Source organism: Microbispora corallina (assembly GCF_016863035.1).
Lineage (GTDB): Bacteria > Actinomycetota > Actinomycetes > Streptosporangiales > Streptosporangiaceae > Microbispora > Microbispora corallina.
Genome location: NZ_BOOC01000038.1, coordinates 1 through 57,671, shown reverse-complemented (window position 1 = coordinate 57,671; position 57,671 = coordinate 1). Strand labels below are relative to the sequence as shown.

The window sequence follows — 57,671 nt, the reverse complement described above, 5'->3', positions numbered from 1 at the left end:
CGGGCTGGCACACTGGCTGAGTGAGCTCTGACCAGCAAAGAAATGATCTGGCGGGGTTCCTGCGCGCCCGCCGCACCCAGCTCACCCCCGAGCGGGTCGGCCTCCCCGCAGGCCCGGGGCTTCGCCGTACCCCCGGGCTGCGCCGCGAGGAGCTCGCCACTCTCGCGGGGGTCAGCATCGACTACTACACCCGGCTGGAACGCGGTAAGGAGACCCATCCCAGCCCCGCCGTCGTCGACTCCCTGGCCCGCGCGCTCCGCCTGGAGGGCGACGAACACGAGCATCTGCGCCGGCTGGCCGCCCGGGCCGCGAGGAACGCCTCCGAGCCGCCCACCGCGCCCAGCCGCGCGGTGCGGCCCGGGGTCGCGCTTCTGCTGGAGAACCTGCGGCCGAGCCCCGCCTACGTCCTGAGCCGGACCCTCGACGTCCTCGCCGCCAACTCCGGCGGCCTGCACCTCTACGCGGGCATGGAGGGCTGGCCGGTGAAGCAGCGCAACCTCGCCCGCTACTACTTCCTCCACCCCGCCGCCCGCGGCCTGTTCCCCGACTGGGACACCCGGATCCGCAGCTGCGTCGCACGCCTGCGCGCCCTGGCCGGCACCGACCCCGACGCCCCCGACCTCGCCCAGCTCGTCGGGGAGCTGCTGTTGAAGAGCGCCGACTTCGCCAAGCTGTGGGAGCGCTACGACGTCCGCGCCCATCGCCCTGGCACGAAGCACTTCGTCCACCCGGAGGTCGGCGACCTCACGCTCGGCTACCAGTCCATGCAGCTCGACGGCACACCCGGCCATCGCCTGGTGGTCTACTACGCCGACGTCGCGAGCCCCGACCACGACGCCATGGTCCTGCTCGACATGCTCGGCGGCCGGCACGACCCCGAACCCGCCGACCGGGGCACCGGCACGGACGCGCGCGACCCGGCGCGCTGACTTCAGGTGGCCGCCGTACTCACCGAGGGGGTCGCGGCCGGAGTGGCGGGGCCGCCGGGGTGCGCCGGCTCGGCAGTGGCGAGCATGAACACGGTCGCGCCGACGGCGACGACCACGCCGGCCAGCAGCGTGTGCGCGCGGGCGCGGCGGAGCTTCGCGTGGATCTGCCAGACGTGGATGAAGTCGAGCAGACGGCGCTGGTAGGCGTCGGTGATCGCGATGTTGGCGCGGGTCCGCTCCAGGGCGCTCTCCCAGGCGCGGCGCCGTGCGGGATCGCCCTCCTCGGCGAGCTTGGCCCGCAGGCCGGCCGCGATCTGCCGGTGCCGCGTGAGGCCGGCCACGTCGCGGGCCACCGAGCCGTAGAAGGCCTCGGGCGAGCGGGCGATGAGTTCGCGAAGCGGCCGGAGCTCGGGCTCGTCCAAGGTGGCGAGTGTCGTGATGGGCGGGATCAGCACGTCGCTGGTGCGCCAGATCGCCCAGCCGACCCCGCAGAGCGCGACGAGCAGGCCGAGGCCCGCCAGGGCCGCGTGGCCGGCATCGGGCACCTTGCCGATGGCGACGAGCGGGCCGCCGCCGAGGAGCGCGGCCCCGACCGCGCCCGCGGAGGCGAGGATCCATTTGGCGGCCGCGCGCAGGTCGGGGATCGAGTCCAGTGGGGACGGCAGCGTCTGCTCGACGTCCGGCCGCGACGGGGGAGAGGTCACCGGTCGTCGTGCCCCTCGTCCTTGACCACGGGGCCCGGGCCGGGACCGTCGTCCGACAGCTCCAGGTAGGGCTGCCAGGCGCTGCCGTCGTAGAACTCCACTTCCCCGGTCTCGCTGATCCGCAGGGCGTTGACGGCGGGCGTCTGCTCGGGCGGGTTCCCCATTGGCCAGAGTATTCCAGGCTCGCGAGGGGTGTGCGAGAGTCCGTTCGGGGAGGGTCGGGGAGGGGAGGCAGCCGGTGGAGACGCTGCGGTTGGAGGTCCGCGACTTCCTGCGCACCGACTCGGGGATGGAGTGGCACTGGACGCTGCGCGACGCGGACGGGCGGGCGCTGGGGGAGCGGCGCGCGGCGCTGCCGGGCGACGACTGGCGCTACGACGCCTTCACCGATCTCCACGGCTACCTGCGCCGCTACGCGGGACCGTACGACGACCGGCAGGCCGGTGCCGAGGAGATCATCGCGCAGGTCGCCGCGTGGGTCGACGAGCACGCGTACGGCCCGCTGACCGGCGCTCTCGCGCGCCTGGCCCCCTGCGAGGTCGACATCCGGCTTCCCGGACAGGCGCACGCGCTCGCCTTCCTCCCTCTGGAGCTGCCGCTGCGCGCCCTCGGCGTGACCGTCTGCATGGACCTCGGCTTCCCGGCCGTCCGCATCGGCGGCGGGCGAGGGGCGCGGATCCTCGCGCTGTTCAGCCTGCCCGACGTGACGGCCGCGATGAACCTGCGCCGCGAGCGCCGCCGCATCGCCGGCCTGGTGGAGCGGCTCAGGGCCGGCGGGCGGGACGTGGAGCTGCGCGTGCTGCAGTACGGCGTCACCCGGCGGCGCCTGGCGGAGGCGATCTCCGAGGGCGGGTGGGACGTGCTGCACCTGTCGGGGCACGGGAGCGGCGGCCTCATCACCCTGGAGGCGGAGGACGGCGGGCGGGACCCCGTCTCTGGTGACGACCTGGCCGAGCTGCTCGCGCCGCTGAGCGGGGTGACGCGCCTGGTGTTCGCGTCCGCGTGCGAGTCGGCCACGCACGAGGCCCGGGCGGAGCTCCTCCGGCTCACCGATCCCGGGGGGCAGGGCTACCTGCAGGTCTACCGGCGCTCTCCCGGGGTCGCGCCCGCACTCGCGGAGCGGCTCGGCTGCCCGGTCATCGGCATGCGGTTCCCGGTGGCCGAGCCGTTCGCCGCCGGGCTCGCCGAAGACCTGTTCGCCGCGCTCCTCGACGAGGGGCTCTCCCTGGCCGAGGCCCTGTCCCCCGTCAGAGCCGGTCCGGATCCCCGGCACGCGCCGTCGGCCGCCGGTGTCACCGTGTTCGGGCGGGACGCCGCGGCCGTCCGCCTGACCGCGCCGGCCGGGGACGCCCGGCCGCCGCTCACCGCCGGCATCCCGGGCCCGCCGGAGCGCTTCGTGGGCAGGGTCGGCATGATGTCCCGCGCCAGCCGGGCCCTCGCCCCCGGCAGCGGGCTCCCGGCTGTGCTCTTCCACGGGATGGCCGGAGCCGGCAAGTCGTCGTGCGCGCAGGAGCTCGCCCACCTGCACGCGGGCGGATTCGACCAGGTCGTGTGGTTCGGCGTCCCGGACGAGCCCGCCGATCCGCTCATCACGCTGGCCGACCTGGTGATCGCGATGGAACAGGCCGTGGACGGCCTGCGCTTCGTCGAGCTCCTCGGCGACGCGGCGAGCCTCGCCGTCGAGCAGCGGGGGCTCGCGGCCAGGTTCGGCGAGAAGCGGCTGCTGCTCGTCGTCGACGGCTGCGAGCCGCTGCTCGACGCCGGCGGGGAGTGGCGTGACGAGCGCTGGCGGCTGCTCGTCGACATGCTCACCGGGCACACGGGACCGGCCAGAACCGTCCTCACGTCCCGTCATCGGCCGGCGGCGGTCGACCCGGACCGCGTCCTCGTCGAGACCGTGGACACGCTCCCGGAGGCGGAGGCCGCCCTCCTGGCGGCCGAGCTGCCCAACCTGGGCATGCTGGCTGCGGGCAGATCGCCGCTGCTCACGCCCGAGTACGCCGCCGGCCTGGCCCGCAGAGTCGTGGCGGCGGCGCACGGGCATCCGACGCTGCTGGAGCTCGCCGACGCGCAGGCGGCCACGCCCGAGGTCCTGCTTCCGCTGCTCGGCATGGCGGAGAGCGTGTGGGCGGGGCAGGCGGGCGACTATCTGAGTGTCCTGCGCTCGTGGACGCTGGAGGTGGTCGGCCGGCTCGCCGCCCCGCAGCGCCTCATGGCGCTCTTCCTCGCCTGTCTCGAACCCGCCGACCGTACCTCCGACACCGTCGCCCGGACGTGGAGCGGTGTCTGGCAGGCGTACGGCGAGGGCGAAACGCCCAGGGCCGTGGAGGCCGCGGGTCCCCTGGTCGGGCACGGGCTGGTCTCCATCGAGGGGGAGGACGCGGAACCGGGCCTCAGGTTGGGCGTTCACCCGGCCGTCGCCGCCGCGATCCGCGACCACGCCGACCCCGCCGTACGGGAGAGCATGGACCGGTCGCTGGCGCACGACCACGACGTCATGGCCCGCCAGGCGATCCGCCGGGCGGAGGAGGGCGGCAGCACGGCGGAGGCCGTCGCGGCCGCCAGGACGGCCCTGCCCTACCTGCTTCGGAGCGGAATGTGGGAGGAGGCCGCGTACCTCCTGGAGCCGCTGCTGCTGACGGACTACTCCCCGGAGACGCTCCGCTGGGCGCTGACGCCGCTCCGCCGGTGCGCCGGGGCTCTGGAGGGGACCGAGCTTGAGATTCCCGTCAGGGCGAACCTGGCCCGGGCGTTGCAGGCGGTCGACTCCCGCGCGGCCGGGGACCTCCTGTCGTCCCTCTACACGGCCGCCCTGGAGAAGGGGGACGACGCGGCGACCGTGGCGGCCTCCGGCGACCTGATCGACATGTGGCTGGTGAGCGGGCGGGTGGCCGAGGCCCTGGCCCTGGCCGACCGGACGGTCGCGCACACCGACCGGCGTGACCTGTGGATGCGGATCGCCGTCCGGGCGCAACGCCAGCGCATCCTCCTCGCGCTGGGCAGGGCGGAGGAGGTCCTGCCCGAGGTGTACCGGTTGATGGAGGAGGCGGGCGGCCCCCCGGAGGCCGGTGGACACGAGAGGGGCGGCCAGGTCAGGCCCTGGGCGGCGTGGGAGATGCTGCTGAGGTCCGGCCAGGTCGCGGCCGGCAACCTCGGCAGAGGCGAGGAGTCGCTGGAGCTGGGCGGCCGGATCGTACGGTCCCAGCTGCGACGGGGCGCGAGCGAGCTCGACCTCGCGCGGACGCGTTTCGAGAACTCCGCCGTGCTGATCGGCATGGGACGGCACGACGAGGCGCTGCAGGAGCTCCATCACTGCCGGCAGGTGTTCGAGAAGGCGCGGGACAAGGAGTATCTCGGGAAGACGCTCGGCGCGCTCGCCGCCGTCCGGATGGCCCTCGGTCACGAGGAGCCCGCGCTGTCCATCGGCGCCGACGCCCTGCGCTACTCCTACCTGGCGGGCAACGCCCACGACATCGCCATCGCGCACAACAATCTCGGGGTGTTCCGGTTCCTCCAGGGCCGGCCCGGGTCGCTCACGCACCTGCTCGCCTCGGCGCTCCTCGCGGCCCTGGCCGGCCGGACGGGCGTGGACACCACCCTGCGTGTGGCGGCCGCCCGGATGAGCGGCGCCGTCCCCGACCGGGTCGCCGCCTCCCCGGCGGAGCTGTGCGCCGCGGCGGGCGGCCCGCTCGCCGCGGCGCTCGACCGGATCGGGTCCCCGCGGGAGCAGGAGGAGGCTTTCGACGTCGTCGTCCACCGGCTGCTGCCCGCCGCCGTCGCGCAGCTCGCCCCCTACCTGGTCATGTGGGACACCGTCCTGGAGGGCATGCACGCGGCGGCCGGCGGCGACCACGAGGCCGAGACCATGGTCCGGGTGACGTTCGCCGACAACGAGGACTACCAGGACCTCATCACCGCGCTGCGGGCGATCGCGGCGGGACAGCGGCACAGCGGCGTGCTGTCCGGGCTGGGCGTCACCGAGCTCGCCGTCGCCCGCCGGGCGATGGACGTATTCGACGGACGCGTCCGGCTGCCCGCCCAGCTGTGGCGGTCGATGCCCGTCGCCACCCTGCTGTTCCGGGCGGTGGCGGCGGCGCTCGGGGACGCCGACGCGGCCCAGGCCGTGGCGGACGAGCTGCTCCTCCGGGAGAGCGACCACCTGCTGGCAGGCGTCGTCGACACCCTGCCGAAGGTGCTCGCGGGGGAGCGGGGGCCGCGGTTGCTCGACGGGCTGACCCCGGCCCACGCCGCCGCGGTCGCCGCGGTCCTCGACCGGATCGAGGCGGCCGAGCGCCCGGTCTGAACGACGCCGCGGCGCCCGCACGCCCGGTCTGAACGACGCCGCAGCGCCCGCGCGCGCCCTATGCCGTACGCGGACGCGGAGACGACGATCCGGCCGCGTCCACCGGCGACGTCATCCGTCGTCCTGCGCCAGCACGCGCTGGGCGACGGCGAACGCGGCGTTGGCGGCGGGCACCCCGCAGTAGATCGCGGTCTGCAGCAGCACCTCCTTGATCTCGCCGGTCGTGAGCCCGTTGCGCCGGGCGGCGCGCACGTGCATGGCGAGCTCCTCCATATGCCCGCACGCCACCAGGGCGGTGAGCGTGACGCAACTGCGGGTCTTGCGGTCGAGACCGGGCCGGGTCCAGATCTCGCCCCAGGCGTACCGGGTGATGAGGTCCTGGAAGTCGGCGGTGAACTCGGTGGTCGCGGCCTGGGCGCGGTCGACGTGCGCGTCGCCCAGCACCTCCCGGCGCACCCGCATGCCGTCCTCGTGACTCACGCCGTCCTCCAGGTCGCGCGCAGGTGCCGGACGATCGCCGCGGTCACGACGTCCGGGCGTTCCACACCGGCCAGGTGGGCGGCCCCCGGCACCACCACCAGCTCCGCGGCCGGGATGCCGACGGCCAGGACCTCCGCGTCCGGGAGCGGGGTCGCCCGGTCCTCGGCCCCGGCGATCACCAGCGTCGGGGCGCGGACCTGTCCGAGCCTGCCGCGCGCGTCGAACGCCGCCAGGGCGTCGCAGCACGCGGCGTAGCTCTCCGGATCGACACCGCGCAGCGTGTCGAGGTGGCGCTCGGCCTCGGAAAAGGCAGCCGTGAACCACCGCGACCTCAGCGCCGTCGCCAACGGCGCCGTGCCCTCCCTGCGGACCAGCGCGGCGCGCTCGCGCCAGCTCTCCGGGGTGCCGAACCGGGCGGAGGCGCAGCACAGGACGAGGCTGCCGGCCCGGCCGGGTGCGAGCAGCGCCAGCGCGGTCCCGACCGCCCCGCCCAGCGACACCCCCGCGTACGCGACCGCGTCCAGCCCGTGCCGGTCCAGCAGCGTCAGCACGCCGGCGGCGAGATCGTCCACGGTGAAGCCCGACGCCGCCGGCGACCCCCCGTGGCCGGGCAGGTCGTAGCGGAGGACGCGCCAGGTACGCGTGAGCACCTCCGCCTGCGGGTCCCACAGCCCCAGCGTCGTGCCGAGCGAGGGCCCGAGGACGACCACCGGGGCGTCCGGCGGCCCGTCGAGGCGGTGGTGCAGGATCATGAGCCGTCCCTCCGGTGCCGGTGCAGCGCCCGGTCGACCAGGGCGGGCGCCGAGCCGACGCCGAGGTCCTCGTCGTGCTCGGCCAGCAGCGCGCACAGCTCGTCGAGGTTGCGCCGCATGCGCTCGGGGAACACCTCGAGCCCCTCGGCCAGTTCGGCGGCCGTCTCGGCCGCGCCGCCCGCCAGGCGCAGGCACTCGCGCAGCGGCTGCCACTCGGCGTGCCAGCTCCCCGCAGCCCGCTCGTGCTCGGCGACCCGCGAGGCCAGCAGGATCTGCGCCTGGGCGGGCACCTGCAGCGCGGCTGCCCGGATCATCGTGGCGAGCACCGGGTTGCGCTTGTGCGCCATCGCCGACGACCCGCCCCGGCCCGGCACGGAGGGCTCGGCCACCTCGCCCACCTCGCTCTGCGCGAGCAGGATCACGTCGACGGCGAGCTTGCCGAGCGCCCCCGCGACGGCGGCGAGCGCGGCGGCCAGGTCGGTCACCGGCGTGCGCAGCGTGTGCCAGGGCAGCACCGGCTCCGCCAGCCCGGTCTCCGCCGCGAACAACGGCAGCAGGCCGAGCGCGCCGTCCCCGTATCCGGCCATCGTGCCGGCCGCTCCACCGAGCTGCACCGGCGGACGCAGCGCCGCCAGGCGGTCGCGCGCGTCGGCGCAGCCGGCCAGCCACCCGGCCGCCTTCAGCCCGAACGTGGTCGGGACGGCCTGCTGCCCGAGCGTACGGCCCGCCATCGGCGTGGAGCGGTGGTCGGCGGCCAGCCGGGCCAGCGCGGCGAGCACCCGGTCGAGGTCGGCCAGGATCAACCGCCGGGTCCGTACGGCCACCAGCATGGCGGCCGTGTCGAGGATGTCCTGGCTCGTCGCCCCGTGATGCAGAAAGGTGCCCGCCTCGCCCGCGGCGGCCCGCAGGTCCGCGACCAGCGGCACGACGGGATTGCCCGCGTCCCTGGCGCGGCGGGCCAGGCCTGCGACGTCGAAGCGTTCCGGGGCGGCCGCCGCCGCTATGGCCGCGGCGGCCCGCTCCGGGATCACGCCGAGGCGGGCCTGCGCCCGCGCGAGGCCGACCTCGGCGTCCAGCATGGCACGCAGCCAGGCGGGGTCGGCCGTGGCCGCCTCCGCCCGCGTGCCCGCCCGGACCGGGGACAGGAGCCCTTCGTCAGAACTCAAGGAAGACCGTCTCCTCCTCGCCCTGCAGCCGTACGTCGAACCGGTAGACGTCCTGCCCCTCGCGGCGCGCGAGCAACGTCGCCCGGCGGGCGGGGTCCAGCGCGTCGAGCGGGGGGCCGGGGACGCCGGCGAGGTAGACGCGGGTCCGCACCGGCTTCAGCAGGCCCCGCGCGAAGACCAGCAGCGCCAGGTACGCACGGGCCGGGGGCGCCGTGCGGAACCGGTAGGAGCCGTCGGGCGCGGTGCCGCACCGGCCGAAGCCCGACACACCCGCTCCGGCGCGGCCGAGCGCGCCCCGGTCGCCGGGGTCGCCCGTCCACAGTTCGAGGAGGGCGTCGGGCACCGGCTCCCCGGCGCCGTCCAGCACCCGGCCGGTGATCGTGACGGCCCCCGGATGCCCCTCGGGCACGAGTTCCCAGTCGCCCGGGTACGGCAGGGCGAACCCGAAGAACGGGCCGACGGTCTGCGAAGGGGTGGTCACGCCTCCTCCATCGGGGTGTGGCCGAGCACGACGTCCCACCGGTACCCGAGGGCCCACTCGGGCTCGGTCACCGCCAGGTCGAGGGCGGAGACCAGCCGCGCGCGGGCGGCGCCGGGGACCGACTTAAGGATCGGGTCGAAGGAGAACAGCGGATCGCCGGGGAAGTACATCTGCGTCACCAGGCGCTGGGTGAACGCGGTGCCGAACACCGAGAAGTGGATGTGCGCCGGCCGCCAGGCGTTGTGGTGGTTGCGCCAGGGATAGGCCCCCGGCTTGACCGTGACGAACCGGTAGCGGCCCTCGTCGTCGGTCAGGCACCGGCCGGCGCCGGTGAAGTTGAGGTCGAGCGGCGCGGGATGCCGGTCGCGCTCGTGGGCGTAGCGGCCGGCGGCGTTGGCCTGCCAGATCTCCACCAGCGTACCCGGCACCGGCCGGCCGGACGCGTCGAGGATCCGCCCGGTGACGACGATCCGCTCGCCGATCGGCTCGCCCGCGCCGCCCGACGTCAGGTCGGCGTCGAGCGGGTCCACCTCGCTGCGGCCGAAGACGGGACCGGTCAGCTCGGCCGCCTCCGGGTCCTTGTCCATCGCGAGCGGCGGATGGGACGGCGCCCGCAGGACCGTGCTCGCGTAGTCCGGATGCAGATAGGGCGGGTGCGTCACGAGGTCTCCTCTCGGTAGGGCAGGCCGACGTAGTTCTCCGCCAGGGTGGTCCCGCCCGCCTCCGACGACGTCACGTAGTCGAGGTGGGAGGTCTGCAGCCGCCGGGCGTAGGCGTCGTCGGAGTCGAACGTGTGCAGCAGCGTGGTCATCCACCACGAGAAGTGCTGCGCCCGCCAGACCCGCGGCAGGCACGCCTCCGAGTAGCCGTCCAGCGCTCCGGTCGAGCCGTCGGCGAAGAAGGGGACCAGCGCCTCGGTCAGCACCCGCACGTCGGCCACGGCCAGGTTGAGCCCCTTCGCGCCGGTGGGCGGCACGATGTGCGCCGCGTCCCCGGCCAGGAACAGCCTGCCGTACTGCATGGGCTCGGCCACGTAGCCGCGCATCGGCGTGATGCCCTTCTCGACGATGTCGCCGGTCGTGAGGGCGAAGCCGGGAACGGTCTCCAGCCGCGACCGCAACTCGGCCCAGATCCGCTCGTCGGGCCACGCGGAGAGCTGTTCGTCCGGGGCGACCTGGAGGTAGAAGCGGCTGATCTCCGGCGAGCGCATGCTGTGCAGGGCGAAGCCGCGCTCGGTCCGCGCGTAGATCAGCTCTTCCGACGACGGCCGCACTTTCGCGAGGATGCCGAGCCAGGCGAACGGGTAGTCGCGGTGGTACTCGGTCAGCACCCCCTCGGGGATCGAGGGCCGGGAGACGCCGTGGAAGCCGTCGCACCCCGCGACCACGTCGCAGCCGAGCCGCCGGGCCGTCCCACCGGCGTCGGTGAAGGTCAGGTACGGCCGGTCGCCGGCCAGGTCGTGCACCGCCACGTCGTCCACCTCGAAGCGGACGTCGCCTCCGGCCGCCAGCCGGGCGGCGATCAGATCCTTGACGACCTCCTGCTGCCCGTACACGGTGATGGCCCGGCCCGGCACCAGCCGCTCGAAGGCGATGCGGTGGCCCGCGCCGCCGTACCGCAGCTCGATCCCGCGGTGGACGAGCCCCTCCCGCTTGAGCCGCTCGCCCACGCCGGCGTCGGCGAGGGTGTCCACCGTGCCCTGTTCGAGCACTCCCGCGCGCACCCGCCGCTCGACGTACTCCCGGCTGCGGCGTTCGAGCACGACGGACTCGATGCCCCGCAGATGGAGCAGATGGGAGAGCAGCAGGCCGGCCGGTCCGGCTCCGATGATCCCGACCTGTGTTCGCATGCCCACGAGCATCGGGAGCGGGGCACGGCGAGCGTAGGCTTGGCTTCCAGCCAGTGGAAGACAGCGGATTGTTTCCTGAGCGAGGGGCACCATGCCGGGTGGCGCGCGCGAGACGGGACGTACGGTGACCTCCCGGGCCCTGGCCATTCTCGGCGCGTTCGACGCCGGCCACCCGCGGCTCACGCTCACGGAGATCGCCGAGCGGACCGGCATGGCGCTGAGCACCGTCCACCGGCTGGCCGGGGAGCTGGAGGAGTGGCGCGCCCTGCGCCGCGGCGCGGACGGGCGCTTCCAGATCGGCCGCCGAGTCTGGGAGCTCGGGCAGCTCGCGCCCGACCCGCTGCAGGAGGTGGCGCATCCCTGGCTGCAGGAGCTGCTCGGCGGCACCGGCGAGAACGTCCACCTGGCGGTGCGCGACGGGGTCGAGGTGCTCTACGTGGACAAGGTGTACGGCAAGCGCGCCGTGCCCATCGTGTCGCGCACCGGCGGCCGTCTGCCCATGCACCCGACCGGCGTCGGCAAGGCGCTGCTCGCCTTCGAGCCGGGCTGGTTCGTCCGCTCCTACCTGTCCCGGCCGCTGGAGCGGCCGACCCCGCGCACGATCACCGAGCCCGGCCGGCTGGCCCGCGAGCTGGCTCAGGTGCGCGCACAGGGGTACGCCACCACGCACGAGGAGATGACGCTCGGGTCGTGCTCGGCGGCCGCGCCGGTGCTGGCCGGGGACCGGGCCGTCGCGGCCGTGGGGATCGTGGTCTCCTCGTGGCGGGTGCGCGAACTGCCCCGCCTGATCGATCCGCTGCTGACCGTCGCGGCAGGCATCGCCGTCGACTACCAGGCCGCCGTGACCGGTCACCGCCGGTCGTCGCACTGAGATCGCCGCCGGGGGACCGTCCTGCCCGGGCGGCCGGGCCGGCTGTACCCGCGCGCGGCCACCACCCACAGGTCGGCCGCCGGGCCGCGGTGCCGGCCGCCGGGCGGTCGCGCGATGGTCTCGGTCCGCTCGTGCACATCCCGCTGCTCCTTCGCAGGAGCGTTGCTGCCTTCCTGCTCAACGAGGAGAGAGCGACGGGGTGAGCGCGGCGATGGCATCGAGGATGCGATCGAGTCCGTGCCGGAAGCGTTCCTCGGGGGCGAGGTGGGCGGTGCGGGAGTCGAGAACCGATCGGTTGAACAGGGGGAAGGCGCCGGATTCGACGACCTGGCGGACGTACGGTCCCATGTAGTCCCGCTTCCAGCGCTCGGGGTCCAGGCCGGTGCGGCGGGCCTCCTCCAGCCACCCGATCTCGCGGCGGATCGCGCTGTGCACGTAGTCATTCAGCATGCCGACGAAGCCGGTTACGTCGTCGATGTGGAGTTCGGTCCCCTTGAAGGCGCCGAGTGCGAACTCGTGCACGCGCAGCAGGTTGGGGCCTAGCGTGGGCCGACTGGTGAGCAGCGCGATCAGCCAGGGATGGCGTAGGCCGGCGGCGCGGACCTGCCGGGCCAGCAGCGTCAGGTCGCCGCGCCAGTCACCGGACGGGCCGTCGGGGAGCTCGATCCCGCTCATCGCCAGGTCGATCATGAGGTCGAACAGGTCGTCGCGCCGAGGTATGTAGCGGTAGAGCGACATGGCGCCGGTGCCCAGCTCGCTCGCGATGCGCCGCATGGTCGCGGCCTCCACTCCTTCGGCGTCGGCTATCCGGACGGCCGTTCTGGTGATCTGCCGGCGGCTGAAGCCGGGGCGCCGTCCCGGGCCGGAGCGCTCGTGCCCTTCCGGCTGCATCCAGATGCTGGTCGCTCCCTCGCCGGCCATGCACATCCCTTCCCTTCCATTTGCGTACATGGTACCTGAATGGTTATGGTCCATTTCACGTACGAAGTACGCGAAATGGAGGACGGGTGGATCGATCTCTTCGTGTGCGCGTGATCGGCGTGATGCTGGGCATGATCACAGCCCCGTTGGACGGCATGATGCTGGGGCCCGCATTGCCGGCGATAGTGAAAGATCTCGGCGGGCTGGAGTACTTCTCCTGGATGGCGACGGCGTATCTGATCTGCATGGCCGCCTCGACGCCGATCTGGGGGAAACTCGGCGACCTGCACGGCCGCAAGCCGGTCTACATGGCCGCGATCGTGGTCTTCCTGCTGGGCTCCGGGCTGTCGGGAGCCGCGCAGGACATGATCTGGCTCGTCGGCTTCCGGATGGTGCAGGGACTGGGCGCGGGCGGGCTGATGACCGGGGCTCTGGCGCTGATCGGCGAGCTGGTGCCACCCCGGCACAGCGGCAAGCTCATGGGGGTGTTCGGGGTCATGATGCCGATCGCCTTCATCGCCGGGCCGTTGCTCGGCGGCCTGTTCACCGAGCGACTGGGCTGGCGGTGGGCGTTCTACGTCAACCTCCCCATCGGCGCGACCGCCTTGCTGCTCATCGGCGCCGTACGGTTGGAGCGGCGCCGGATCAGGGCGCGGATCGACTACCTCGGGGCGCTGCTGCTGACGGCGGCGCTGGGGGCGCTCGGTCTGGTCGCCAGTTGGGGCGGCACCCGGTACACCTGGGGATCGACTCCGATCCTCGCCTTGATTCTGATCGGGCTGGCGGCGCTGGCCACCCTGCTGCTCGTGGAACGGCGCGCGGCCGAGCCGATCGTCCCGCTGCGCCTGTTCGCCGACCGCAACTTCACCCTCGCCCAGGTCATCCGCTTCCTCGGCGGCGTCGGCATGGTGGTGGCGGCCACCTTCCTGCCCCAGTACATGCAACTGGTCCACGGCACTTCGCCGATCGCCAGCGGCCTGCTGATCCTGCCCGCGATGCTGGGCATGGTCGCCGTGCTGATCGGCACCGGCCGGCTCATCAGCCGCAACGGCCGCTACCGGATCTACCCGATCCTCGGCGGCGCCACCGTGGCGGCCGGCATGCTCGCGCTGCTCCTGCTGCGGCCTGGCATCAACATTGCGCTCGCCTCCGGTCTCACCCTGATTGGCGGACTTGGGGTTGGCCTGCTGATGCAGTCCACCACGATCATCACCCTCAACAGCGCGGAGCCGCGCGACATTGGGGCGGCCAGCGGCTCGGTGACTCTCTGGCACACCATGGGCGCCTCACTGGGCGTGGCCGCCCTAGGCGCCCTGTACGCCGCCCGGCTGCAGGACACCCTCATCGACCGCCTGGGCGCGGAGACCGCCACCCGGATCTCCTTGACGCCCGAGGCGCTCATGCGGCTCACGCCCGCCGCGCGGGAGGCGGTTCGCCTCGCCGTCTCCGACGGCATCCACGCCATGGCCCTCGGCGCCACCGCACTGGGCGCCCTCGCCTTCGTGCTGGCCTGGTTCATCCGCGAGGTCCCCTTGCGTGACGGCGCCCCGTCGGCCGAGCCCGCCCCCGGCACCCCGGCCGACCTGCCCCCGCTCACCGGATCCAGACCGAGACCACATTGCTGGCGGCCCCGCGACAGGCCGCCATCACGAAGGGAGAACACCGTGACCACTGACCCGCTTAGGCTGGCCGTCATTGTGGGCAGCGTCCGCGACGGCCGCTTCGGCCCGACTGTGGCCAGCTGGTTCGCCGGTCAGGCCGCAGCCCGCCCGGACCTCGACGTCGACGTGATCGACCTGGCCGACGTGCCGATCGGCGGGGCGGCCCCGTCGATGTCCGCACCTACGCCGGTGCTGGATGCTCTGGGGGGGCTGACCCCGCGGCTCGCGGCCGCCGACGCGTTCGTGGTGGTGACCCCCGAGTACAACCACAGCTACCCGGCCGGGCTGAAGAACGTCATCGACTGGCACAACCAGCAGTTCCACGCCAAGCCAGTGGCGTTCGTCTCCTACGGCGGCATCTCCGGAGGCCTGCGCGCGGTGGAGCACCTGCGAGCCGTCTTCGCCGAGCTGCACGCCGTCACCACCCGCGACACCGTCAGCTTCCACGGCGCCTGGGAGTGCTTCGACGGCAACGGACAGCCGAAGGACCCGGTCGGCCCGGCCACGGCCGCCAAGACACTGCTGGACCAAGTGAGCTGGTGGGCGCGCATCCTGCGCGACGCCAAGACCGTCACCCCCTACACCGCATGAAGCAGAAAGGCGTGATCATGACGGCATTGACCGGCAAGACGGCGCTGGTGACCGGCGCGAGCCGGGGCATCGGCCGCGCGATCGCCACCAGGCTGGCCCGCGAAGGCGCCCGGGTCGCCGTGCACTACGGCGGCAACCATGCCGCCGCCAAGGACACCGTCGCCACCATCGAAGCGTCCGGCGGGCGGGCCTTCGCCGTCCAGGCCGAGCTCGGCGCCCCCGGTGACGCCGAAGCCCTGTGGACCGCCTTCGACGCGCACGCCGACGGGCTGGAGGTCCTGGTCAACAACGCGGGCATCCTCGGCGGCCAGAGCGAGATCGACGGCGTCACCCGGGAGGGCCTTGAGCGCCTGTTCGCGGTCAACACCACCGCACCGTTCTTCATCACCCAGCAAGCCCTGCCACGACTGCGCGACGGCGGGCGGATCATCACCGTGGGCACCATGCTGACCCGCGGAGCGGCCATGCCCAGGGCGATCGACTACGCAATGTCCAAGGCCGCACTCGACGTCATGACCGTCGCCCTGGCCAAGCAGCTCGGGCCGCGCGGCATCACGGTCAACCTCGTGGCCCCCGGCGTCATCGACACCGACATGCACAACGGACGCCTGGTCGGCGAGGCCCTGGCCTGGCTGTCGTCACAGACGCCCCTCGGCCGGCTGGGCACGCCGCAGGACGTGGCCGACACCGTCGCCTTCCTGGCCTCCGACGACAGCCGCTACGTCACCGGGCACCGGCTCGACGTCTCAGGCGGGACGACCATGTAGACCCACACCACCACAACACCGTGAGCATGAACCGGCGGGCGGCGGCCCGGGGCATTGACCCGACTATGGTCGCTTCATACGTTTTTCCACGGGAACGCACGTGGGATCCGCACGCCGAGACGGCGGCGGGGACCTGCCGCGACAGGGGGTGTCATGGGGTCGGCCTTCGTCTACGCGGCTGCGCGGACGCCGTTCGGGAGGTTCAACGGGGCGCTCGCGGGCGTGCGCCCGGACGACCTGGCCGCCGTGGCGTTGCGGGGAGTCGTGGCCAAGGTGTCGGCGCTGGATCCGGCGGAGATCGGCGACGTGGTGTGGGGGAACGCCAACGGGGCGGGGGAGGACAACCGCAACGTGGGCCGGATGGCGGTGTTGCTGGCCGGGCTGCCGGTGACGGTGCCGGCGACGACCGTGAACCGGCTGTGCGGCTCGGGCCTGGACGCGGCGATGATCGGGTCGCGGACGATCGAGAGCGGCGACGCCGACGTGGTCGTGATCGGGGGCGTGGAGTCGATGACGCGCGCTCCGTGGGTGCTGCCCAAGCCGTCGCGGGCCTTCCCCGCGGGGGACGTGACCGCGGTGTCCACGACCCTGGGCTGGCGGCTGGTGAACCCGGCCATGCCCGCGGAGTGGACGGTATCCCTGGGCGAGGCCAACGAGCAGCTGGCGGAGCGGTTCTCCATCTCCCGTGAGCGGCAGGACGCCTTCGCCGCGCGGTCGCACGTGCTGGCGGACGCGGCGTGGAACGCCGGGTTCTACGACGACCTGGTCGTGCAGGTGGAGGGCGTCGACCTGGCGCGGGACGAGGGGATCCGGCCCGGGACGACGCCGGACGTGCTGGCCGGGCTGAAGCCGGCCTTCCGTCCCGATGGCACCATCACGGCGGGCAACGCCTCCCCGTTGAACGACGGCGCATCGGCGGTCGTGCTCGGTTCGGAGGCCGCGGCGGGCCGGCTCGGCGTCGATCCCCTCGCCCGCGTCGCGGGCCGGGCGGCCTCGGCGCTGGAGCCGCAGCTGTTCGGGTACGCGCCGGTCGAGGCGGCCGACCGGGCGCTGCGCCGGGCCGGCGTCGGCTGGGACGAGGTCGGCGCCGTGGAGCTGAACGAGGCGTTCGCGGTCCAGTCGCTGGTGTGCCTGGACGCCTGGAAGGCCGACCCGGAGATCGTTAACACCCGGGGCGGCGCCATCGCGATCGGTCACCCGCTGGGCGCGTCCGGCGGGCGCATCCTCGGCACGCTCGCCCACGTGCTGCGCGAACGGCGCGAGCGGTGGGGGGTCGCCGCCATCTGCATCGGGGTCGGCCAGGGCCTGGCCGTCGTCCTCGAGAACGTGAGCGCGCGGTGACCGCCGTCGTCGTGAGCGACCCCGACGAGGCCGTGGCCGGGGTCGAGGACGGCTCCACCGTGCTGGTGGGCGGGTTCGGGATGGCGGGGATGCCGGTGCGGCTGATCGAGGCGCTGATCCGGCAGGGCGCGACCGATCTGACCGTGGTCAGCAACAACGCCGGCAACGGGGACACCGGTCTGGCGGCGCTGCTGGCGGCCGGGCGGGTGCGCCGGGTGGTCTGCTCGTTCCCCCGGCAGAGCGACTCGTGGGTGTTCGACGGGTTGTACCGAGCGGGGAAGATCGAGCTGGAGGTCGTCCCGCAGGGCACCCTGGCCGAGCGGATGCGCGCGGCCGGCGCGGGGATCGGCGCGTTCTACTGCCCCACGGGCGTCGGCACGCCCCTGGCCGAGGGCAAGGAGAGGCGGACCATCGACGGCCGCGACTACGTGCTGGAGTACCCGATAAAGGGGGACGTCGCGCTGGTCGCCGCCCACATCGCCGACCGGATGGGCAACCTCGTCTACCGCAAGACCGCCCGCAACTTCGGGCCGGTCATGGCGGCCGCCGCCAAGCTCACGATCGCGCAGGTGAGCCACGTCGTCGACACCGGAACGCTGGACCCCGAGACGGTCGTCACCCCCTGCATCTACGTCGACCGGATCCTGGACCTGTCCGTGACGGAGGCCGCCCCGTGACCGACCACACCACCACCACCGGCGGCGTCGCGGGCCGGGTCCGTACGGTTGAGCATCTCGACCGGGGGCCGCTCGGGCGCGACGAACTCGCCGCCGCCGTCGCCCGCGACATCCCGCGCGGCTCCTTCGTGAACCTTGGCATCGGCCAGCCCACGACGGTCGCCGACCACCTTCCCGCGGACGCCGGGGTCGTCCTGCACACGGAGAACGGCATGCTCGGCATGGGACCCGCCGCCCGGGGCGACGACGTCGACCCCGACCTGATCAACGCCGGTAAGGTCCCGGTCACCGAGCTGCCCGGCGCGTCGTACTTCCACCACGCCGACTCCTTCGCGATGATGCGCGGCGGCCACCTCGACGTGTGCGTGCTCGGCGCCTTCCAGGTCTCCGAGCGCGGCGACCTGGCGAACTGGCACACCGGCGCTCCCGGCGCCATCCCCGCCGTCGGCGGCGCCATGGACCTGGCCGGCGGCGCCAAGAGCGTGTTCGTCATGATGACGCTGTTCGCGAAGGACGGGACGCCCAAGCTCGTCCCCGAATGCACCTACCCGCTCACCGGCCTCGCCTGCGTGCGCCGCCTCTACACCGACCAGGCCGTGTTCCACATCGGCCCGGACGGCGTGACGGTGCTCGAGACCTACGGCACGACCGTCCGTCACCTGGCCGCCCGGATGGACGTCACCCTCCACACGCTGGGCGGCCCCCGGCCGTACGGCGGGTCCTGACACACCACGGTCGCAAGGACCGAACACGTTGCCCGGCGCGGGGGAACGGGCGTATCTTTCGTAAAGTACGTACTTTACGATGATGATGACAAGGTTGATCCCGGATGGAACCGCAGGAAAGCGAGTTCGTCGACCGGATGGGGCTGGTCATGGAGCGCCTGGGCGGGACGCGGACGATGGGCCGCCTCTACGGCCGGCTCATGATCTGCGACCCGCCGCACCGGTCCCTCACCGAGCTGGCGGCGGAGCTCGGCGTGAGCAAGACCGCGGTCAGCACGGTCGCCCGGCAGCTGGAGACGGGCGGGATGATCGAGCGCGCGCCCGCGGCGAACCGCGAGCACCGCTACCGGGTGGTCGGCGGCGGGTGGATGCAGGCCATGCGGGTCCAGTTCGCCGCGCTGCGACTGAGCCTGGAGGCCCTGGACTTCGGGCTGTCCGTCGTCGGCGAGGACCTCCCCGAGCAGCGGGCCAGGCTGGAGGAGACCCGCGCGTTCTTCGCCTTCACCGTGCGGGACGCGGACGAGTTCCTCCAGCGCTGGCAGGCGTATCGCGACAATCAGACGGACGAGCGGAGCTCTCGATGAACACGGACAAGGTCGACTTCAGAGCCGTCCCCGACAGCGGGGTGACCTGGACGCTCCTCGGCACCCTGTACCTGCGGGCGTGGGAGAGCCGTCTGCCGCACCCGATCCTCGGCGACCACTACGCGGCCGAGGCCGTCGACCGCATCGACTACGACTTCGACAAGCTGAAACGACGCGTCCGGCCGGAGAGCAACCAGTTCCTGGTCGCGCTGCGGGCCCGGCAGCTCGACGACTGGGCCCGCGACTTCCTGGCCCGCCATCCGGACGCCGCCGTGCTCCAGCTGGGCTGCGGCCTCGACAGCCGGATGCTCCGCCTCGACCCGGAGGGGACGGTGCCCTGGTTCGACGTCGACGTCCCCGAGGTGATCGACCTGCGCCGGCGGATCTACCCCGAGCGCGACCGCTACCGCATGATCGGCGCGTCCGTCACGGAGGACGGCTGGCTGGAGGAGATCCCCGCCGGCCGTCCCGTCCTGATCGTCGCCGAGGGCCTGCTGATGTACCTGACCGCCGAAGAGGTCGCTCGCCTGCTCCGCCGGCTGACCGATCACTTCGCCTCGGGCGAGCTGCTCTTCGACGGGCTGGCTCACTGGACGGTCAGGATGGTCAAGCTCTTGAAGTGGTCGCCGCGCGACGGCCGGGACGTCGAGCGGATGAACCCCCGCCTCACCTGCGCGGACCAGGTGCCCATCACCGCGCACCGCGACCGGATCCCGATACGTCGCTACCGCGCCATCTATCAGCTCATGCACGCCGTCCCGGCGCTGCGCGCCTCGTCCGTTGACTACCGGTTCACGTTCTGACCCGGACCGCTAGGCGATGCGGCTGAGCGTCTCCGCCGTCACCGGGTGGGCGAAGGGCAGGCCGCGCGCGTAGCGCGAGAGCTCCTCCAGCGCGAGGCCGGACATCCTGGCCAGCTCCCCGCCGAGCGAGCCGGCGACGTGCGGGGTGAGCAGGACCTGCGGCAGGTCGTACAGGGGCGAGTCCGCGGGCAGAACCTCGGGCTCGGTCACGTCGATCACCGCGAAGAGCCGCCCGCTGACCAGCTCGGCGGTGAGCGCCTCCTGGTCGACCAGGGCTCCGCGCGCGGTGTTGATGAGCGTCGCGCCGTCGCGCATCCGCCCCAGCCGGGCGGCGTCCAGGAGATGCCGGGTCTCCGGCAGCGAGGGCGCGTGCAGGCTGACCACGTCGCAGCGGCCGAGCAGCTCGTCCAGCTCCACGCGCGGCACGCCGAGGTCCTCCGTCAGGTACGGATCGGAGACGAGCACCTGGAGGTCGAACGGGCGCAGCAGCTCGATCACCCGGCGGCCGACGGCCGAGGCGCCGACGATCCCGACCGTGCGCCGGTAGTTGCCGAAGCCGGGGAATTGGCGGTCCCAGTCGAGGACGGCGCGCCGCTCCCGGTAGAGGCGCGCGATGTCGAGCACCCGTTTGTTGGCGAACAGGATCGCGGCGAGCGTGTACTCGGCGACGGGCTCGGCGTTGGCCGCCGCCGCCGACGACACGATGATGCCGCGCCGCCAGCACGCCTCGGTGATGTGCTGCTTGACCGACCCGGCCGCGTGCACGACGGCCCTCAGCCTGGGCGCCCTGGCCAGGACGTCCGCGGTGATCGGCGGGCATCCCCAGCCGGTGAGGAGCACCTCGGCGCGCGCGAGCGCCCGGGCGACTAGCGGGTCGCCGAAGTCGTCGGCCACCAGGCCGGGATCGGTGTCGGCGATCCGGGCGAGCCGGTCGCGCACCGCGTCGCCGATCAGCCGTTCGGCCACCCCGCGGCCCATGGCGAGCAGGGTGGCCGGCCGCCGGCCGTTCCCCGCGTCGGCGCTCACTTGACGCTGCCCGCCGTCATCCCAGCCCGCCAGAACCGTTGCAGGAGGACGAACACCAGCAGCAGCGGCACCACCGACAGCAGCGAGCCGGTGATGACCAGCGTGCTGTACTCGGGGAACGCGGTGACCTGGGTGTTCCAGGAGTACAGGCCGAGGCTGAGGGGGAACAGCCGCTGGTCCGACAGCATGATCAGGGGCAGGAAGAAGTTGTTCCAGATCCCGGTGAACTGGAACAGGAAGATCGTCACGTACGCCGGCAGCAGCATGGGCAGCGCCACGGACCTGAACGTGCGCAGCTCGTCGGCGCCGTCGGAGCGGGCGGCTTCCAGCACCTCGCCCGGCACGTACCCGGCCGACAGAACCCTGGCGAGATAGACGCCGAACGGGTGCACCAGCGAGGGGACGAACACCGCCCAGAACGTGTTGACCACACCGATTTTCGAGGCCAGCAGGTAGAGCGGCAGGGCGGTGGCGGTGGTCGGCACGAGCACGCCGAGCAGCACGAGGCCGAACAGCTGGTCCTTGCCGGGCCAGTCGTACTTGTCGAAGGCGTAGCCGCAGGCCACGCTGATCAGCCCGCCGAGCCCGGCGCCGAGCCCGGCGTACAGCACGCTGTTGAGGTACCAGCGGAAGAAGACGCCGTCGCCTTCGGCGGCCACGGCCGACAGGTTCGCGCCGAGGTTGAGGTGGGCGAACGCGAAGCCGGGCGTTCCGTACAGGTCGGGCAGCGACTTGGTGGCCGCGAACAGCAGCCAGGTCAGCGGCAGCAGCATGTACGCGGCGGCGACGAGCAGGAAGGCGTTGACGGCCGGCCTGGACATCAGGCGTGACGTCACTTCTTGTTCCCCCACTTGGTGACGACGTAGGACAGCAGGCCCGCGAGCACGGCCAGCATGATCGACGCGGCGGCGGCCTGCCCGTAGTCGTTCCTGCCGAAGGCCTCGGCGTAGGCGTACATGTTGGGCGTCCACGTGCTGACGATGCCGTCGCTGACGCCGTCCATGACCACGGGCTCGTTGAACAGCTGGAGCGAGCCGATGACCGTGAAGATCAGCGTGGTCACCAGCGCGCCCCTGATCATGGGCACCTTGATCCGGAGCGCCACGTCGACGCCGCGCGCGCCGTCGATGGTGGCGGCCTCCAGCACCTCGCGCGGGATGGCCTGGAGCGCGGCGAAGTAGATGATCATGTTGTAGCCGGTCCACTCCCACACGGTGACGTTGACCACCGAGCTGACGACGCGGTCGCCGAGGAAGTCCCAGTGGATCCCGTGGTCGCGGAGCGCGGCGACGATGGGGCTGATGCCCGGGAGGTACAGGTAGAGCCAGATCAGCCCGGCGATCACCCCCGGCACGACGTGCGGCAGGAACAGGGCGAGCTGGAAGAACCTGCGCAGGAGGGCCGCGCCGGAGTCGAGCAGCAGCGCCAGCACGAGCGCGCCGCCGAGCATCAGGGGGATGTACAGCGCGGCGTAGCCGGTGAGGACCAGGAACCCGTGCCGGAACGCCTCGTCGGCCAGCGTCCTCAGGTAGTTGTCGACGCCGGTGAAGACGCTCTCCGCGCCGCCGAAGCCGAGTCCCGACGACTGCTCCCTGAAGAGGCTGAGCCACAGGGCGTACCCGAGCGGGGCGACGACGACGGCGGCGAAGAGCGTGAAGAACGGGGCGGTGAACAGGAGGATCGCCCAGCGCCGGGCCGGGCGGCCGCGCCGGGGCCGGTCCGCCGCCGGGACGCGTCGCCCGGCGGCGGTGCCGGCGGAGGTCGCGGTCATCGTGTTCTCCTCCCGGGGGTGCCCGCCGCAGCGGGCGGGGGTTCAGGGGGTGACGGCGAGCCCGCGTCCCTTGATCTCGTTGACGGTGTCGGCCTGGACGGCCCCCAGGACGTCCGGGAGGCTCGCCGAGCCCGTGGCGACCTGGCCGAGCCGGTCCTTGAACGACGTCAGCACCTGCACCATGGACGGCCCCCAGGTCCAGCCCGGCTGGATCGTCGTGTACGCCTCGGAGAACACGCCGTAGATGTCCTGACCGCCGTAGTAGGCGGTGTCGAACGTCTTGGCGGCGACCGGCACGAGGTCGGGGATGGCGGGGAAGGCGCTGGAGGTTCCCGAGCCGAGGCGGGCGGTCCAGGCCTCGGGCGTGCCGGTGAACCACTTGGCCGCCTCGACGGCGGCCGCGACGTGCTTGCTGTCCTTGCTGACGGCGTAGGTGGTGCCGCCGAACATGCCGCTGGCCGGGGTGCCCCAGTTGGGGGCGGGGGCGACGGCCCACTTGCCGCTCAGCGGGGCGTTGTTGCTCTTGATCATGCCGGCCGCCCAGTTGGCGCCGAGGTACCCCCACATCTGGTCCTGGGCGATCGAGGCGATCCACTCCTGGCTCAGGGTGGGCTGGACCTTGACCAGGTCGTCCTTGATCATCCCGTCCCAGTAGGCCGCGACCTTCTTGGTGGGCTCGTCGTCGATGGCGACCTTCCACGAGCCGCCCTCCGAGCCGAACCACTTGGCGCCCGCCTGCCACGCGTAGGTGGCCAGCAGGTTGGGATCGTCGGGGTGGAAGCTGCCGAGGCGCGCCTGCGGATCGGCCTTCTTCACCTGCTCGGCGGCCTTCCTGAAGTCGTCCCACGTCTTCGGCACCTGGATCTTGTTCTTCTCGAACAGGTCCTTGCGGTAGAAGAAGACCTGCGGGGCCGCGTCGAGCGGGATCGACCAGGTCTTGCCGCCCAGCTCGACCAGGCCGAAGACGCTGGGCGGGTACTTCGCCTTGATGTCGGCGGTCTCGGCGGTGATGTCCCGCAGCGCGCCCTGGGTGACGAAGTCGGGCACCTGGGGGTACTCCACGGACATCAGGTCCGGCGCGTTGCCCGCCTTCACGGCGTTGGCGAACTTGGCGTAGCCGCCCGCGTTCCCCGACGGGATCTCCTCGAACGTGACCTGGATGTCTTTGTGGCTCTTGTTGAAGGCGTCGACGACCTGCTTGGTGCCCTTCGCCCAGCCCCAGAAGACCACGTGTTCGACACCGGCGCCGTCGGAGGCCCCGTCGTGCTGACCGCCGCTGCCGCTTCCGCAGGCCGTCTGCAACGCCAGTGCGGCAAGCAGGCCCGTCACGCCGGCGACTCGCTTACGTTTCATCACCGAACCTCCAGCTCGATCGTTAGATCATCATTTGCTCAAAACCGGAGGAATGTCCAGCAATACGATCGAATCGATCGCTACGAAAATCGAGCGGTGGTTTCCGGTCAGCGCGGGGCGGCCGACGACTCCCGCACCCGGAGCTCGGGCAACAGGGCCAGGTGCCGGCCCGGGGCCGAGGCGCCCTGCGTCATCCGCCTGATCAGCATGGTCACGGCGCAGCGGCCGACCTCGCCCTTGGGCGGCGCGACGGCCGTGAGGGAGGGCGAGCAGAGGCTGGCCACCTCGTCGTCGTACGCGACCAGGGAGACCTCGGACGGGATGTGCACCCCCGCCGCGCCCAGGTTCCTGACGAGCGAGAGGGCGTCCTCGTCGTTGTGCACGATCAGGCCCGTCACGCCGTCCTCGCGCACCAGTCGCAGCACGTCGGCGACGAACCCGTCCAGGGGACGGGCACGGTCGACGACGATCTCCGGCGGCCGGTCCATCCCCAGGGCCCGGGCGCCGGCCACCACCCCGGCCCTGATCCTGGGCGTGGTCGGGCTGGGATAGGCGACCAGGGCGATCCTGCGGTGGCCCAGCTCGGCCAGGTGGCGCACGCCCAGGTACGCGCCGTGGGCGTGGTCGGAGGCGACGGCGTCGAACATCGAGGCCGGTCCGGCCAGCTCCGCGCGCCGCTCGACGAGCACCGTGGGCACGCCCAGGCCGGCCAGCCACTCGACGTGCGACTCGTCCGGCTGGCGGCTGGGCGTCAGGAGCAGGCCGTCGACGCCGTCCTTGATGAGCTGGCGCACCTGCGCGCGGTCCTCGTCGTCCTCGTACCGGGAGATCGCCAGCACGATGCGGGCGCCGGCTCTGGCCGCCTGCTCCTGGGCTCCCTTGATCACTTCGGGGTAGTAGTAGTGGGCCGACGGCACCAGCATGCCGACGGTCAGCTTCGCCGCGGACGCCGGCGGGCCCGGGACCGGGTCGGCGCCCGGGGAGGGCGGCAGGGTGACGCCGCCGTGGACCCGGACCAGCAGGCCCTGCGTGGCGAGGTGCTCCACGTCTCTGCGCAGGGTGACGGCGGAGACCCCGAGCTCCTCGGCCAGCTCGCTGAGCCGCACCGATCGCCGTTCCCGGACCTGGCGGAGTATGAGGCTGTGGCGGTGCTCGACAGACACGCGGGCTCCTTCGGCCGGACCCAGACGGCTTGATCCTAACCGACGCCTGCTTTCGTTATGAACGCTTTCCTTTCATTCGATCAAGCCAGCCCCGGAGGCGCCGCCTCTCCAGTCGGCCGACGTGCGGACGGCCCGCCGGGAATCCCGGCGGGCCGTCGCGTGAGGTGCTGAAGATCAGCCGTCGGTGTCGGACGACGGGATGTACGCGCCCGGCACCTGGTCCGGGGTGTAGATCTCGTCGTCACCCGGGTAGGGCTTCTTGAAGTCGTGCGCCTCGTACCACGAGAAGCGGTTCATCTGCTCGGGGTTGCCGGAGTCGGCCCGGGCGTTGGGCCCGTTGAACGACTGCTGGGACTTCCAGGCCCCCCACTTCTTCGCGACCTCCTGCTTGTCCGCGGGCACCTTCGCCGACGGCGGGGCCGCGGCGGCCGGGTCCTGCGGCGCGGGGGTGTCCGCACCACAGGACGGCAGGTTGGAGCCCGACAGACCCAGGGTCAGGGAGGTGCGGTTCGGCAGGGCGGTGAACGGCGTGTAGTCGGGCTTGCCGGTGAACGCCGCGGTCATCGGGGTCGCGGCGCTGTCCTTCTGGTTCATCGGCTGGATCCCGAGGATCTGCTCGATGGTGCGGATCATGGTGATCTGCGTGTAGTAGTGGCTGTCCACGGTGCCGTGCTTGGCCCAGGGGCTGATGATCTGGATCGGGGCGCGGTGACCGTCGACGTGGTCGGTGCCGGCCTGGGAGTCGTCCTCGACCACGAAGATCGCGGAGTCCTTCCAGTACTCGCTGTGCGAGATCTCGTCGACGATCTTCCCGACCGCCAGGTCGTTGTCGGCGACCTGGGCGGCGCCGTTCACCGGGCCACCCGTGTGGTCGCTGGACAGCCAGAACATGTTCAGGTTCGCCGGGCCGTTGGCCTCGAAGTCACGCTTCCAGATCTCGTACCGGTAGATGTCCGGCACGCTGGTGTCGAACTTCGGGAAGCCGTGCACCGACACGTCGTTGAGCGACGGGATCGGCGAGGACGAGTTCAGGGTGTAGGCGGTGTTCTGCCCGGTGGCCTGCATGTTCTTGGTGTCGCAGTACAGGTTCTGCCACGTCGCGCCGGCCGGCTTGGTGAGGAACTGGTGGAACTCGCCGAAGTTCCGCACGGTCTTGCCCACGGCCTGCGCACCGCTCCAGATGAAGCCGGTCCGCTGGTGGCCGAGGGCGTCGTCCTCGGTGTCGTAGCTGCGCAGGTACTGACCGGCGCTGGACTCGGTGTACTCCGGGTTGTCGGCCTGCATCAGCCAGTTGTGACCCTCGGCGGAGTTCGTGCCGATGTCGTACGTGTTGTCGTACAGCCCGAACTGGTTGGCCAGCGCGTGCTGGTTCGGCGTCACGTTCTCGCCGTACTGGGCCAGCGACGGGTCGCCGTTGCCCTTCGCGATGTCGCCGAAGACCTGGTCGTAGGTCCGGTTCTCCTTGACGATCAGGAAGACGTGGTTGATCGTCGAGGGGTCGCCGAGACGCTTCGGGACCGGCTCGGCCTTCTGCTTGTTGCCGTGGGCGATCTTGACGTCGTTCTTGCCCCAGCCGTTCTGCTCGAAGACCGTGTCCGTGTACTTGGCGATCTCCTTGTCGTCCGGCAGCGTGAACCGCTGCAGGCTCGACGTCGTGTCGTGGGTGCCGTGCCCGGCGGCCGTGGTGGGACGGCGGGCGTCGATGCCACGGGTGTTGGAGACCAGCACCTGGTCGCCGACGGTGGTGATCTCCGCGGGGAAGTAGTCCGTCGGGAGCAGGCCGACGTAGCTGACCGGCTCCTGCGGGCTGGTGTACCGGTAGACGGCGACCGCGTTGGCGCGGCCGAGGGTGACCAGCAGGTGACCGTCGTCGGTCAGCGTCACCGCGTCGGGCTCGTAGCCCACCGAGGCCTGCGGCCACGGCTGGGTGGCGATGGTCTGGACGACCTTGTCGCTGGCGGTGTCGATGACCGACACGTCGTTGGTGGCGGTGTTGGTGACGAACAGCGCCCCGTTCTTGGCGTACAGGGCGGTCGGGTGCAGGCCGACGTCGATGCTCGCGGGGGCGGAGGCCGGGTTCGCCAGGTCGATGACGCTGACGGTGCCGGTGGTGGTGGCACCGGTGTTCGGGTCGGCCGGCACCTGCGTGCCGTACGAGTTGATCGTCGTCTCGCCGGGCCTGGCGGGACGGCCGCCCTCGTTGCTGACGTAGAGCTTCGTGCCGACCATGACCATGTCACGCGGGGCGTTGCCCACGGCCCAGCTCTGCTGGATGGCCCCGGTCGCCGCGTCCATGGCGATGACCCGGTTCTGGCCGTTGACGGCGACGTACACGGTCTTGCCGTCGGCGGAGAACACCGGCTCACCCACGAGCGCGTGCTTCGAGCCCTGCGCGGCGATGCTGATGTTGACCGGGTTGGCGAGGGAGCCGTCCGGGTTCACGGTGAACTTGGTGAACATGTCGGCCCGGCCCAGCCACAGCTGCGAACCGTCGGGCGAGTACGTGGGGCCTTCCTGGCCCACGTCGTTGCCGCTGATGCGCAGGTTCGCCGCGGCGTTGTTGCCGACGAGCTGCTGCACCGTCCAGGTCTTCAGGTCGACGATGGCGAGCGCCATCCCGCCGTCGGTGATGGAGGCCGCGAGGTGGGTGCCGTCCGGGCTGACCGAGGACGACATGATCTTGCCGTTGTTGATGACGAGACGATCGCCGATCGGCTTGATGTACTGGTCGGCGGAGACGACCAGGCCCTTGTCGGTGGTCTGGCCCACCTGGTCGGTGCCGAAGACGTCGGTGGACGCGTAGGCGATGCCTCCGCCCGCGACGACGAGGGTTGCGGTGGCGGCCGCGAGGAGACGGGTCCGCCGGCCGGTGCGCCCGTCGAGGAGCCCGGTCCGGACCTTGGCGACGCGCTGGCGCGTGACGTGCATGAATCAATCCTTCGGGGTGCTTGCGAGCAGGTCGACGTTCCCGTCGAACTGCCACAGGGGGTTCGGCGCGTCTCCCGTCGGAGTACGCACCTGGAAGTAGCCGTTGACCTCCTTCGGTCCGTCACCGTCGGCGACGTACCGCCCGTCGGCGGTCACGTCGAGCTGGTAGATGGCGCTGCCCACGGCGGTCGCGCCGGGGAGGCGCCAGGACACGACGCACCGCCAGTCGTTGCCCGGTCCCTCGTCGGCGACCCGTGAGTCGCCCTTGTCGCAGGACGCGGTGGCGCCCAGCTGGGCCTCGGTGACGGCGGGGCGGTGAAGCTCCTGTGTCTGCAGCCGGTAGAGGTGGGCGTACGCCGTGGCGAGCGAGTCCTGCAGCTTGCCCCGCACGATGCCGGAACCCTGAGCGGGGGTCGCGGCGGCGAGGACGACGACGGCGAGGGCGACCAGGCCGGCCAGCGGCAGCGCCGCCGTCACCAGCACGCGCCGCCCCGCCCCGTCGTACGTCAGGTCGGTGAAGTCGCGCCGCAGGAACAGGCGGTACGCGAGCGCGGTGGCGAGGACGGCCCACGCCAGGCTCACCACGAGGCCGATCAGGAGGGGGCCCGCCTGCGCCGGGGTGGTGAACAGGCCGCGCCAGGCGAGGAAGGCGTGGCTCGGCAGGGCCAGCTGCACGGCCACCGGCAGCGGGAGCAGCTGCGCGAGCTGCAGCACGAAGGCGAGGAGCGCGGGCATCAGCAGCCCCATCGGGGAGCGGCCCAAAGCCACCGAGCCGAGCAGGCCGACCCCGGCGAACGCCAGCGTCGGCGCGAGCGCGCAGGCCCATGCGAGCAGGACGGTGCCGGCCGCGTCTCCCGTGGAGAGGAGATGGCCGTCGAGGCCGATGAGCGGCCGGTTGCCGACCGCCGCCAGACCGCCGGCGACGCTCGACGCGCACAGCCCGGCCACCAGTATCAGGAGCACGGTGAGGCTGGCGAGGCCCTTCGCCACGAAGATCCGCCTCGGCGAGCGGACCGCGACGAGGAGATGACGCCAGGTGCCCAGCCGGTCCTCCGCCGCGAAGATGTCGCCGGCGACCAGCGCCGTCAGCAGCGGGAGCGCCCAGCTGCACGAGAAGTCGAGCACGACGAGCGATCCCGCCCAGCCGGTCTCGTTCATCCAGCGGCCGAACACCGTGTCGGCGGGCAGCGTGCTCTGCAGGCTCACCGCGGCCACGAATCCCGCGGGGGCGATCCAGCAGGCGAGCAGCAGCAGGCGGATCCTCCACTGGGACAGCAGCTTCACCAGCTCGAACCGGTAGCCGTGCAGCACCGGCGCCGGCCGGGCCGTCACCTCGGGCGGCGCGACGGTCGTGGTCATCGGGGGTCCTCCTCGTCGGTCTGCCCGGCCCCGGTCAGGGCCAGGAACGCGGCCTCGAGCGGCGTCACCACGGGCGCCAGCTCGCGCACCGCCACCTCGGCCCGCACCAGCCGCACCACCAGCTCGTCGAGGGCCGGCACCGGCCCGCGGACCACGAGCACGCCGGGATCCAGCCGTTCGAGGCGGTCGCGGCCGGGCAGGACGCGCAGCCCGGGCGTTTCCTGCGCCACCTGACGCGCGGCCGCAGGGTCGGAGGTGAGCAGCCGGTAGTCGAGCTCGCCGCTCTCGGCCGCGAGCTTGCTCACCGGCCCGGAGAAGACGACCCGACCGGTGGAGAGGAGGGTGACCTCGGTGCACAGCGCCGCGAGCTCGTCCATCCGGTGGCTGGACAGGACGACCGCCGTCCCGTTGTCGGCGAGCTCGGTGATGACGCGGTGTACGTGGCGCGTGCCGGCGGGGTCCAGGCCGTTGGCCGGCTCGTCGAGCACGAGCAGCCGCGGTGTGGTGAGCAGCGCGGCGGCCAGCCCGAGCCGCTGGCGCATGCCCAGCGAGAACCCCCGGATGCGGTCGTCGGCCACGTCGGTGAGCCCGACCTGCTCCAACGCGTCGTCGACGGCGCCTGCGCGAGCGGCGTCGTACCCGCGCAGCGCGGCGAGTGCTGAGAGGTTCTGGCGCGCGGTGAGCGACGGATAGAGCCCGGGCCCGTCCACGAAGCCTGCCACGCCGTCGGGGACGGCGAGCGTCCGCCCGACAGGTGTGCCCAGGATCTCGAGGCTGCCGCCGTCGGCGACCGCCAGGCCGAGCAGCAGGCCGAGGAGCGTCGTCTTGCCCGCGCCGTTCGGGCCGACCAGGCCGTGGACCTGCCCGCTCGCCACGTCGAGATCGACGCCGTCGAGCGCGACCACGTCACCGAAGGACTTCCTGATCGCGCGACCCCGGACCGCGGGGCTCGTCTGCATGTCGGTCTCCCCTTGCCTTGATCATGAGCAAGAGGAACTTATAGATCGTGGTTGGCCTCGGTAAGGCGGGAAGTCAAACGTTGGGCAAACCTCTCCCGACCGTCACTTACCCCACCTAACTATCCGGCTGCCCCTCCAGCACCCGAGGGCCCGCACGACCACGGTCCGTCACGCCGTCGTACGGCTTGCGGCTCTGCCTCTCGCCCGCTCCGCCGGGCGAGGGATCGACGCCAGACGGACGGCAGGGCAGGATCGGTGCGGGCAGGCGAACGCGCAGGCGGTGAAAACGGTTGGAGACAGGGGACTACCGGGAGATGTTCGCGGCGGTCCGTAAGCGGCCGCTCGTGTTCCTGCCCCGGGCCGACTTCGCCGGCATCGTTTCGTTCGTGGAGGGCTGCGACCACGGGAACGCCCGCGCTCTGCTCACCGGCTTCCGGGAATGGCTGGTGACCCGGGTGGGGTGTGGGAACAACCTGGTCTGGTGGAGCCTGGTTCTGCGTCTGACCGAGCCCGATGGCCCGAAGAACGCATGTGACCTGGATCCCGCCGCCGACGCCCGCGCGGTGGGGACGCTGTTCGATTGCCTGGATGACTTCCTGGCGCTTCGCCAGGAGCACGATGGGCTACGCAGGATCTACACCGCGTATCAGGCCTGGCTCGACTCCCGCGCCCTCAACGGCTGTCTCGAATCCGGAGCGGCGGAGTGCCCGAAAGTGGAGTGGCCGAGGCCGCGATGATCAGAGTTCGGGAAGGGGGGCGAGGTGGCGGAGCGATCGGGAGGACTCGCCGGCGATCCGTTCGATGGGCGGCGTCCGACCAGTCATGAACGGATGACGGGACGGCCCTGGGACGCGTCGTACCACGACGGTCCCGCGCCGTGGGACATCGGCCGGCCTCAGCCGGCGGTCGTGCGTCTGGCGTCCGAGGGCGGATTCGCCGGGGCGGTCCTCGACGCGGGCTGCGGGACCGGCGAGAACGCTCTCCACGTCGCCTCGCTGGGACTGCCGGTCCTGGGCGTCGACGTCGCCGGGACGGCGCTGGCGACCGCCCGGGAGAAGGCCCGCGAGCGCGGGATCGCGGCCGAGTTCGCCACGGCCGACGCGTTCCGTCTCGGCCTTCTGGGGCGCAGGTTCGACACGGTGCTGGACTGCGGGCTCTTCCACACCTGCGACGGCGACGAGCGGCAGGAGTACGCGGCGAGTCTCGCGTCGGCGACCGAGCCCGGCGCGACCCTGTACGTGCTGTGCTTCAGCGACGACGGCCCCGATGCCGGCCCCCACCCCGTCGGCCGGGACGACCTGCGAGCGGCGTTCACCCCCGATCGCGGATGGAACGTCGCCGCGGTCGTACCGGATCGGGTCCAGACGCGGTTCCACGACGACGCCGGCGCGCCCGCCTGGCTGGCGACCATCAGACGGGTCCAGGGGTCCGGACCGGAATGAATCCGGCCGTTACGGACGCGGCCGTCCGCCACGTGAGGCGTCCCGGGGGAGGGGGCTCCGGCGCGTCACCGGCGAAAACGGGGGTGCCATGGGACGCCTTGACTACCGTTGTGACGCGGCCCGGGGGCGCGACGCAACGGGCCGCGTACGGCCGATTCCGTTCGGGGGAGAAGAAGGTCATGGGGATCACCTCGAGCCCTGCCGCGCGGGCCGGCCTCGCCGGCCTCTCGATCGCGGCGCTGCTCGCCGGATGCGGCTCGGAGCCGGAACGGTCCAGGGAGCGGACGGGGGCCGTGGAGACGGCCCCGAGCACCCCGCCCCCCGTGTCCACGCCGGCCTCGCCGAACAGCCCGCCGCCCGCCTCTCCGAGCGCGTCCCCGTCCCCGTCCCCGTCCGAGCTCACCGCCTGCCGGAACGCCGACTGCGAGGTGGAGGTCCACCGGGGTGATCGGCTGGTGATCGACGCCAGGTTCGGGCTCGACTCGATCACCGTGACGTCGCTCGCGGACGAGGGCGTCATGCTGGCCGTCGAGAACTCCACGGGGAGGATGAGCGTCGGAGGGGGCAGCGCCAGGACGAGCGGGTCCTGCACCGACGGGCGCTGCCACGGCGAGGCGGAGATCGCGCTGAGCACCGGCGGGCAGGTCCGGGTCAACGGCGTCCGGCTGCGGCTTTCGAAGGCCGACTCCACCCGCGCCACCCTGGCGGTCCGGCCGACGGGTTAGTCACCCGACCCCGGCGACGAGTGCCTCCTCCGGGAACAGGCCGTCGAACACCGCGGCCCGGTCGAAGGCCATCGCGCGGGCGCGGGCCCGGCGTTCGAGGTCCTGCCGTTCGGCGACAGGCATGTCCAGGACCACCCGGTCCACGGCCGCGGCCAGACCGGCGATGTCCCCGGGCTCGACGATGACGGCGGTGTCGCCGACCGCCTCGGCGGTCCCGCCGGTCGTCGTGGTGATGATCGGTCCGCCGCCGGCCAGGGCCTTCTCCGCCAAGGCGATGCCGAACGTCTCGACGAAGTCGGGCTCGGGCTTGGTGGGCAGGGCGTAGGCCGCGCAGCCGCGCATGAGCAGCGGTTTCTCCTGGTCGTCGACGTCGGTGAGGAAGACCACCCGGTCGTCCTCCTTGGCCATCGCCTGCACGTGCTCCAGCGCCGGGCCGGTTCCGGCGACGACCAGCTTCACGCGGGACCGGCAGCGCATCTGGCCGAAGGCGATCAACAGGTCGTAGATCCCCTTCGCCCGGGCCACCCGGGACAGGAACAGCACGTACCCGTCCCGCTCCAGGCCGCGTCGCGCGAGCGCGGCGTCCACCTCGGCCGGATCGGGGTCGAGGAAGGCGGCCGAGTCGATCGGCGGGTAGCTGACGGTCACGCGGCGCCGGCACTGCTCGGCGAACGTGGTGCCGCAGTTCGCGTCCACCTGCTCGGCCGCGGCGACGATCTCCTCCCGGGTGTACTCCGAGACCGCGACGACCTCGTCGTTGGCCAGGAACGTGCTGAACAGCACGGTGGCCGCGCCGAACCGGCCCTCCCGCAGGCACGACCGGATCACGTTGGTCACGTCCGAGCCCACGGCCTTCGCCACCGTGTGCACGGTGGGCGCCAGCCCGGTCGCGCGCGCGGCCGCGACCGCGTCCACCACCACGGCGGTGTGCGGGACGAGGTACATGGACAGGCAGGTCGTGGGCACGGGCTCGGCGAGCAGCTCGACGAGGCGGCCGGTGAGCCCGGCCTGGTGACGCCCGTCCGGCACCCGGTAGTCCCCGACAGGTTCCGGCCGCTCCACGGTGATCCCGGGGCTGTACGGCAGCAGCCGGTCCAATGGCTTGAGCGGCAGCCCGGCCGCCTGCAGCGCGGGGATCGGCCAGGTCAGCAGCCGTACATCGTCGAATCCGCGGGTGAGGGCCACCTCGGCGAGGTTGCGGGCCTCGCCGGAGTGGCCGCAGATGACGGGGTCGGCTCTTACCACGATGACGAGACGGCGACGGGGGAGGGTCATCACACTTACTCCGGGGTCGGGGGCGTATCGGAAAGGGACGGCGGCCGGATTCCCAGCCCCCATCCGGACGGCTCCGGGCCCAGTCGCAGGTGCAACCGGCCGCCGCGGTGCACGGTGGCGGCGCTCAGATGCGTCGCGTGCAGGGGTTCGCCGTTGAGGGTAGCCGACTGGACGTACTGCGCCGGCGGGTCGCGGTCGATGCCGTCGACGCCGATCGGGCTCTCGCGGTGCCCGCTGGTCTCGATGACGAACTCGTTGTCCCCGGCCCTGAGCACGGCCCGGGGGAACGCGGGCGCGTTGACCAGGAACAGGTTCTGCCCGGCGATCGGGAACAGCCCGAGCGACGCCCAGACGTACCACGAGCTGAGGCCGCCGGAGTCGTCGTTGCCGGGCAGCCCGCCAGGCCCGGTGCCGAACTGCCACGTCAGCGCCGCCTGCACCACCTGGGCCGTCCGGTCGGGCCGGCCCGCGTAGTGGTACGCCCAGGGCGCCTCCATGTCGGGCTCGTTGTTCAGCCCCTCGAACCGGTTCAGGGCGTACCCCGCCGCCATCTCCGCCGGCCGCGGGCGCCGGCCGGGCTGCCGTACCGGTGCGGCGCCGAAGCCGAAGAACCTGTCCAGCTTGGCGACGAACGCCTTGTCGCCGCCGGCCAGGGCGATCCTCGCCGCCATGTCGTGCAGCAGCCGGAACGAGTAGTTCCATTTGCCGCCCTCGTAGAACTCCGAGTCGCGCAGCAGCCCGGTGTGCGGGTCGAAGGCGTTGGCCCACTGCCGGCTGCGGTCCTCGAGGTCGTCGGCCAGGCGCCCATCGTTCAGCGCCCTGGCCACCTGCGCCGTGCAGTGGTGGGCGTACGCCAGGTCGAGGGTGTGCGTGATCGGGTGCACCACGCCGTGCTCGAAGAAGTCCTCGCCGTACAGGCGGCGCAGGTCGTCGACCATGTGCACCAGCGCCCAGTTCCAGTCCAGGCCCGTACGCCCGAGAGCGTGGGCGTCCGCCAGCGCCGTGTGCGCGAGCGCGCTGGCCTGGCGGAAGAACCGGTCGGCGCCGCGGGCCATCCGGTATCCGATGGGGAAGTTGCCCTCCTCCTCGCACACCCGGATCAGCGACTCCAGCAGGTCCACCGCCCGGTCCGGGACGATCGCGGCGAGCAGCGGCAGCTGAGTCTTGTAGATGTCCCACATGGTGCACACGTCGAACGCGTACGGTCCAGGGGTCGGCCAGAACGGGCTCTCGTCGTCGGCCACGCACGGCTTGATCAGCGAATGGTAGAGCGCCGTCGCGTACACGGTACGCCGGGCCTTCGTGCCGCCCTCGATCTCGACACGGCCGAGGTGCTCGCCCCATCGGGCCCGGGTCCGGGACCGCACCGCGTCGAAGGCGGGCTGCCCGGGCCCGCACTCGCGCTCCAGGTTCCGCCGCGCCTGGTCGCACCCGCGCAGGGAGAACCCGAGCCGGACCTCGACGGTCTGGCCCGCCGTGGTCGGGCCCATGAAGAGCATCCCGAAAGGCCGCAGCGTGGTGTGCCGGATGCTGTCGAAGTCGAGGCGGGTGCCGCCGTCGATGAGCCGCCGGTCGTACCAGAGCATCTGCCGCCAGCCCGGGCTGTCGACGTCCACGTGCACCGACAGCGGGACGCCCTCCATCACCACCGTGCCCTGCGCCCGGCCCTGGCCCATGCTCTCCACCTGCGCGCGGAGCGGCACGGTACGGCCGAGCTCGATGGCGAGTCCGCCGCAGGACAGGTCGACGACCACGCGGGCGCTGCCGTGCTCGGGGAACGTGTACCGGTGCACGGCGACCTTGGCGCCCACGGTGAGCTCGCAGCGGATGCCCGTGTCCATGGTGGCCGCGTAGTAGCCCGGCTCCGCCACCTCGTCGCGGAGGGGCCACGACACTCCCAGCAGGTCCAGCGGCTGCACCATGGGGGTGACCCGGACGTAGTTGTAGTACTTGCGGATCGCGCCGGTGCCGGACTGCTGGAAATGGGTGAAACCGGATGCCTGGAGGTGCTCGAACATGACGTCCGGGACGCCCTCGGTGTTCTTCGCGTACCGCCCGTACCCCGTCGGGTACGCGCCCGAGTAGGCGCACGCGGACACCATGCCCAGTGGCGACGTGGCGCCCGGGTGGGTGTTGCCCACCTGGGGTTTCGGCCACCACCACGTGGCGGCGAGACCGCGCGCCTGAGGCAGGTCGGTCGCCGCGGTGCCGATGAATGGGTCAACGCTGTCGAGGATGGCGTGACTCTACCCAACGCGACCCGGGTTCAGGTTTCGGCCAGGTGAACGGCGCTCCCCGGCGGTACCAAAATTCGGCCGTTCGCCGCACGTGACGCGGCGGCCGGCCCTCCCGCGCAGGGGAGGGCCGGCCGGCGGGTGGTCAGGACGTCGGAGCGGGGGCCGGAGTGCCCGTCCCCGTGTCCGTGGGCGTGGGCTCAGGAGTCGGGGTCACCGCGTCCGTGGGGGTCGCGGTCGGAGTGGGGGTCGCGTCCGGCGGCTCGGTCGGGATGACCGTCGGCGTCGGACAGGGCTGGGGGGCGCGCCACACAGGCTTCCCGAAGCGCCACTGCAGGGCGGACGGAGAGCCCTTGCCGGGGTGCCACAGCCGCTTGCCGGGCCGCGAGAGGTCGAAGACGTAGGCGGCCGTCGCCGTCTCCCCCTGAGGGGCGGCGGGCGTCGTCTCGGTCGGCGGGGCGGCGGAGTCCGTCTCACTGGGGGAGACGGGAACGCCGGGGAGCGTCGAGGCCTGGTCGGCGGAAGGAGTGGGCGTGCCCGTGTCTGTGGGCGTGGGCGTGGGCGTGCTCTCGGAGGGAGCGGGCGTGACCTCCGGCGGCGTCGGCGTGGGGGACGGAAGCGGAGCCGGGCTCTCCGGGGCGGGGGCCGGCGCGGCGGGCTGGGCTGGAGCGATCACCGAGACCCAGGCGTTCTGCTTGATCTCGCCGCCCCGGCGGCCCGTGAACACCCGGGTGGAGTCGCCCACGGTGTACGACCGCTCGAAGCCGTCCTGGCTCCTGACGGTGATCGAGCCGTCCGAGACTGCGGTGACCTGCCCGGTCTGGGTGAACACCGTGACGGTGGAGCACCGGTCCTTCCCCGGCACGACCACCTCGCCGTGCAGCGCGCCGAGGAAGGGGCCCACCAGCGGCACCTCGGCGGGGGCGGGTGTGGCCGTGGGAGGCTCGGCGGGGGCGTCCGTCGGTATCGCGCCGGGCGTCTCCGTGACCGTCTCCGTGGCCGTCGGGGTGGGCGCGGGGGTGGCGGTCGGCGGGGCGACGGGCGAGGCGGCCGAGGCCGCCGCCACTCCGGCGCCGCCCGACGCGGTCAGCACGATCGCGGTCGCGAGGATCACGGGTGGGGAGATGCGCCGGCGTGGCCCACCCGGTCCGGACGACAGTCCGCTGCTCGGGCGGTGGGGGTTGGTCGGCATCACCGTTCCTCCATATCGTTGCGGTTCACTTGTCTCCGCCGGGCTTGCGGCGGTTCGCCGGAGCGCTTGGCCCCGGCACCCCACGGAAGCGATCTGGATTTTTGTTGCCAAACCGTGTCTCTTCCGTGGGACCGTGGAGACCTTCCCCGCATACGCCGACCCCATGCGGGCGAATCTGTGGCCTAAAGGCGGTGACATGGCCTTAGGGCAGCTCACAGAGGGATTGGGGGAATTGAGAATTTTTTGCGGCGGCCACGCCCAGGGACCCCACGCCCTCCGGCGTGCGGGCCGTCGGCCCGGACGATCAGCGGACGCCCGCGGGTTCCCGTACGGCTTCGGCCGGCTGCCTGCGGGCGGACTCCAGCGCGAAACTGGTGGCCGCGAGCGCGAATCCGACGAGGCCGAGGACGACCCCGACCCACCCCGGCGCGACGTAGCCGAGGCCGCGCGCGATCACCACGCCGCCCAGGGCCGCGCCCAGGCTGTTGGCGACGTTCATGGCCGACTGGTTGACGGCCGCGCCCATCATCTGCGCGCCGGGGGCCACGGCGATGAGGCGGGACTGCATGGCCGGGCCGAGGAACAGACCGGCCACGCCGATCAGGAAGGCGCCGGCGAACAGCCCGGCGGGCCAGTGGGCGATCAGCGCGAAGATCCCCATGGCGACGACGAACGCCGGGAACCCGGCCAGCAGGGTGAGGCGCAGGTCGCGGTCGGCCGCCCAGCCCCCTGCGGCGTTGCCGGCGGTCATGCCGAGACCCACCGCGACGAGCACCCAGGGGACCGCCGACGCCGGCAGCCCCGCGACGTGCGTGGTGACCGGCGCGATGTAGCTGTCGATCGCGAAGAACCCGCCGAAGCCGAGCGCCGCCGTGGCCGCGACCAGCCAGACCTGCGGGGCGCGGAAGGCCCGCAACTCGCTGCGGGCCGACCCGTCCGGATGCGCGGCGACGGCCGGAACGGTGGCCAGGACGGCGAGAAGGGTCACGGCGAACATCGCGGCGATGGCGAGGTAGGCGACCCGCCACCCGGCGTCCTGGCCGAGCCGCGTGATCGCGGGCACGCCCACGACGTTGGCCACGGTGAGGCCGCCGAGCGCGACGGCGAAGCCCTTGCCGTGGCTGCCCGGGCCCATGATCGAGGCGGCGATGAGGCCGGCCGCGCCGAAGTACGCCCCGTGCGGCAGGGCGGCCACGAAGCGGGCGACCAGGACGAGGCCGAACGTCGGCGCGAGGGCCGACGCCACCGTGCCGAGGATGAAGATCGCCAGCAGGCCCAGCAGCATCGTCTTGCGGGGGATCCGCGCGGTCAGCGCCGCGAGCGTCGGCGCGCCGACCACGACGCCGAGCGCGTAGACGCTGACGATCCATCCGGCGTGGGCGACGGCCTGCGAGGTGGACTGGGCGTACATCTGGGGGAGCAGGTCGCGGGCGATGTCGGGCAGCAGCCCCATCGCGACGAACTCCGTGAGGCCGATGGCGAAACCACCGAGGGCGAGGGCGAGCAGAGCGGACCGGCGTTGCGCCGGGGTGAGGGGTCTCATGGACAACCTTCGTGATCGATGGAGCGCGGCCCGCGCGCCGTGGGGAGGCGGGCCTGTGGCGCTCGTTTCACCTGCGCCTCAGGGTATAGCAACGGTGTTGCGTAATAGGATGGCGGGGTGGTCAGACCGGCCGATGTGGAGTATCTGCGCGACTACAACGACGCGTCCGTCGTCGCCGTCGCCCGACGTGCCGGCGTCTTCGACCGCGCGACGATCGCCTCCGCGACGGGCCTCACGCCCCAGGCGGTGTCCAAGGTCATCGCGCGGCTGGTCGCCGCGGGCCTGGTGGAGCCGGACGGCGTACGGCGGCACGGCGTCGGCAAACCGGCCAGCGTCTACCGGCTCGTCCCGGACAGCCGCTACGCGATCGGCGCGCACGTGGCCCGCCGTACGCTCCGGATGGTGCTGAGCGACCTCACGGGGCGGGTCCTCCAGACGGTGGCCAGGCCGCTGCCCCCCGACTTCACGCCCGGGCGGCTGCTCGACGAGTTGTCCGCCGGGGTCGGGGCGCTGGCCGGCGAGTGCCGGGCCGGGCGGCTCGTCGGCGTCGGGATCGGCATGGTGGGCCCGCTCGACCACGCGCAGGGCGTGGTGCGCGACGCGCACCGGTTGCGGCACTGGCACGACGTGCCGCTGCGCGAGATGGCGGCGGAACGGCTCGGCCTCCCCGTGCTGCTCGACAAGGACGTCGCTGCCGGCGTCGTGGGGGAGGCGTGGCTCGGCGGCGTGGACGTCCGCGACGCCGCCCTGATCATGGTGGAGTCGGGCATCGGCGCGGGCCTGTGGCTGGGCGGCGGCGTCTACCGGGGGGCGCACACGAACGCGGGCGAGTTCGGGCACATGGTGGTCCAGGTCGACGGGCCGGAGTGCGTCTGCGGCAGGCGCGGCTGCCTGGAGATCCTGCACGACCGGGCGCTCGCGGCGGGAGAGGCCGGGACGGCCGCGCGGGTCCTGGCCGTCGGCGTCGTCAACCTGCTGCAGACGCTGGACGTGGACCACGTCGTGCTGGCCGGCGCCGACCTGCTCCCGCATGCCGCGACCTACCTCGACGTCGTCCGCACGGCCGTCCGCACCGAGGTGCCCCGCGCCGACTGGCTCGCCGTCGAGGTCACCACGTCCAGGCTCGGCACCGACGTGATCGCCGCGGGGGCCGCGATGGAGATGCTCAACGAGCGGTACGGCCTGCCCAGGGAGCCGCGGCCGGGCGAGCGCGTCCCCGGTCCCGGCGCGGCTCGCCCCGGGGGCGGGCCGCCGTCCCGCGCCTGATCAGGCCGGCCACCAGCTGAGGTAGCGCTCCCCGGTGTCCGGGAAGATCGTCACGACCGTCTGGCCGGTCAGGTCCCTGCGCCGGGAGAGCTCGGCGCAGCCGTGGGCGGCCGCCCCGGAGGAGACCCCGACCAGCAGCCCGGTCGTGGCGGCGATGGCCCGGGTCATGGCGGCCGCGTCGTCGTCCGAGACGGTGATGACGTCGTCGATGATGGCGACGTCGGTGACGGGGCTGGTGAACCCGCCGTTGAGGCCGGGGATCCGGTGCGGGCCGGGGGAGCCCCCGGACAGCAGGGGGGATCCCTCCGGCTCGACGGCGACGACGCGCAGCCGGGGGTTGCGCTCACGCAGGTAGCGGCCGGTGCCGGTCAGCGTGCCGCCCGTTCCGACCCCGCACACCAGCACGTCGACCCGGCCGCCGGTGGCCTCCCAGATCTCGGGGCCGGTGGTGGTGTAGTGGGCCATGACGTTGGCGGCGTTCTCGTGCTGGCGGGCGTACCAGGACCCGCTCACCTCCGCGTGCAGTTCCCTCGCCCGGTCGACGCAGCCCTGGAAGCCGAGGGCCGCGGCGGTGAACTCGACCCGCGCGCCGAGCATGCGCAGGGTCAGCGTGCGCTCCCGGGACGCGTTGTCCGGCATGACCACGATGCACGGGTACCCCCGGGCGGCGGCTAGCGCCGCGAGGGCGATGCCGGTGTTGCCCGAGGTGGACTCGATCACCGTCGCGCCAGGAGTGAGGGCCCCGGACGCCTCGGCCTCCTCGATCATGCGCAGCGCGACCCGGTCCTTGATGCTCGACAAAGGGTTGGCCGCCTCCAGCTTGGCGAGCAGCGTGGTGGTCGGGGGCAGGCCGTCAACGGTGAGGTGGACCAGGGGGGTGTTGCCGATGAGGTCGTCGATCGTGGTCGCGATGTCGCTGGCGATCAGGGGGATCATCCGTACTCCTTTGCGCGGGGCCGTCGTCCCGGTGCCGCTGGGCGTGCGGGAGCCGGCGTGGTGCTGTTCACGGTCCGGGGCCGGTGATCGCCGCCGATCACCGGCCCGGCGCCTCTCAGTTCGCGGCGGCCACCTGCTTGGCGGCCACCAGCAGGTACTCGTGCGAGCGGTTGGTCACCATCGGGTCGTCGTCGCTCACCGGGCGGTCGTAGCAGTGGATCCGCTCGTCGCCCAGGGTCAGGTGCCTGCCGAGCACCCGGGCGACGTCCCAGGCCAGCGGCACGAAGGCGCCGGCCAGCCGGCGGTTCTGCACGGCCAGCACGGCCCGCGCGCCGGGACGCATGACCCTCGCCAGGGCGGCGAAGGCCTCGTCGAGCGCGCTCAGGTACGCGTCGTAGTCGCGCAGCGCGTAGAACTGGCCCTCCACGGTGGAGTGCGTGTCGAGGTTGGTGCCGAAGTACGGCAGGTCCGCCAGGACGAAGTCCACGGACTCATCGGGCAACGGCGGGGTGCGGGCGTCCGCGCACAGCATCGTCTGGCCGGGGTAGTCCCGCAGACGCCGGCGTGCCTGCTCCGCACGCTCGGGCGAGACCTCCAGGCCGATGCCCGTCCGCGACTCCACCGCGCACGCCACCAGCGTGGTCCCCCAGCCGGCGAACGGGTCGAGCACGACGTCGCCCGGCCGGCTCATCTCCACGATCAGCGGCCGCACCTGGCTGACCCAGCCGCACTGACCGGCGGCCTCCGGCAGCGCGTACGCGGGGTCCTCTCCCTGCAGGACGTGCCAACTCGATCTGCCCATGGGTTCACAACCCTTCCTGTCGATATCCGTTCACGTGATCGGCTTTCATGGGGCGACGGTCTCGCGGTCGTGCTCCTCCCGGCTCTCGGCGCGCTCCGGCGGGGCCGGCGCGCGCGGATGGACGGCCTGGGCGGGCAGCCGGGGTTCCAGGCGGACCAGCGTCAGGGCCGAGCATCCGACGCATCCCGCGAGCAGGAGCCACATCGCGGTGGGCGACAGGCCCAGCAGCGCGGTCAGCACCGCGGGCGCCAGCGCGATCGGTATGGCCCAGGAGAACTGGTAGACCGCCATGTACCTGCCGCGGGTCTCCTCCGGGGCCGCGCTCGAGACCAGCGCGGACAGCGGCGCGCCGTGCAGCATCTCGCCCAGCGTGAACAGCGCCGTCGCGGCGAAGACGCCGGCGAGCTGGACCGACTGCGCGGGAACCCCGGCCAGTACGGCGAAGGCTGCGAACGACACTGAGAACAGGGCCGCGCCGGTCGCCGCGGTCCTGGTGCGCCGGTACCGGATCAGCCGCCGCGTCACCGGCATCTGGAACAGCGCGATGCCGACGGTGTTGACCGCGTACACCACGCCGACCAGCGACTCGGGCGCGCTCAGCGCCTGCGTGACGTAGACGGGCAGCGCCACCGACAGCACCATGTAGCCGAAGGCCGTCGGCACGTTCTGCAGGGTCAGCACGAGGAACGTCCGGTCGCGCAGCACGAGCCGGTATCCGCCCGTCCGGGGGGCGACGGCGGCCGCAGCAGCAGGCGGGGTGTCCGCCCGGGGGACGGGGATCGTGCGGAGGATGAGCGCGGCGGCGACGAAGGCGCCCGCGCTGACCAGGACGATGCCCCGGTAGACGCCGTCACTGCCCAGGCCGAGCGCCGCGCCCGCGATGAGGCCGCCCGCGCCGAGGCCCGCGTTGCGCAGGCTCCGCTGCGCGGCCAGGAGCCTGTCCCGGTCCGCGCCCCGCGCGATCGCGGCGACGAACGACTGGATCGACGGGGGATAGGAGCCGTCGCCGAGCGCCACCAGTCCCACCGCGAGGAACATCGCGACCGGCGAGTGCACCAGGGGATAGGCCGCGAACCCGGCGGCCCGCACCAGGTAGCCGCCGACGACGACGGCCCGGGCGCCGAAGCGGTCGACGAGCACCCCCGCGACGGGGTTGCTGACCAGGCTCAGCAGCGCCGCCGCGCTCATGACGACGCCGACCCGCGCGATGGGCAGACCGGTGACGTGGTGGAAGAACAGCAGGGACAGGGGCAGGTACATGCCGCTGCCGGTGGCGTCGATCACCATGCCGGCCATGTACCGCACCCGGGCCGACGGGCGTCTCATGACGGCACCGCCTCGACCCGCACCTGCTCCTCCAGCCGCGCGCCGAGGGAGCGCAGCCTGCGCTCGCACTCCGTGCGCGAGGGGCCCGAGGCGACGGCGACGGTCAGGAAGTCGGCCGATCCCGCGGCGGGCGGCACCACCTGACCCGTACGGGCGAACAGCCAGAAGTGCTCCACCCAGGGCTCCCGCGGGACGTCGGGCAGCGAGTGGATCAGCCCGGGCCGCTTCATCATCAGCACCTGACCGGCCATGCGCGCGGGCATGGGACGTCCTCCGGAGCGCGTGAGCCCCTCCACCTCGGGCAGCGGCAGCCCGAGCTGGGCCCGGATGGAGCACTCGGCGAGGTTGACCCCGAACAGCGTGTGGAAGACCTCCCGGATCTTCCCGCCGCCCGACCGGCAGGCGATCTCGCACAGCACCAGGCGGTCGTCGGGGGTGCGGAAGATCTCCGCGTGGAACGCGTGGTCGAGCAGACGGCCGCCGGGCGGCCGCAGCGCCGCGAGCGCCTGGTCGGTCGTCTCCAGCAGGCGTCCGGTGAGGGGGTCGTCCGGGTCCAGAGCGAGGTCGACGCGGGACCCGGGATCGGAGCCGAAGGAGGCGAGCTCGTACTGGTACTGCGAGGGCCAGGCCAGCACGGTCTCGCCGTTCACCACGAGACCGTCGACGTGGCACATGCGGCCGGGCACGTACGCCTCCAGCAGCAGGTCGTCCCTCGGCGAGCCGTACGCCTCGGCGAGGAAGGCCGTCAGCGCGTCGCGGTCGCGCAGGATGCGCAGGCCGATGGAGTTGAAGCCGGTCCTGTTCTTGAACACCAGGGGGAACCCGTGGAGGGCGGCGAAGTCCAGCACGTCCCGCGCGGTCTCCGGCACGGTGTGCGGCGCGACCTCCACGCCGGCCCGCGCCGCGAGCTCCTTCATCAGGGCCTTGTCCCGGAACGGCAGCACGTCGGCGGCCCGTGCGCCGGGCAGCCCGAGCCGCTCGCGCAGCGCGGCCACCCGCAGGACGTCGGCCTCGTGCTCCCCGATCAGGTGCGTGGTGCCGTACTCGGCGGCCAGCCGGACCACCCGCTCGGTCATCCGCTCGTCGTCGTCGAAGGTCTCCAGACGCGTGTAGCCGAGGTCGCCCACCGGCACCTGCTCGCCGAACGGCTCGAACCGGTCGCGGGCGGCGAGGATCACCACCTGGCCCCCGTAGTCGTGCAGCCAGCGGTGGTAGGGGAACGGCTCCAGCGGGTTCCTGTGCACGATGAGGACGCTCATGACCTCTCCTCTCCCGGCCGCAGGGGGTCGCCCGCGCCGCTGTGCCTGCCGCTGTGCCTGCCGCTGCGCCCGCTCATGCCCGCACCCCCGCCGGCGAGCCGGCCTCGGCCGCGTGCGCGAACCAGGTCCGGCCGTCCTCGCCCGCCACCCGGATCCGGATGGCCTCCTCGATGACCTCGGCGCCGCGCCGGATCGCCGCGGTCGTGTCCGGTCCGACGACCGCCACCAGGCCGAGGCGGTCCCAGTTGTCGCGCACCGCGTGCACGGTGTCGCCGGGCTTGGCGGTGATGCGCACGTCCAGCACGCCGTCCCGTGCCGCGGCGTCGCCGCCGCCCTCGACCGACTCGACCCGTCCCGGCTCGCTCACCAGGGACCGCACACACGCCCCCGCGTACGCCTCGGGGCGGTCGGGCAGCTCGGCGACCAGCCGGAACGGCCAGCCCAGCGCGTACTCGGTCAGGTCGACGCCGTACGCGCCTCGCACCAGCTCCGGGATCAGGTCCCCGGCGATGCGGTTGTGGCTCTCGATGATCACCGGGCCGCGGGCGGCGAGCCGCACCTCGGTGTGCGAGACGCCGTCGCGCAGCCCGATCTGGTCGAGGAAGCGGCCCACGCTCGCGCGAATCCGGTCCTGCTCCGGCTCGTCCAGCCGGGCGGGCACGGCGTGGCCGAGCTCCGCGAAGCTGTCATGGTGCCCGAACTTCTCGGTGATCGCCACGACGACGTGCCGGCCCGCGAAGCTGAACGCCTCGACGCTGAACTCCGGTCCCTCGACGTACTCCTCCATGAGGAAGTCCTGCAGGAGGTACATGGTCGAGACCCGGTCGGTCCGCGTACCCCGCAGGCGCTCCACCGTCTCCCACGCCTGTTCTGCGTCCTCGGGCCCGCCGACCCGCAGCACGCCGATGCTGGCGGTCGCGTCGGTCGGCTTGACGATGAACGGGTACCCGTGCGCGGCGGCGAAGGCGTCCAGGTCCTCGCGCCGCGCGAGCGGCGCGGCGGCCACCGCGGACGGGTCGAGCCCGGCCAGGTGCCGGCGCATGGCCAGCTTGTCGCGGAGCCTGCGGGTGACCGCGTACCCGGTGCCGTCCAGCCCGAACAGGTCGTTGATCCGTCCCGCGTTCTCCAGGCCCGGTTCGGTGATGGAGAGCGCGACGCGGAACCCCGGCTCCTCCCGCAGCGACCGCGCGACCGGCTCGACGGCCGCCCAGTCGGTGTAGTCGAGGACGCGCAGGACGTCGGCCAGCTCCTCCTGCTCCGCGGTGACCTTGGTGGGGTGCTGCAGCAGCAGGACGCGCAGGCCGAGTTCCTTGGCCTTGCGGACCGTCTCGTCGGTGGCGCCGACTATCAGGACCGTGCTGTCCGGATCCATCGATCCTCTCCTTTCGTCAGGGGACGGGACGGGCGGGCGGGGACGGCGGGGCGACACGGTCGCCATCGGGGCGCAGACGTGCGCGCCGGCGGGCACGTCCGCGAGGACGAGCGCCTGCGCCCCGACGACGGCGTCGTCTCCCACGTGCACGGGGCCGAGAACGGTCGCGCCGACGCCGAGCACCACGCGGGACCCGATCACCGGGTGCCGCCGTTCCCCCTCGGGACGCAGGTTGTCGCGCCACCAGCCGAGCGCCCCCAGCGTCACCTGGTGATAGACGGTCACGTCGTCGCCGACGACCGCGGTCTCCCCGATGACCACGGCCGCGCCGTGGTCGACGAAGACCCTGCGGCCGAGCACCGCGCCCGGGTGGATCTCCACGCCGGTGATCGCGCGGGCGAGGACCATCAGGAGCCGGGCCGGCAGCCGCCGTCCGCGCCGGTGGAGCAGGTGGGCGGCCCGGTGCAGCCACAGCGCCGGGAGAACCGGATGCAGCAGCGCCTCCCGCCGGCTGCGGACGGACGGGTCCCGCTCGACGACCGTCCGCAGGTCCTCGGCCAGGAGGCCCAGCAGCCCCTCCGGCCGTTCTCCGCGCGGCATCGCCGCTTCGCCGTCGCCGTTCATCAGTAGTTCGGCGTTTTGCGGAGCAGGTGCGCGCGTTCGACGATCTCCGGCTGGTAGACCCGCAGGTCCCACTCCTCCGCCGGGACCGGTTCCAGGGCGATCGACACGATGCCCCCGTCGCATCCGAAGGCGTTCTGCACGGCCTCCGTCACCGTGGCGACCAGTGCCGACTCCTGTTCGCCGGACAACGGAACCGGAAAGTACTTGATATTCACGTGCGGCATCTTCGTCTCCTCGTATTCGTTCCGGGGCGTACGGCATCGCCGCCGGGACCCGGTTCCGGTGAAAAGTCCGGGGACGTGCCGGAGGCACGCGGGAACCGCGCGGGATCGGCCGCGTGGAAATGCTGGAGTGAATCGAATTCGAGATCGGCGGCGAGTGACGGCCCGGGGATCCGCGTGCGTGGTCCGGCGGTTCGTCATGCCGGTCGTCGTCGGCGAGGCGTCCGCCCACTGGGGTTCACCACGACGTCCCGGCGATGTCCCGGGCGGGCTCCGGACGTTGCCGCCGGTGAGAGATCGCCTGCGTGGGGGCGGTGTTGACGGTTCGCCGCCGGCGGGACGGCCACCCGGCGGGGGACGAGCGGCGGGCGATCGGCTGACCGCCTGCCCGTCGAGCCGGGAGACCCGGCCCGAGATCGAACGCGTGCCAAAAGGATGTGCTCAGAACATGTGCGGTCCTCCGGCTGGACTCCTTTCATGGCCCGGATATCCGTGCCTTCTTCCGGATGGCCGAATATGGGACCGTGTCTTCACTTATTGGTAAGCGTGCAGTACCGTAGAACGCTCGGTCAACCCCTATCCTCTTCGCCCTCGACCTCGCACGGGCGAATGCCGAACCCGTTTTCCACGAGCTCTCACAGCCACCCCCGCCGTTTGAACACCAGGTAGAGCGCGGTGGACGTCAGCGCCATGAGGAGCAGGGCCAGCGGGTAGCCGAGGGCCCAGCCCAACTCCGGCATGTGGGCGAAGTTCATGCCGTACACGGTGCCGATGAGGGTGGGAGCGAAGAGGATCGCCGCCCACGCGGATATCTTCTTGATCTCCTCGTTCTGGGCGTAGCTGGCCTCGGTCAGCCGCTTGACCTCCTCGTTCTGCGACTGCCCGATCAGGGCCGCCTTGATCGTGAGGGCGGTCTGGAAGAACTCGATCACCCCTTGGAGATACTCCCGTTCGCCGTCGGCCACCCTGCGGATCCGGTCGAACCGGTCGGCGGTCTCGGCCACGAGACGCTGCCCGTCGGGTGAGATCCGGGCGAGCCCGGCCATGCCTCCGTAGATCGCGCTGCTCAGCGCGCCCATGGTGCGCACGGTGAGCAGGCCGTGGCGGGTGCGGAACAGCTCGTCGAGGAACTCCTCGGGGTCGCCGGCGTCCCCGCCGGTGACCCGCTGCTCCAGCCGCCACACGTCGCCGGTCGCCGTCTCCACGTAGTCCTCCTGGGTGCGGATCAGCGCGGAGACGATCGCGTGGGACAGCTCGAACGGCGAGGCGGGACGCAGGCGGCCGGCCTCCATCCGCGCGAGGACCGCCCGGGTCTCCCGCACGGCGATGCCCGGCGGGACGGCCGGGTTGACCGGCCCGTGCACCGTGACCAGGTAGTTCCGGCCGATGAACTGGTCGAGCTCGACGTAGTGCACATGGCCGCGCCGGCCCCGCTCGGGCGCGTGGAGGACGACGAACACATGGTCGCGGTAGGCGTGCATCTTCGGCACCCGGTTGCGCTCGACGCAGTCCTTGACCGCCATCGGATGGAAGCCGAACACCTCCGAGAGCACCCGCGCGGCCTCGTCGTCACAGGTGGCGATGTCCACCCACACCAGGCCGTCCTGCCGGTCGAGCAGCGCCGTGAGCTCCTCGGCGGGACGCTCCTCGACCCCCTCGTCGTCGATCAGGCGAACGTCCATCTGGGTTCCTTCGAGAGATCCGGCCACAGTGCCCGGGGAGTCTCGTCGTGACGTACCCATCACAGCACGACGCCGCGCCCGCCTCGTCGGGAGGGCGGGCGGACCCGGATCGGCCGGCGTGCCGAACCCGGTCCGCACGCCCGGGCCGGCGCGCCGCTCAGCGGGGGACCATGTCCGGGGTGTCGTCCTCGACGAGGAAACCTCCGGACTGGTGATGCCAGAGCCGGGCATAGGAGCCTTGGGCCTGGAGCAGTTCACTGTGGGCGCCCTGCTCGACGATGCGTCCCCGGTTGAGCACGACGAGCCGGTCCATGCGGACGACGGTGCTCAGGCGGTGGGCGACCACGAGCGCGGTGCGGTCCTGCATGAGGCGCCACAGGGCTTCCTGGACGAGGATCTCGCTCTCGGAGTCCAGGGCGCTGGTCGCCTCGTCCAGCAGCAGGATGGGGGCGTCGCGCAGGATGGCGCGCGCGAGCGCGATGCGCTGCCGCTGGCCGCCGGAGAGCTTGACGCCCCGCTCGCCGACCAGGGTGTCGAACCCGTCCGGCAGCGACTCGACGAACTCCGTGACATGCGCCGCCCGCGCCGCCCGGAGAATCTCGGCGTCGGTGGCGCCCGGCCGGGCGAACGCGAGGTTGTCGCGTACGGACCGGTGGAACATCGCGGGTTCCTGCGGCACGTAGGCGATGAGCCCGCGCAGGTCGGCCTGACGCAGCCGGGCGATGTCCTGGCCGCCGATCAGGATCCTGCCTCCGTCCACGTCCATCAGGCGCAGGAGCAGCCGGGTCAGGGTGCTCTTGCCGCCGCCTGACTGGCCGACCAGCCCGATCTTGGCGCCGCTGGGGATGTCCAGGTCCAGGTCCTCGAACAGGGGCCGGCCGTCGGCGTACGCGAACGTCACCCGCTCGAAGCGGACGCTCGCGTCGGCCGGGCGCAGCGGCTGCGGCTCGGCCGGATCCACCACGGCCGGCGGCACGAGGAGCAGTTCGGTGAACTGCGCGGCTTCGGTGATCACGCTCTCCATGCGCCGGTATATCTGGTTGAACTCGAACATGATGCTGATCGTGTTCGTGTAGTAGGTGAACGTCACCACGATCGCCTCCACGCCGAGGCCGCCGCGTAGCGCAACGGCGAGGAGCAGGCCGACGGCGCTGGTGAGCACCGACAGCGGGGCTACGACGGTGTCCACCCGGAGGTTGCCGTAGTCCCAGGAGCGGAGGGACAGCCTGCGCTGCTCCGCGAGCCGCGTCTGGTATTCGGCGGCTTCGCGGTCCAGCGCGGCGAACGCACGGACCGTCTCCATGTTGGCCAGCACGTCGGCGACGTGGCCCGACACCCGTACCTTGGCGGCCTCGCGTGCGTCGACCAGCGCCTGACGGCGGCGGATGAGCGGGGCGACCAGCGCGCCGGTGACGACGATGAGGCCCACGAGGACGAGGACCAGCAGCGGGTGGTATCGCCACAGCACCACCGAGGCGAAGGCCAGGGGCACCACCTTGGCCACGATCGAGAAGGCGAGCGTGTCGGCGAACTCCTCGAACCTGGAGGAGAACCCCAGCAGCCGTTTCGTCAGCGAGCCGGCGAAGTTGTCGTGGAAGAACGCGGCGTCCTTGGCCATCAGCTCGTCCATGCCGACCACGCCGAGCCGTTCGATGCCGCGGGCGTCCGTACGGTTCAGGAAGTGCAGCCCCACACGCCACAGCGTCTCGCCCGTGAGGAGCAGCGCGCCGAACCCGAGCACGTAGGGCAGCAGCGCGTCGAAGGAGCCGTCCCGGCCGCCGGACAGGCGGCCCACGAGCCCGGCCACCGCCAGTGGCGCCAGGTAGAACAGGCAGATGTTGCCTATCGCCGGCAGCGTCAGCGCCGGCACCGCGACCCGCCATTGGCGCTTCAGCTCATTGCAGTAGTAGCGCAGCGCCAGCAGAACGGCTGATTTCCGCACGGATGGGCTTTCTTGCACATTCTCCACCGATACGAGCGCAGTCATCAGCCCTCCCGAATACCGACGCCGCCCGGGCCATGCTGCCTCAGCGGGTCACGGAGGTGCGAGCGATTTTCCGGCCGCCGGCGCCGCGTTCCTCGAGCAGTTCGGTCAGCCGTCCCGTGTTGCGCTGGATATTGTCGGCGCAGCAGTTGTCGGTCGAAACGTGCTGTCGCCGTACGGTCGGCCAGAATCGCGATTCTGGCCGCCCATTCCTTGAGTTCGTCCTCGGAGTCGAGGACTTCGCGAAAGTGGGCTCCAAAGGCCCGGTCGAAGTTGTCCAGCACAGCACGACGCGGCGCCCGCCGGCGGGACTCGAAGGCCGGGACGGCCCGGCCGGGGGCTCGCCATGCCGGGACGGCGGTTCACATGCCGGGGGCGGCCCGGATCACGGCGGTGGCGGTGGCGACCGCCACCGTCCTGCCCTGGACGTCGAGGAGCTCGCCGGCCAGGTGGCAGACCTCGGTGCCCCGGTGCACCACCCGCCCCTTTCCCAGGAGGCGCCCCGGGCGGGCTGGGCGGACGAACTGCACGTGGAGGTCGAGGGTCGGCGCGAACCGCCCCGGCGGCAGGGTCGCCACCAGCGCGGGCCCCATCGTGTCGTCCAGCATCGCCGCGAGGAAACCGCCCTGGATCACGCCGGCGGGGTTGAGGAACGACTCGCCGGCCGAGAAGGCGACCTCGATGGTTCCCCGTTCGGGGTCGATCGCGACCAGCTCCCAGCCCAGCGTCACGGCCGCCGGCGGCGGCGCCGCGCGCCCCGCCAGCACGTCCCAGAACAGCCCTCGCCCGCCGGTGTCCACACCCGCATACAAGCAGCCGCCACCGACATTCCCGGCGCCCCGGCAGCGCCGGGGGCGGCCGCGACATGCCGGTGGGCCGGAACTCGCCCGCTCCGGCCCACCGGTCGCGGCGGTGCCGCCGCGCTGTCTCGCCCTGCCGGGTCTACGACGCGGCCGGGTAGTCCACGACGTACACCGGCGAACCGATCTTGGTCGTGTCGGCCGCGGCGCCCACGCCGTTCACGACGTGGTCGATGACGCCGGCGCTGAGGTTGACCGTCATGATGTGGTGCAGCCTGACGCCCGGGGTCTGCGGGACCTCGAAGCCGTTCTCGGTGTGGATCGACGGGTTGTTCTGGTTGAACACGTAGACGCCGCCGCCGTAGAGGTTGTGCGTCCGCACCAGGTCGCCCACCTTGTAGCCGGCGTAGCCCTCTACCGGGCCGTTCATCCAGTCGGCCTGCGTCGGCGGGTCGTACGGCAGCTCGTTCTGGTACAGGATCGTCGTGCCGTCGTCGCCGTTCCACACGGTGTTGTACCGCTGGAAGTGCTCGACGAACAGGCCCGTCGCCGTGACATGGTCGCCGTTGATGACGGCGCCGTAGCGGCCGATGTTGGTGTTCCAGCGCTGGGTGTCGGTGAAGCCCTCGACGCCGTGGTCCGCGCGCCACACCCAGGTGTGGTCGATGATCACGTTGTCGCTGTTCACCTCGAGGGCGGTGCCGGCCTTGCCGACGTGCGGGCCGCCGACGCGGAAGTACACGTCGGACAGGGTCGTCGGGTCGTCCGCCCGGCTCCGGCCGCCGCCGTGCCCCTTGCCCACGCGGAGCAGGACCGGCGACTCCTTCAGGCCCGCGTCGATCGTGACGCCGGCGACGATCGCGCCGGGGACGTCGGCGACGTCGAGCGGGGTCGCGCCGTTGACCGCGGTGAGCGTGGCGTGGCCGATGCCGAGGATCACCGTGTCGGGGCGCTTGACCTCGATGCTGCGGGCCACGTCGTAGACACCGGGCGTGAGCAGCAGGTTCTTGCCGCGCGCGAGCTGGCTGTTGATGACCTGCACCGAGTCGGACGGCTTCGCCACGAAGAAGTCGGAGATCGGCACGGTGCGGCCGGGCGTGAGGCCCCCGGCCCAGGAGACGCCGCGGGAGTTCCGCTGGGCGGCGGGCACGCGGACGTTGTACCGGCCCTGCGCGTCCAGGAACAGGTACGGCTTCTCCCGGCTCGCGGGAGTGGCGTCCAGGGTCGTGTAGGGCGGGCTGGGGAAGCCGGCCTCGCTCGGAGCGCCGACGACACCGGAGAAGACCTGGTTCCACACGCCGTTGGACCAGCCGGCGATCTCGCTGTTGCGGGTCAGCCACTGCTGCTGCGAGCCGCTGGTGACGGACGGCAGCCTGGAGTCGGCGATGAAGCCGCCGCTGGCGTACTGCGGACCGGCGGTGCAGTAGTCCATCAGCGACAGGCCGCCGCCGGTGACGTTCAGCCGGCGCATGGACACGGCCTGGGAGACGGCCCAGAAGTCGGCCGACGCCCGGCAGCCGTCCTGCCCGGCCGCGTTGATGGTGAGCGACAGGTTGGACAGGGTGCGCCAGAAGTTGACGAGCGCGAGGCAGTTGCTCGTGCCGCCGTTCTCCAGGCACCGGTTGTAGACCTCGACCTTGCCGTTGATCACGACGTCGGTGGGCGAGGCGCCGAGGCCGGCGATCTCCGTGTAGTAGCCGACCTTGATCTGGAGCGGGTGGTCCGCGGTGCCGTACGTGCCCGGCTTGAAGAAGAAGGCGTAGCGGTCGGTGCCCATCTCGTTGTCGACCTGGGCGGTGTGCGCGGCGTCGAGCTTCGCCTGGATGTCGCCGACGGGCATGGCCGGGTCGAAGACGGTGACGTTCGGTCCGAGGTCCACGCCGGCGGGGGGCGGCGAGGCCGCGACGGCGGCCGTCCCCGCCGTCAGGACGGCGGTCGTCAGCACGAGGCCGAGCGTCACCGCCCGCCCCGCCCGCCGGCGCAGGGAGCGCCGCCTCACGGGACTCTCAGTGCCAGGAGACTGGCTGGTCATACGGTTCGTCCTTTCCACTGGGCGTGCAGCGCTGCCTGGCCGGAGCCTCCCGGTGCCGATGCGGCTCACGATCGACATAGACCTGCCTCTCGAGGGGGATGGGCGGCTGGACGCCACCGGGACGGGCCGGAGAGAGCGCTCTCTCCGGTGGCCCGCCTTATATCAAGTTGTGAAAAATGGGTTGGGATGTTTTTACCCTGTGGACCGGCCGTCGCGCCATGCCTCCGCGCCTCTTGATTTTCCGCGCAGGGATTCTGTCAAGGAGTCGCTGGACGACCGGGCCGGTCGGCGGGGGCGCTCTCCTCCGGGTCCTGCGGCGAGGCGAGGGGGAGCCGCAGCACGAGGCGGGCCCCGGTGGGGGAGTCGTCCGCGTACAGCCGGCCGCCGAAGCTCTGGGCGATCTCGCGGGCGATGGACAGGCCGAGCCCGGACCCCTGGGGGTCCCGGCGCCGGGCGTCGTCCAGGCGGACGAGCCGTTCGAAGATCCTCTCGCGGTCGCCGGGGGCGATGCCGGCCCCGTCGTCGACCACCTCGAGGACGGCGTCGGGAGGGTGCGCGGTGACGACGACCTCGATGCTCGAGGCCGCGTGGCGGTCGGCGTTCGACAGCAGGTTGCCCAGGAGCCGGGCGAATCGAACGGGGCAGGCGCGCACCGCCACCCCGGGGTCGACCCGGGGGACGACGCGGGCGGTCAGGGGCTGGCGCTGCAGCTCGTCGAGCACCAGACGGCCCAGATCGAACGGCTCGCAGGCGCTGGGGATCGCGGTCTCCAGGCGCGCGAGCTCCAGCATGTCGGCCACGATCGCGTTGAGCCGCTCCACGTCCCGCACCAGCTGGCACAGGCTCTGCCGCAGGTCGGCGCCCGAATCCGAGAGCGCCACGTCCAGTTTGGCGAGGAGCGCGGCGATCGGGTTGCGCAGGTCGTGGGAGAGGTCGAAGACGAGCCGCCGCTGACGTTCGACGGCCTCGTGCAGCGCCGACGTGGTCTCGCACTGCTTCCGGTAGGCGCGTTCGAGACGGCCGTTGAGGTCCTGGAGATCGCGGGCGCGGGCGTAGACGTCGGTCTCCATCTCCTTCAGCCTGGCCCGCACGCCGGCCACCCCGTGCTCGCCGCACAGTCTCAGCTGCCGGAGGAAGTCGGTGATGTCCTCGCCCTGGAGGATGAGGCACCTCACCTCGCCGTCCGGGCCGAGGACGGGAACGGTGACCCCGCTGAGGTACCGCTCCTCGAACTCCCCGGGGTGGCCGGGCGTCTCGATGTCGTACCTCTGCACCGGCGTCCTCACCTGCTCGCCGGTCGTCAACGCCCGTGCCAGCGACTCCCGGGTGAGCTCGTCGCCCCGGAGGGCCGGGGGATCGTCGGCGTCCGGATTGAACGTGAACGCGCTGAGGACGCACCTGCCGATCAGGTCCGCCTCCGCCCGCCGCGTCATCGTCAGGTACGCGTCGTTCACCGCGACGATGACGGCATCCGGCGTCAGCACCGCCACCGGGATCGCGAGCGCCTTGAACACCGACTCGTAGTCGACGGCTGAGGACATCACCACCACGTCTCCCCGTTACTCCGACGGTACCGCTCACGGAAAGCGGACCGGCGGGCGCCGCCCGGGAAGCCGGCCAATCGGGCCGCCAGGTGCGCGGCCTGGACCCCACAGCGGGCGGCACAGCCGTCGCCGGTCGGGGGCCGGCGTCGATCCCAGGTGTGCCGGAGCCCCCGCTCGGGCTGGGCTCCCTCCCCGGCCGATCACGCCGATCGCGGCGGCCCGCTCCCCGTACTGCCGAGGCGCGCGGGCCGTCACCGGTTGTGCCCCGCCGGCGACGGCCCATGGTCCTTTCCGGGTCAGAACGGCCAGGACGCGTCGCCGGCCGCCTCGACGTACGGGATGGCGGTGAACGCCCCGCCGGTGATGGCGGTGACGACGTGCTGGCGTCCGGCGACCGTCCCGGCGACCTCGCCCGCCCTGGAGGGGTGGGTCAGGATCACGACGCGGTCGTGGCCGTCGAGGTGGCGCCGGAGGGCGTGCTCCAGCCCCGTGGAGCCGCCCGGCCGTCCGAACCGCGCGACGACGTCCAGCGGTCCGTCGCCGGGCGTGGCCGGCACGCGGGGGCTGCCGGCGCCGACGCTCACGAGATCGGCCGCGACGGCGCGCAGCGCGAGGGCGGCGCCGAACACGGCTGCCGCGTCGGCCCGCGTCAGGGACCGCGCCGCCGGGCACGGGCCGGCCATGAGATCGGACCGGTCGACGAGGACGAGGGTGCGGCCGGGAAGAGCCGGGACGTTCCCCAGCGACCACTCCAGCGCCCGGCCGAGGGGGGCCGACCAGCGCGAGTCAGGAACCGCGCGCACGGCGGCCACGACGTCGAGCGGGGTCGCGCCGGCCCGGGCGACGGAGGCCGGATCCGCCAGGTCGGCCGCGACCCACGCGGCGACCTCGGCGGAGACCCCCGCCCGGTCGAGGTCCGCCAGATGGGCGAGCCGCTCCCGGTAGGACATGGTCGGCAGGACGGCCGCCCAGGCCGCGCCCGTCATGGTCCCGAGCAGCCAGCGGCGCACGCTCGACCACGTCATGGCGGCCGAGGCGAGCCGCAGGGCGCCGTCCGGCCGGTCCAGCAGCGGGGCGCGCCTGTCGGCGGCGATCCGGTAGAGCTCCCGGCGGGCGCGCAGGAGCGTCAGGTACGGCGGGATGTCGTGCGTGAGGCCGCGCCTGCGGGCGATCGTCAGCGCGAACAGCGCCGACTGCGTCCCGTCGCGGGGAACCGGATGGGTCAGCGCGAGCACGTCCGCGAACCGCAGGGAGGCTCCCGGGCCGTCGTAGGTGGCCACGGCCGGCTCGTCGTACAGCCGGACGACCGCGTCGGCCACGCCGCGCTTCAGCGGCTGGGGGAGCGAGCGGCCGTACCGGCCGAGCCAGTAGGCCAGCAGCTCGCCCGGCTCGTCGGCCCGCCGCAGCGCGCGGTCGACGAACGACCGGGTCCGGGTCGCCCGGGCCTGGATCCTGGCGTGCGCCAGCTCGGCGACGAGGGCCAGCCGCAGGCGGGCGAGAGCCGGATGCCGGCTCATCCAGTCGGCCAGCCTGGTCGTCCACTCCTCGTCGGCGGACGCCAGCCGTACGGCGACGTCGGCCAGACGCCGCACCAGGGTCGGGTCGCCGGCGTCGGCGAGGGCCCGTACGACGAGGAGGAACAGCTCCTTCCTGTCGGCCTCGACGCGGGTGAGGACGGATGTCGTCATGGGAAGGGGACTCCGTGCTTCTGTGCGGGGGCCTCCTGAGAAAAGAAGGGCGATGGCGGCCCTGGATGCCCAGTGGATCGCACCCCGCCAGGGCCCTTTCGCGCACCAGGAGGTCGTGGTGGACGGCCGGGCCGGGCGCCACGGGAGGAGGCGTCCGCGGCCCGCCGGGACGGGGGAGCGGGTCTAGAAGGCTCCGGGTCGTACGGGCACGCCGCGCAGCCGCAGCGCCGTGAGCAGGCCGGGGCCGTCGGCCGGGGTGAGGGCGTAGCTCGTGCCCCGGCGCGTGCGGACGAGGACGACGTCGGAGAAGGACCCGCTCGTCGCGCACACGCGGACCCGGCCGAGGCCCGCGCAGCGAACGCCGTACAGGCCGATGCCGGGCAGCAGCAGCGCCACGACCGAACCGGGAAGAAGCGGCGTCCTGGTCACCGAGACGACGTCCGGCAGCCGTATGCGGTACCGCAGGAACGGGCCGTACCCGGCGGTGAGCGTGCCCTCCGACAACGCGTACCGCATGAGCGGGAAGCTGAGCGTCAGCGCGGCGAAGAACGCGGCCGCGAGCGAGAGGGCCAGGCCGACGGCGAGGCCGGGTCCGTCGCCGGCCGCGAGGTTCCTGCCCGCGGAGAACCCGAGGATCGCCGTCACCACGGCGAGCGACAGGTAGCCCCGGGAGGGCCGGGGGCGGAAGAGGACGGGGGCGTCCGGCGCCACGCGCACGGGCGAGCCGGCCGCGGCGGCGCCGTCCCTCGGCAGCCGCGCCGTCTCCCGCGCCGTCTCCCGCGCCGTCTCCTGCTCGGCCTCCCGCAGGATGTCCCGCGGTGAGGCGTTCGGCGGTGAGGGGTCTCGCGGCGCGAGGTCTCGTACGCCGGCGCGCGGGCGGCCGGGTGGGACCCGCGACGGCGCCGAACCGGGCGCCCGGACAGGTCGTGTCATCGTCTGCTTCCTTGACTGGCCGGCGAGGTCGTCCCGCCGTGAGGAGATGGGGCCTTCCGGGACGCGGCCGCCCGGATGGGGGCGGCCCCGCGCGGCGCGCCGGCGCGGCATGCCCAGCCGCGTCGTCGCCGCGGACGCGTTCACCGGAAGGCCCCTGGTCGCCGCGTCACGTCACGGTGACGGCGGCACGGGACGGGCCGGCCTCGCGCGCACGGCCCGTCGCGGACATGTCCCCAGGGAAGCCACCTAGGGGACGCGACCCCCGGCGGGCGTGAACGGGAGGGGACGGAACGCGGCACTCCGCACCAGGTGCGCCACCGTTCCCACCTCCTCTCCGGATGCCCGGCCGATCGTCGCGACATCCACTATGTCCGGTTCTGACCCTGATGGGCAATAACCTTGACGAGTCCCTGACACCCCGATCCGCGGCGTCCGCGGCGCGGGGTGCGGACGGCCGCGAGGGCCGCGTACGGGCAGGTCAGAGCTGTGCGGTGTCCTGGTCCGACTGGCGGAGGAGCGTCGCGATGCCGTCGAGGAGACGCTGCAGCCCGAAGTCGAACAGGGCGTCGAGGTCGAAGTCGTACCCGTCCGCGCTGAGGCGCTCGAACGTCGGCAGGCGGGCGCCCG

Annotated in this window: 49 protein-coding genes; 14 read left to right on the top strand and 35 right to left on the bottom strand. The window is 72.7% G+C overall.

What is annotated here, in order from left to right:
* Nucleotides 1–20: 20 nt before the first annotated feature.
* Complete coding sequence (locus Mco01_RS31560; protein WP_239104045.1) at nt 21–929, top strand: helix-turn-helix transcriptional regulator; 909 nt, start codon at nt 21–23, stop codon at nt 927–929.
* Nucleotides 930–931: 2 nt separating this feature from the next.
* Here the strand turns inward: Mco01_RS31560 and Mco01_RS31555 are convergent, their stop codons facing one another.
* Both Mco01_RS31555 and Mco01_RS31550 read right to left on the bottom strand, forming a co-directional pair.
* On the bottom strand, nt 932–1,633 hold the full coding sequence (locus Mco01_RS31555) for a hypothetical protein (protein ID WP_204060502.1): 702 nt from the start codon (nt 1,631–1,633) through the stop codon (nt 932–934).
* Nucleotides 1,630–1,797: a hypothetical protein gene (locus tag Mco01_RS31550; RefSeq protein ID WP_204060501.1), complete on the bottom strand. Its 168-nt coding sequence runs from the start codon at nt 1,795–1,797 to the stop codon at nt 1,630–1,632. Before Mco01_RS31550 ends, Mco01_RS31555 begins: the two co-directional genes overlap by 4 nt.
* A 74-nt stretch (nt 1,798–1,871) precedes the next feature.
* Here Mco01_RS31550 and Mco01_RS31545 point away from each other — a divergent pair, with 74 nt between their 5' ends.
* Nucleotides 1,872–5,936: a CHAT domain-containing protein gene (locus Mco01_RS31545; protein ID WP_204060500.1), complete on the top strand. Its 4,065-nt coding sequence runs from the start codon at nt 1,872–1,874 to the stop codon at nt 5,934–5,936.
* 111 nt (nt 5,937–6,047) lie between these two features.
* Here the strand turns inward: Mco01_RS31545 and pcaC are convergent, their stop codons facing one another.
* From pcaC to pobA, 6 genes are read right to left on the bottom strand one after another with little or no spacing between them, the layout of a single operon-like run.
* Nucleotides 6,048–6,416, bottom strand: coding sequence for a 4-carboxymuconolactone decarboxylase (gene pcaC, locus Mco01_RS31540; RefSeq protein ID WP_239104044.1), 369 nt, complete (start codon nt 6,414–6,416; stop codon nt 6,048–6,050).
* Nucleotides 6,413–7,168 (bottom strand): alpha/beta fold hydrolase, encoded by a 756-nt coding sequence (locus Mco01_RS31535; RefSeq protein ID WP_204060499.1) that lies wholly within the window; start codon nt 7,166–7,168, stop codon nt 6,413–6,415. The genes pcaC and Mco01_RS31535 overlap by 4 nt, the downstream gene beginning before the upstream one ends.
* Nucleotides 7,165–8,334 (bottom strand): 3-carboxy-cis,cis-muconate cycloisomerase, encoded by a 1,170-nt coding sequence (pcaB, locus tag Mco01_RS31530; RefSeq protein WP_204060498.1) that lies wholly within the window; start codon nt 8,332–8,334, stop codon nt 7,165–7,167. The genes Mco01_RS31535 and pcaB overlap by 4 nt, the downstream gene beginning before the upstream one ends.
* Entirely contained in the window at nt 8,324–8,815 is a 492-nt protein-coding gene (locus Mco01_RS31525; RefSeq protein ID WP_204060497.1) for a dioxygenase family protein, read from the bottom strand. The genes pcaB and Mco01_RS31525 overlap by 11 nt, the downstream gene beginning before the upstream one ends.
* Entirely contained in the window at nt 8,812–9,477 is a 666-nt protein-coding gene (gene pcaH, locus Mco01_RS31520; RefSeq protein WP_204060496.1) for a protocatechuate 3,4-dioxygenase subunit beta, read from the bottom strand. Before pcaH ends, Mco01_RS31525 begins: the two co-directional genes overlap by 4 nt.
* A complete protein-coding gene (gene pobA, locus Mco01_RS31515) occupies nt 9,474–10,664 on the bottom strand; it encodes a 4-hydroxybenzoate 3-monooxygenase (RefSeq protein WP_204060495.1) in 1,191 nt (396 codons plus the stop codon). Before pobA ends, pcaH begins: the two co-directional genes overlap by 4 nt.
* A 124-nt stretch (nt 10,665–10,788) precedes the next feature.
* Here pobA and Mco01_RS31510 point away from each other — a divergent pair, with 124 nt between their 5' ends.
* Nucleotides 10,789–11,535, top strand: coding sequence for an IclR family transcriptional regulator (locus Mco01_RS31510; protein ID WP_239104043.1), 747 nt, complete (start codon nt 10,789–10,791; stop codon nt 11,533–11,535).
* Here Mco01_RS31510 and Mco01_RS31505 read toward each other — a convergent pair.
* Nucleotides 11,514–11,672 (bottom strand): hypothetical protein, encoded by a 159-nt coding sequence (locus Mco01_RS31505; protein ID WP_204060493.1) that lies wholly within the window; start codon nt 11,670–11,672, stop codon nt 11,514–11,516. The two genes, Mco01_RS31510 and Mco01_RS31505, sit on opposite strands and share 22 nt — an antisense overlap.
* A 40-nt stretch (nt 11,673–11,712) precedes the next feature.
* Nucleotides 11,713–12,456 carry a TetR/AcrR family transcriptional regulator gene (locus tag Mco01_RS31500; protein WP_204060492.1) on the bottom strand — a complete coding sequence of 248 codons (744 nt, stop codon included), beginning with the start codon at nt 12,454–12,456 and terminating at the stop codon, nt 11,713–11,715.
* Between the two features lie 86 nt (nt 12,457–12,542).
* Here Mco01_RS31500 and Mco01_RS31495 point away from each other — a divergent pair, with 86 nt between their 5' ends.
* The 7 genes from Mco01_RS31495 (at nt 12,543) to Mco01_RS31465 (ending at nt 19,605) form a co-directional block, all read left to right on the top strand.
* Nucleotides 12,543–14,708 carry an MFS transporter gene (locus Mco01_RS31495; RefSeq protein ID WP_204060491.1) on the top strand — a complete coding sequence of 722 codons (2,166 nt, stop codon included), beginning with the start codon at nt 12,543–12,545 and terminating at the stop codon, nt 14,706–14,708.
* A gap of 17 nt (nt 14,709–14,725) precedes the next feature.
* A complete protein-coding gene (locus Mco01_RS31490; protein ID WP_204060490.1) occupies nt 14,726–15,475 on the top strand; it encodes an SDR family oxidoreductase in 750 nt (249 codons plus the stop codon).
* Between the two features lie 153 nt (nt 15,476–15,628).
* Nucleotides 15,629–16,816: a thiolase family protein gene (locus tag Mco01_RS31485; protein WP_204060489.1), complete on the top strand. Its 1,188-nt coding sequence runs from the start codon at nt 15,629–15,631 to the stop codon at nt 16,814–16,816.
* A complete protein-coding gene (locus Mco01_RS31480; protein WP_204060488.1) occupies nt 16,813–17,493 on the top strand; it encodes a 3-oxoacid CoA-transferase subunit A in 681 nt (226 codons plus the stop codon). Before Mco01_RS31485 ends, Mco01_RS31480 begins: the two co-directional genes overlap by 4 nt.
* Complete coding sequence (locus tag Mco01_RS31475; RefSeq protein ID WP_204060487.1) at nt 17,490–18,218, top strand: 3-oxoacid CoA-transferase subunit B; 729 nt, start codon at nt 17,490–17,492, stop codon at nt 18,216–18,218. Before Mco01_RS31480 ends, Mco01_RS31475 begins: the two co-directional genes overlap by 4 nt.
* Nucleotides 18,219–18,322: 104 nt before the next feature.
* Entirely contained in the window at nt 18,323–18,802 is a 480-nt protein-coding gene (locus Mco01_RS31470; RefSeq protein WP_204060486.1) for a GbsR/MarR family transcriptional regulator, read from the top strand.
* Nucleotides 18,799–19,605 (top strand): class I SAM-dependent methyltransferase, encoded by an 807-nt coding sequence (locus Mco01_RS31465; protein ID WP_204060485.1) that lies wholly within the window; start codon nt 18,799–18,801, stop codon nt 19,603–19,605. The genes Mco01_RS31470 and Mco01_RS31465 overlap by 4 nt, the downstream gene beginning before the upstream one ends.
* A 9-nt stretch (nt 19,606–19,614) precedes the next feature.
* On the opposite strand, the gene Mco01_RS31460 is transcribed toward Mco01_RS31465, so the two are convergent.
* From Mco01_RS31460 to Mco01_RS31425, 8 genes are all read right to left on the bottom strand, one after another.
* Nucleotides 19,615–20,631, bottom strand: coding sequence for a hydroxyacid dehydrogenase (locus Mco01_RS31460; RefSeq protein WP_239104042.1), 1,017 nt, complete (start codon nt 20,629–20,631; stop codon nt 19,615–19,617).
* Nucleotides 20,628–21,452 carry a carbohydrate ABC transporter permease gene (locus Mco01_RS31455; RefSeq protein WP_204060484.1) on the bottom strand — a complete coding sequence of 275 codons (825 nt, stop codon included), beginning with the start codon at nt 21,450–21,452 and terminating at the stop codon, nt 20,628–20,630. Before Mco01_RS31455 ends, Mco01_RS31460 begins: the two co-directional genes overlap by 4 nt.
* 11 nt (nt 21,453–21,463) lie before the next feature.
* Nucleotides 21,464–22,402: a carbohydrate ABC transporter permease gene (locus Mco01_RS31450; RefSeq protein WP_204060483.1), complete on the bottom strand. Its 939-nt coding sequence runs from the start codon at nt 22,400–22,402 to the stop codon at nt 21,464–21,466.
* A gap of 42 nt (nt 22,403–22,444) precedes the next feature.
* Nucleotides 22,445–23,755 (bottom strand): ABC transporter substrate-binding protein, encoded by a 1,311-nt coding sequence (locus Mco01_RS31445; RefSeq protein WP_204060482.1) that lies wholly within the window; start codon nt 23,753–23,755, stop codon nt 22,445–22,447.
* Between the two features lie 107 nt (nt 23,756–23,862).
* Nucleotides 23,863–24,918 carry a substrate-binding domain-containing protein gene (locus tag Mco01_RS31440; RefSeq protein WP_204060481.1) on the bottom strand — a complete coding sequence of 352 codons (1,056 nt, stop codon included), beginning with the start codon at nt 24,916–24,918 and terminating at the stop codon, nt 23,863–23,865.
* Nucleotides 24,919–25,092: 174 nt separating this feature from the next.
* On the bottom strand, nt 25,093–27,846 hold the full coding sequence (locus tag Mco01_RS31435) for an alkaline phosphatase family protein (protein WP_204060480.1): 2,754 nt from the start codon (nt 27,844–27,846) through the stop codon (nt 25,093–25,095).
* A 3-nt stretch (nt 27,847–27,849) separates the two neighbouring features.
* Nucleotides 27,850–29,205 carry an ABC transporter permease gene (locus Mco01_RS31430; RefSeq protein ID WP_204060479.1) on the bottom strand — a complete coding sequence of 452 codons (1,356 nt, stop codon included), beginning with the start codon at nt 29,203–29,205 and terminating at the stop codon, nt 27,850–27,852.
* Nucleotides 29,202–30,164, bottom strand: a complete 963-nt coding sequence (locus Mco01_RS31425) for an ABC transporter ATP-binding protein (RefSeq protein ID WP_204060478.1) — start codon at nt 30,162–30,164, stop codon at nt 29,202–29,204. Before Mco01_RS31425 ends, Mco01_RS31430 begins: the two co-directional genes overlap by 4 nt.
* Nucleotides 30,165–30,478: 314 nt before the next feature.
* On the opposite strand from Mco01_RS31425, the gene Mco01_RS31420 reads away from it, so the two are divergent.
* From Mco01_RS31420 to Mco01_RS31410, 3 genes are all read left to right on the top strand, one after another.
* A complete protein-coding gene (locus tag Mco01_RS31420; protein ID WP_204060477.1) occupies nt 30,479–30,901 on the top strand; it encodes a hypothetical protein in 423 nt (140 codons plus the stop codon).
* Nucleotides 30,902–30,994: 93 nt separating this feature from the next.
* Nucleotides 30,995–31,606 carry a class I SAM-dependent methyltransferase gene (locus tag Mco01_RS31415; RefSeq protein WP_204060476.1) on the top strand — a complete coding sequence of 204 codons (612 nt, stop codon included), beginning with the start codon at nt 30,995–30,997 and terminating at the stop codon, nt 31,604–31,606.
* Nucleotides 31,607–31,785: 179 nt separating this feature from the next.
* A complete protein-coding gene (locus tag Mco01_RS31410; RefSeq protein ID WP_204060475.1) occupies nt 31,786–32,331 on the top strand; it encodes a hypothetical protein in 546 nt (181 codons plus the stop codon).
* Here Mco01_RS31410 and Mco01_RS31405 read toward each other — a convergent pair whose 3' ends face one another.
* From Mco01_RS31405 to Mco01_RS31390, 4 genes are all read right to left on the bottom strand, one after another.
* On the bottom strand, nt 32,332–33,606 hold the full coding sequence (locus tag Mco01_RS31405; protein WP_204060474.1) for a glycosyltransferase: 1,275 nt from the start codon (nt 33,604–33,606) through the stop codon (nt 32,332–32,334).
* Between the two features lie 5 nt (nt 33,607–33,611).
* Nucleotides 33,612–35,819 (bottom strand): GH92 family glycosyl hydrolase, encoded by a 2,208-nt coding sequence (locus Mco01_RS31400; RefSeq protein ID WP_275410630.1) that lies wholly within the window; start codon nt 35,817–35,819, stop codon nt 33,612–33,614.
* 166 nt (nt 35,820–35,985) lie between these two features.
* Nucleotides 35,986–37,032, bottom strand: a complete 1,047-nt coding sequence (locus Mco01_RS31395; RefSeq protein ID WP_204060473.1) for a hypothetical protein — start codon at nt 37,030–37,032, stop codon at nt 35,986–35,988.
* 304 nt (nt 37,033–37,336) lie between these two features.
* Entirely contained in the window at nt 37,337–38,575 is a 1,239-nt protein-coding gene (locus Mco01_RS31390; RefSeq protein WP_204060472.1) for an MFS transporter, read from the bottom strand.
* Nucleotides 38,576–38,692: 117 nt separating this feature from the next.
* On the opposite strand from Mco01_RS31390, the gene Mco01_RS31385 reads away from it, so the two are divergent.
* Nucleotides 38,693–39,841, top strand: coding sequence for an ROK family transcriptional regulator (locus tag Mco01_RS31385; RefSeq protein WP_204060471.1), 1,149 nt, complete (start codon nt 38,693–38,695; stop codon nt 39,839–39,841).
* Here the strand turns inward: Mco01_RS31385 and Mco01_RS31380 are convergent, their stop codons facing one another.
* The 13 genes from Mco01_RS31380 to Mco01_RS31320 all read right to left on the bottom strand — a co-directional run bounded on the left by Mco01_RS31380 (nt 39,842) and on the right by Mco01_RS31320 (nt 57,044).
* Nucleotides 39,842–40,777, bottom strand: a complete 936-nt coding sequence (locus Mco01_RS31380; protein ID WP_204060470.1) for a PLP-dependent cysteine synthase family protein — start codon at nt 40,775–40,777, stop codon at nt 39,842–39,844.
* Nucleotides 40,778–40,892: 115 nt separating this feature from the next.
* On the bottom strand, nt 40,893–41,579 hold the full coding sequence (locus Mco01_RS31375; protein WP_204060469.1) for a TRM11 family SAM-dependent methyltransferase: 687 nt from the start codon (nt 41,577–41,579) through the stop codon (nt 40,893–40,895).
* A 45-nt stretch (nt 41,580–41,624) separates the two neighbouring features.
* Nucleotides 41,625–42,905: an MFS transporter gene (locus Mco01_RS31370; protein ID WP_204060468.1), complete on the bottom strand. Its 1,281-nt coding sequence runs from the start codon at nt 42,903–42,905 to the stop codon at nt 41,625–41,627.
* A complete protein-coding gene (locus Mco01_RS31365) occupies nt 42,902–44,164 on the bottom strand; it encodes an ATP-binding protein (RefSeq protein ID WP_204060467.1) in 1,263 nt (420 codons plus the stop codon). Before Mco01_RS31365 ends, Mco01_RS31370 begins: the two co-directional genes overlap by 4 nt.
* A gap of 73 nt (nt 44,165–44,237) precedes the next feature.
* Complete coding sequence (gene epsC / locus Mco01_RS31360; protein WP_204060466.1) at nt 44,238–46,136, bottom strand: serine O-acetyltransferase EpsC; 1,899 nt, start codon at nt 46,134–46,136, stop codon at nt 44,238–44,240.
* A gap of 23 nt (nt 46,137–46,159) precedes the next feature.
* Nucleotides 46,160–46,384 (bottom strand): tautomerase family protein, encoded by a 225-nt coding sequence (locus Mco01_RS31355; RefSeq protein ID WP_204060465.1) that lies wholly within the window; start codon nt 46,382–46,384, stop codon nt 46,160–46,162.
* A gap of 632 nt (nt 46,385–47,016) precedes the next feature.
* Nucleotides 47,017–48,063: a magnesium transporter CorA family protein gene (locus tag Mco01_RS31350; RefSeq protein ID WP_204060464.1), complete on the bottom strand. Its 1,047-nt coding sequence runs from the start codon at nt 48,061–48,063 to the stop codon at nt 47,017–47,019.
* Between the two features lie 157 nt (nt 48,064–48,220).
* Nucleotides 48,221–50,005, bottom strand: a complete 1,785-nt coding sequence (locus Mco01_RS31345) for an ABC transporter ATP-binding protein (RefSeq protein WP_239104041.1) — start codon at nt 50,003–50,005, stop codon at nt 48,221–48,223.
* A 404-nt stretch (nt 50,006–50,409) separates the two neighbouring features.
* Complete coding sequence (locus Mco01_RS31340) at nt 50,410–50,847, bottom strand: PaaI family thioesterase (protein ID WP_239104040.1); 438 nt, start codon at nt 50,845–50,847, stop codon at nt 50,410–50,412.
* 142 nt (nt 50,848–50,989) lie between these two features.
* On the bottom strand, nt 50,990–52,846 hold the full coding sequence (locus Mco01_RS31335; RefSeq protein ID WP_239104039.1) for a pectate lyase-like domain-containing protein: 1,857 nt from the start codon (nt 52,844–52,846) through the stop codon (nt 50,990–50,992).
* 290 nt (nt 52,847–53,136) lie between these two features.
* The gene (locus Mco01_RS31330) at nt 53,137–54,420 is read right to left on the bottom strand and encodes a PAS domain-containing sensor histidine kinase (protein WP_239104047.1); all 1,284 of its coding nucleotides are present in this window, start codon (nt 54,418–54,420) and stop codon (nt 53,137–53,139) included.
* Nucleotides 54,421–54,719: 299 nt separating this feature from the next.
* Nucleotides 54,720–56,111 carry a TROVE domain-containing protein gene (locus tag Mco01_RS31325; protein WP_204060459.1) on the bottom strand — a complete coding sequence of 464 codons (1,392 nt, stop codon included), beginning with the start codon at nt 56,109–56,111 and terminating at the stop codon, nt 54,720–54,722.
* 183 nt (nt 56,112–56,294) lie between these two features.
* A complete protein-coding gene (locus Mco01_RS31320; protein ID WP_204060458.1) occupies nt 56,295–57,044 on the bottom strand; it encodes a PH domain-containing protein in 750 nt (249 codons plus the stop codon).
* Nucleotides 57,045–57,671: the final 627 nt, after the last annotated feature.

Coding starts and splice junctions, on each gene's coding strand:
- Mco01_RS31550 (WP_204060501.1), bottom strand. CDS start 1,797: ATGGGGAACCCGCCCGAGCAGACGCCCGCCGTCAACGCCCTGCGGATC.
- Mco01_RS31535 (WP_204060499.1), bottom strand. CDS start 7,168: ATGATCCTGCACCACCGCCTCGACGGGCCGCCGGACGCCCCGGTGGTC.
- pobA (WP_204060495.1), bottom strand. CDS start 10,664: ATGCGAACACAGGTCGGGATCATCGGAGCCGGACCGGCCGGCCTGCTG.
- Mco01_RS31500 (WP_204060492.1), bottom strand. CDS start 12,456: ATGGCCGGCGAGGGAGCGACCAGCATCTGGATGCAGCCGGAAGGGCAC.
- Mco01_RS31490 (WP_204060490.1), top strand. CDS start 14,726: ATGACGGCATTGACCGGCAAGACGGCGCTGGTGACCGGCGCGAGCCGG.
- Mco01_RS31485 (WP_204060489.1), top strand. CDS start 15,629: ATGGGGTCGGCCTTCGTCTACGCGGCTGCGCGGACGCCGTTCGGGAGG.
- Mco01_RS31470 (WP_204060486.1), top strand. CDS start 18,323: ATGGAACCGCAGGAAAGCGAGTTCGTCGACCGGATGGGGCTGGTCATG.
- Mco01_RS31465 (WP_204060485.1), top strand. CDS start 18,799: ATGAACACGGACAAGGTCGACTTCAGAGCCGTCCCCGACAGCGGGGTG.
- Mco01_RS31455 (WP_204060484.1), bottom strand. CDS start 21,452: ATGTCCAGGCCGGCCGTCAACGCCTTCCTGCTCGTCGCCGCCGCGTAC.
- Mco01_RS31450 (WP_204060483.1), bottom strand. CDS start 22,402: ATGACCGCGACCTCCGCCGGCACCGCCGCCGGGCGACGCGTCCCGGCG.
- Mco01_RS31445 (WP_204060482.1), bottom strand. CDS start 23,755: ATGAAACGTAAGCGAGTCGCCGGCGTGACGGGCCTGCTTGCCGCACTG.
- Mco01_RS31435 (WP_204060480.1), bottom strand. CDS start 27,846: ATGCACGTCACGCGCCAGCGCGTCGCCAAGGTCCGGACCGGGCTCCTC.
- Mco01_RS31430 (WP_204060479.1), bottom strand. CDS start 29,205: ATGACCACGACCGTCGCGCCGCCCGAGGTGACGGCCCGGCCGGCGCCG.
- Mco01_RS31425 (WP_204060478.1), bottom strand. CDS start 30,164: ATGCAGACGAGCCCCGCGGTCCGGGGTCGCGCGATCAGGAAGTCCTTC.
- Mco01_RS31420 (WP_204060477.1), top strand. CDS start 30,479: ATGTTCGCGGCGGTCCGTAAGCGGCCGCTCGTGTTCCTGCCCCGGGCC.
- Mco01_RS31415 (WP_204060476.1), top strand. CDS start 30,995: ATGACGGGACGGCCCTGGGACGCGTCGTACCACGACGGTCCCGCGCCG.
- Mco01_RS31410 (WP_204060475.1), top strand. CDS start 31,786: ATGGGGATCACCTCGAGCCCTGCCGCGCGGGCCGGCCTCGCCGGCCTC.
- Mco01_RS31405 (WP_204060474.1), bottom strand. CDS start 33,606: ATGACCCTCCCCCGTCGCCGTCTCGTCATCGTGGTAAGAGCCGACCCC.
- Mco01_RS31395 (WP_204060473.1), bottom strand. CDS start 37,032: ATGCCGACCAACCCCCACCGCCCGAGCAGCGGACTGTCGTCCGGACCG.
- Mco01_RS31390 (WP_204060472.1), bottom strand. CDS start 38,575: ATGAGACCCCTCACCCCGGCGCAACGCCGGTCCGCTCTGCTCGCCCTC.
- Mco01_RS31380 (WP_204060470.1), bottom strand. CDS start 40,777: ATGATCCCCCTGATCGCCAGCGACATCGCGACCACGATCGACGACCTC.
- Mco01_RS31375 (WP_204060469.1), bottom strand. CDS start 41,579: ATGGGCAGATCGAGTTGGCACGTCCTGCAGGGAGAGGACCCCGCGTAC.
- Mco01_RS31370 (WP_204060468.1), bottom strand. CDS start 42,905: ATGAGACGCCCGTCGGCCCGGGTGCGGTACATGGCCGGCATGGTGATC.
- Mco01_RS31365 (WP_204060467.1), bottom strand. CDS start 44,164: ATGAGCGTCCTCATCGTGCACAGGAACCCGCTGGAGCCGTTCCCCTAC.
- epsC (WP_204060466.1), bottom strand. CDS start 46,136: ATGCCGCGCGGAGAACGGCCGGAGGGGCTGCTGGGCCTCCTGGCCGAG.
- Mco01_RS31355 (WP_204060465.1), bottom strand. CDS start 46,384: ATGCCGCACGTGAATATCAAGTACTTTCCGGTTCCGTTGTCCGGCGAA.
- Mco01_RS31350 (WP_204060464.1), bottom strand. CDS start 48,063: ATGGACGTTCGCCTGATCGACGACGAGGGGGTCGAGGAGCGTCCCGCC.
- Mco01_RS31330 (WP_239104047.1), bottom strand. CDS start 54,420: ATGTCCTCAGCCGTCGACTACGAGTCGGTGTTCAAGGCGCTCGCGATC.
- Mco01_RS31325 (WP_204060459.1), bottom strand. CDS start 56,111: ATGACGACATCCGTCCTCACCCGCGTCGAGGCCGACAGGAAGGAGCTG.
- Mco01_RS31320 (WP_204060458.1), bottom strand. CDS start 57,044: ATGACACGACCTGTCCGGGCGCCCGGTTCGGCGCCGTCGCGGGTCCCA.